The following is a 50,897-nucleotide window of genomic DNA, read 5'->3' as shown; positions in this document are numbered from 1 at the left end:
GCCCCTTCCCGACCACCTGTCCGTCGACCCGCGCAGTCCGCATTACCTGGCCGCAGCCGTCGAGCACGAGATCGGCATCCGCTTCAACGGCAAGGACCGGCTCGACGTCGAGGAATACTGCATCAGCGAAGGCTGGATCAAGGTGCCGGCCGGCAAGACGCTCGACCGCAAGGGCAAGCCTTTGCTGATCAAGCTCAAGGGCCAGGTCGAGGCCTTCTATCGCGAGGCGTGAGCACCAGGCACGCCATGCCGCGCCGCCGGCCAGCCTGATCGCATCGGACCGCCTCGATCGGCGAGACGACACGCGACGCGCAGCACGCCGGCTTTTCCCGGAGCCATTCTTGTCATCCAAAGCATTCCGCATCGCACTGTCGGTCTCGGCCGCCGCCATCGGCAGCATTGCCGCCTACTGGACCTTGCTGGCGACCCGCCAGGGCCACATCCTCTTCAGGGCAGGCAAGCTGCCGGTGGTGCACCTGTCCGAAGACTTCTCGACCTACTCGCACACCGTGCCGGGCGGCATGGTGCGCGGCTACGTGTATCACCCGCATGGCGAAGAGTCGCTGCAGGATCTGTTCATCTACTTCGCCGGCCGGGGCGAGGACGTCCGCGCCACGGCGCAGGCCCTGCACTGGCTGCCAGAAGGCTTCGGCTTCGCCGCGATCAACTACCGCGGCTTCGCGGACTCCGAGGGGCATCCGTCGGAAATTGCCTCCGTGCAGGACGCGGCGCAACTCACCCACCACCTGCGGCGCGCCTTCCCGAATGCGCGCCTGCACGTGGTCGGCCGCAGCCTGGGCACGGGCGTGGCCATCCAGCTCGTGGCACGGCAGGACTTCGCGAGCCTGCAGCTGATCACGCCCTACGACTCGATGCTCGAAGTGGCCAAGCGGCGTTTTCCGCTCGTGCCGCTCGCCCTGCTGCTGCGGCACCGCTTCGACTCGCTGTTTCACTGCAAGGAGGTCGCGGCGAAGACGCAGGTGCTGCTGGCCGCACGCGACGACGTGGTGCTGCCCGAACGCTCGCAGAAGCTCATCGACGCCTGGCCGACACCGGTCTGCGTGCAGACCATCGCAGGCTCGGACCATCACAACATCATGGGACTGGAAGAAACCTGGCTGCGCCTGGTCGACTTCGCGCTCACGTCGGTGCTGCCGGAGCCGAAGGCGGCATGAACGATCATCAAATGAACCGACGCAATTTCAACTTCCGCCTTGCCACCACACTCGCCCTCGGCGCCTCGATGACCGGATGCGCGCAGTCCGCCAAACCCAGCCCGCTCGATCGGATCGTCGACGAAACCATTCGCCCCGTCATGCAGGAGAACGACGTGGCGGGCATGGCGGTGGCGGTCACGGCGCGCGGCCAACGGCACTTCTTCAACTTCGGCCTGGCCTCGAAGCAGAGCGGGCAGGCTGTGACGGAGAGCACGATCTTCGAGGTCGGCTCGCTCAGCAAGACCTTCACGGCCACGCTCGGTGCCTATGCCCAGGCCACCGGCGCGCTGGCGCTGACCGACAAGGCCAGCCGATACCTGCCCGCGTTGGCCGGCAGCAGCTTCGACGGCATCAGCCTGCTCGAACTGTGCACCTACACCGCTGGCGGTTTGCCGCTGCAGTTTCCCGACGAGGTGGCCAGCGCGAGCCAGATGGTCGACTACTTCAGAAGCTGGCGGCCTGTTTACGCGCCCGGCACCCATCGCTTGTATTCGAACCCGAGCATCGGACTCTTCGGCCACCTGGCCGCCCGCAGCCTGGGCGCGCCCTTCGACGAACTCATGCAAGCCAGACTGCTGCCGCTGCTCGGGCTTTCCGACACCTTCTTGCAGGTGCCCGCCAGGCGCATGGGCGACTACGCGCAAGGCTACGCGCGGGACGGTCGGCCGGTTCGCGTATCGCCGGGCATGCTCGATTCGGAGGCCTACGGGGTGAAGACGACCTCGGCAGACATGATCCGCTTCGTCGAGGCCCAGATGGACGCCACGTCGCTGGACCCGGCGCTGCGGCGCGCGGTCGCGGCAACGCACACCGGCTACTTCGACGTCGATGGGATGACGCAGGGACTGGGCTGGGAGACCTACGCCGCGCCGGCAGAACTCGACCAGTTGCTCGCGGGCAACTCGTCGCAGATGGCGCTCGAACCGAAACGGGCTCGCACGCTGGCCCCGCCCCTGCCGCCGCGTGCCGGCGCGTGGATCAACAAGACCGGTTCGACCAACGGCTTCGGCGCTTACGCGGCCTTCGTGCCGGCCCAGCGGGTCGGCATCGTGATGCTGGCCAACAGGAACTACCCGAACACCGTGCGCGTGAAGGCGGCCCACCGCATTCTTGCGGCGCTCGGCAAGAGCAGCAGCGAGGCAGGCGTGGGCTGATCCAAGCTCAGGCGCCCGACGCCGGCCGAGGCCCTGGCCCTGGCCCTGGCCCTGGCCCTGGCCCTAGTCGCGCGACTCGAGCGCCCGGTTGATGCTCAGTGCCGCCAGCGTGCAGGCCGCACCCGACAGCAGGTAGACGCTGACGTAGGCCAGGCCAAAGTTGGCCGACAGGCCCAATGCCACCAGCGGCGCGAAGGCGGCACCGATGAGCCAGGCTAGGTCGGTGGTAAGCGCGGCGCCGGTGTAGCGATAGCGGCGCTCGAAGTTGGCCGTCACCGTGCCGGAGGCCTGGCCGTAGGACAGACCCAGCAGCACGAAGCCGACCAGCATGAACACGTCCTGCCCCAGGGTGCCACCGCCCAGCAAGGTGGGCGCGAAACCGCTGAACACGGCGATCAGCACGGCCAGCGAGCCCAGCGTACGGCGGCGCCCCACACGGTCGGCGATCCAGCCCGAGGCCACGATGGCACCCGCGGCCAGGAAGCCGCCCAGGATCTGGATCAGCAGGAATTCGGTGACCGACTGCTCCGAATACAGGCCGATCCAGGACAGCGGGAACACCGTGACCAGGTGGAACAGCGCATAGCTGGCCAATGCGGCGAAGGCGCCGATCAGCAGGTTGCCGCCCTGCGCACGGACGAGTTCGGTGACGCCGGTAGGCTCGAGTTCGCCCTCTTCCATGAGCTGCTCGTACTCTTGCGTGACCACCAGCCGCAGCCGCGCGAACAGCGCCACCACGTTGATGGCGAAGGCCACGAAGAAGGCGTAGCGCCAGCCCCAGGACAAAAAGTCGGCCAGCGAGAGGCTGGCGTACAGAAAGGCGAAGAGCCCGCTGGCGATGATGAAGCCCACCGGCGCACCGAGCTGGCCCAGCATCGAATACCAGCCGCGGCGGTTCGGCGGCGCGTTCATGGCCAGCAGCGAAGGCAGGCCGTCCCACGAACCGCCGAGCGCCAGGCCCTGGCCGACGCGGAAGATCGACAGCAGCACGATCGACAGCATGCCCGCGCTTTCGTAGCCCGGCAGGAAGGCGATGCCCACCGTCGACGTGCCCAGCAGGAACAAGGCCATGGTGAGCTTGGTGCCGCGGCCCCAGCGGCGCTGCACCGACATCGAAATCACGGTGCCGATGGGCCGCGCGATAAATGCGAACGAGAAGATGACGAAGGCGTACAGTGTGCCCTCCAGGCGCTGCTCGAAGGGAAAGAACAGCGCCGGGAAGACCAGCACCGAAGCGATGCCGTAGACGAAAAAATCAAAATACTCGGAAGCGCGCCCAATGACGACACCGACGGCGATCTCGCCGGGCGCCACCGAATGGTCGGCGGTGATGAGGCGGGCATCCCTCTCCAGAGATTCGGAAGAGGGTTCGGACGGGGCGTGACTGAGGCTGGACATCGCGGTGCTTCGGGGTTCAGGGAGCCTTGCAAAGATCTCGCAGGGTCGCATCAGATGCAGATTTGCGCCATAGGACAAAACGTCCAATCGCCAACGCGCTTCGATGGGGATACATTCTGCGCGCAATCGCAATCCGCGCTAACCCGTGGAGCCCGTTTTCTTTCCGATCCAGGCATGCCCCTCCTCAAAATTCTCCGTTGGCCGGCCCTGCTCCTTCTTGCCACGCTGTTGGCGGGCTGCAACATGGTGGTGCTGAACCCGTCCGGCGACATCGCCGCGCAGCAGGCTCGCCTGGTCGTGATCTCCACGCTGCTCATGCTGCTGATCATCGTGCCGGTGATCGCGCTGACCTTCCTGTTCGCCTGGCGCTACCGGCAGTCGAACACCGAGGCCACCTACAAGCCCGACTGGGACCACTCCACCCAGCTCGAACTGATCATCTGGGCGGCGCCGCTGCTCATCATCATCGCGCTGGGTGCGCTGACCTGGATCAGCACCCACACGCTCGACCCGTACCGCCCGCTCGATCGCATCGCAGAAGGCCGCCAGATCCCCGAGGGCACGAAGCCGCTGGTGGTCGAGGTGGTCGCGCTCGACTGGAAATGGCTGTTCTTCTACCCCGAGCAGGGCATCGCCACGGTCAACGAACTGGCGGCGCCGGTCGACCGGCCGATCCAGTTCAAGATCACGGCGTCGACGGTGATGAACTCCTTCTACGTGCCCGCGCTCGCCGGCATGATCTACGCGATGCCCGGCATGGAAACCAAGCTGCATGCGGTCATCAACCAGCCAGGCACGTACGACGGCTTCTCGGCCAACTACAGCGGCGCCGGCTTCTCGGGCATGCGCTTCAAGTTCCACGGGCTCGCAGGCGCCGACTTCGACGGCTGGGTGCAGAAGGCCAAGGCCGAGGGCAAGACGCTCGGCCGTCCTGACTACCTCGACCTCGAAAAGCCCAGCGAGCGCGAGCCGGTGCGCCGCTACGCCAGCGTGGCACCGGGCCTGTACGACGCCATCCTGAACCGCTGCGTCGAGGCCAACAAGATGTGCATGCGCCACATGATGGCGGTCGATGCCTCCGGCGGCGCCGGCAAGGCGGGCCTGTCGCCGCTGGCGCTGACCGAAGTGCCGCGCGGCGAGATGGGCTTGCCCATGCGCACCGTGGCCTCCGAAATCTGCACCGTCGACAACCCGACCGGCGCACCCCGGACCGTCATCCAGTAATTCCAACCCATTCCGGACGCGGCCTCGTGCGGCGCCCCACCCTCGCACCATAGGTACCCGAGAAGCACGATGCCCGACAACCCCGACCTGACCAAGCTGATCTTCGGTCGCCTCACCTGGGAGGCCATCCCTTACCACGAGCCGATCCTGATCGCGACCTTCGCCGCCGTGGTGCTGGGTGGCCTGGCGATCTTCGGCGCCATGACGTACTACCGCGCGTGGGGCCCCTTCTGGCGCAACTGGGTCACCAGCATCGACCACAAGAAGATCGGCGTGATGTACATCGTGCTGGGCATCATCATGCTGCTGCGCGGCTTCGCCGACGCCATCATGATGCGGCTGCACCAGGCCATGGCCTTCGGCGACAACATGGGCTATTTGCCGCCGCACCACTACGACCAGATCTTCACGGCGCACGGCGTGATCATGATCTTCTTCGTCGCGATGCCGCTGGTCACCGGCCTCATGAACTACGTGGTGCCGCTGCAGATCGGCGCGCGCGACGTGGCCTTCCCCTTCCTGAACAACTTCAGCTTCTGGATGACGGCCGCCGGCGCGATGCTGACGATGGCCTCGCTCTTCGTCGGCGAATATGCCAAGACCGGCTGGCTGGCCTACCCGCCGCTTTCGGGCATCCAAGGCAGCCCCGACGTGGGGGTGGACTACTACATATGGTCCTTGCAGATAGCGGGGGTGGGCACGTTGCTGTCGGGCGTGAACCTGATCGCGACCATCGTGAAGATGCGCGCGCCGGGCATGTCGCTGATGAAGATGCCGGTGTTCACCTGGACCTCGCTGTGCACCAACGTGCTCATCGTGGCCGCCTTCCCGGTGCTGACGGCCGTGCTGGCGCTGCTGTCGCTCGACCGCCACGTGGGAACGAACTTCTTCACCACCGAACTCGGCGGCAACCCGATGATGTACGTCAACCTCATCTGGATCTGGGGCCATCCGGAGGTGTACATCCTGATCCTGCCGCTGTTCGGCGCCTTCTCCGAGATCGTGTCCACCTTCAGCCGCAAGCGCCTGTTCGGCTATGCATCGATGGTGTATGCGACGGTCGTCATCACCATCCTGTCGTACCTGGTGTGGCTGCACCACTTCTTCACCATGGGCTCGGGTGCCAGCGTGAATTCGTTCTTCGGCATCACGACGATGATCATCTCGATCCCGACGGGCGCGAAGATCTTCAACTGGCTCTTCACGATGTACCACGGGCGCATCAAGTTCGAGGTGCCGATGCTGTGGACGATCGGCTTCATGGTCACCTTCGTCATCGGTGGCATGACGGGCGTGCTGCTGGCGGTGCCGCCGGCCGACTTCGTGCTGCACAACAGCCTGTTCCTGATCGCGCACTTCCACAACGTGATCATCGGCGGCGTGGTGTTCGGCGTGTTCGCCGCCATCAACTTCTGGTACCCGAAGGTGTTCGGCTACAAGCTCGACCCGTTCTGGGGCAAGTGCTCCTTCTGGTTCTGGCTCACCGGCTTCTACTTCGCCTTCATGCCGCTGTACGTTCTGGGCTTGATGGGCGTGACGCGCCGGCTCAGCCACTTCGACGATCCGTCGATCCAGATCTGGTTCCAGATCGCCGCGTTCGGCGCCTTCCTGATCGCCCTGGGCATCGCGAGCTTCCTGATCCAGATCTACGTGAGCTTCAGGCGCCGCGAGTCGCTGCGCGACCACACGGGCGATCCGTGGGGCGGCCGCACGCTCGAATGGTCGACGTCGTCGCCGCCGCCGGACTACAACTTCGCCTTCACGCCCCGCATTCATGACAACGATGCCTGGTGGGACATGAAGCAACGCGGCTTCGAGCGCCCGCGCGAAGGCTTCGCGGCGATCCACATGCCGAAGAACACGGCCGCCGGCTTCGTGCTGGCCATGCTGAGCGCCGTCTGCGGCTTCGCGCTGATCTGGCAGATGTGGCTGGTCGCCGGCGTGTCCTTCGCGGTGCTGATCGCTTCGACGATCTACCACACCTTCAATTACAAGCGCGACTACTACATCGCTGCGGACGACGTCGTCCGCACCGAATCGGAGCGCACCCGACTGCTGGCTGCCCATGGCTGATATCACCGCACCCTACCCCGCCGGCGTGGAGCGCGGCACGCACGCCACGCGGACCGACGAGCGCCCGCAGTTCCTGGTCACCGAGGAGCACCACCCGCAGAACGGCACGCTGCTGGGCTTCTGGCTCTACCTGATGAGCGACTGCCTGGTGTTCGCCTGCCTGTTCGCCATGTACGGCGTGCTGGGCCGCAGCTATGCGGCCGGCCCCTCGGGCGCCGACCTGTTTGAGCTGCCGCTGATCGCGCTCAACACCTCGCTGCTGCTGCTGTCGTCCATCACCTATGGCTTCGCGATGTTGCAGATGCTGCAGAAGCGCACCGGCGGCGTGCTTCTTTGGCTCGGCATCACGGGCCTGCTGGGCGCGGGCTTCATCGGCATCGAGATCTACGAGTTCGCCCACCTGATCCACGAGGGTGCCGGCCCGCAACGCAGCGCCTTCCTGTCGTCGTTCTTCACGCTGGTGGGTACGCACGGTCTGCACGTCAGCTTCGGCATCATCTGGCTCATCACGCTGATGGTGCAGGTCGGCAAGCATGGCCTGATTCCGGAGAACCGGCGGCGCCTGCTGTGCCTGTCGATGTTCTGGCACTTTCTGGACGTCGTGTGGATCGGCGTCTTCACCTTCGTCTACCTGATGGGGACCCTGAAATGAGCGATCCGCACGCGCACGGCCAGCATGGGCAACACGGCGATGGCCACGGCCATGGTCACGGCGATGGCCACCACGACGACGACGACGACCACGGCCTGCACATCAGCATGAAGGGCTACGTCACCGGGTTCATCCTCTCGGTGATCCTGACCGCCATTCCGTTCTGGCTGGTGATGGGCAAGGTCATCGAGAGCCCGAGCACGACCTCGTTCGTGATCCTCGCTTTCGCGGCCGTGCAGATCGTGGTCCACATGATCTACTTCCTGCACTTGAACGCGCAGTCCGAGGGCGGCTGGAACATGCTGGCGCTGATCTTCACCATCGTGCTGGTGGTGATCACGCTGAGTGGATCGCTGTGGGTCATGTTCCACCTCAACCACAACATGATGCCGGCATCGATGCACGAGATGCGCAACATGCCTTGACCGGAACGCCGTCCGACATCTCCCGCGAACCGCGTTCCACGCCGGCGCTGGCGCTCCTCGCCTTCGCCGGCGTTCTGCTTTTTGCGCTGTTCGCGGCGCTCGGCGTGTGGCAAATCGAACGACGTGCCGGAAAGCTGGCGCTGATCGAGCGCGTGGAAACGCGCGTGCACGCGGCGCCGGTCGACCTGCCCTCGCCCGCGCTGTGGACGCGCATGGACGCCGCAAGCGACGAGTACCGCCATGTTCGGCTCGCAGGTACCTTCCTCCACGACCGCGAGACCTTGGTGCAGGCCTCGACCGTGCTCGGCCCGGGCCATTGGGTGCTGACGCCCTTGCGCACGCCGCAGGGCCACGTGGTGCTGGTCAACCGCGGCTTCGTGCCGGCCGACCGGCGCGAGCGTGCCAGCCGCGCCGACAACGAACCGGCCGGCGACGTGCAGCTCACCGGCCTGCTGCGCATCAGCGAGCCCGGCGGCGGCTTCCTGCGAAGCAACGACCCGGCAGGCAATCGATGGTTCTCGCGCGACGTGCAGGCCATCGCGGCGGCGCGCGGACTCTCCGGCGTCGCGCCCTTCTTCGTCGACGAAGACGCGCCGGCCGAACGCGCTGGCCCGGGCGCCGAGCCGCGCTGGCCCGCCGCCGGCCTGACGGTGATCGCCTTCCGCAACAACCACATGGTTTACGCCCTCACCTGGTTCACCCTGGCCCTCGGGGTTGTCATGGCCGCCTGGTGGGTGGTGCGCACCGCAAGACAATCGCGGGATGCAGCCCACGACTGACGCCGACGCCACCGGCCTCAAGAACATGCAGCAGCTGATCCAGCTGCGCTGGATCGCGGTGGTCGGCCAGGTCGCGACCATCGTGATCGTGCACTTCGGCTTCGGCATCCGGCTGCCGCTGGAGCCCATGTTCGCGGCGCTGGGGTTCCTGGCCATCTTCAATCTGGTCAGCCTGTGGCGCTGGGACCGGCACGAGGACGTGACCGACATGGAGCTGTTCGTCGCGTTGCTGGCCGATGTCGGCACGCTGACGGCCCTGCTCTACCTGAGCGGCGGTGTCACCAACCCCTTCATCTTCCTGTTCCTCTTGCAGGTGTGCCTGGGCGCGGTGCTGCTGGGGCCACGCCACACCCGTATCCTGATCGCGATCACGGTTTGCTGCTTCATCGGGCTGGCGCTGGTCCACCGGCCGCTGGACAAGCCGCTGGACAACGGCCAGGGTCTCGCCAGCCCCTACGTGCAAGGCCTGCTGATCTGCTTCGTGCTCAATGCTGCGCTGCTGGCGATCTTCATCGCCCGCATCGACCGCAACCTGCGCGCACGCGATGCGCGCCTGGCCGACCTGCGGCAGCGCGCCGCCGAAGAGGAACACATCGTGCGCATGGGCCTGCTGGCCTCTGGCGCCGCGCACGAACTCGGCACTCCGCTGGCCACGCTGGCGGTGATCCTGGGCGACTGGGAGCGCATGCAGCCCTTCGCCGCCGACCTGGAACTGCGCCAGGAAATCGAAGAGATGCAGGCGCAGGTCGCCCGCTGCAAGGACATCGTGACGGGCATCCTGCTGTCTGCCGGCGAGGCCCGCGGCGAGGCGCCGGTGCACACCACCGTGCGGCACTTCCTCGACGGCCTGGTCGCCGAGTGGGAGGGCAGCCGCCCGATCGAGGCCCTGGCCTACTCCAATGAGTTCGGCGACGATGTATCCATCGTGTCGGACTCGGCCTTGAAGCAGACCATCTACAACGTACTCGACAACGCGCTCGAAGCCTCACCGCGTTGGGTGGGCCTGGCGGCCTCGCGCGAGTCCGACTGGCTCGTCCTGACGGTGACGGACGCGGGCCCGGGTTTCGCGCCGGAGATGCTGACCCAGCTCGGCAAGCCCTACCAGTCGAGCAAGGGCCGGCCGGGCGGCGGGCTGGGCCTGTTCCTGGTCATGAACGTCGCGCGCACGCTCGGCGGCAGCGTGTCGGCGCGCAACCGCGAGCAAGGCGGGGCCGCCGTCATCCTGCGCCTGCCGCTGGCGGCGCTCACGCTCGAGGAGGCTACGGCCCATGGACACTGATGAAGAACGCGTGCTGTTGATCGTCGAGGACGACGCCGCCTTCGCACGCACGCTTGCGCGGTCCTTCGAACGGCGCGGCTACGAGGTGCTGTCGGCGGCGAGCGCCGAGCAGGTGGAAGCACTGTTGAAGACCCATTCACCCGGCTACGCGGTGGTCGACCTCAAGCTGGCCGGCGGCGCATCGGGCCTGGCCTGCGTGCGCATGCTGCATGCCCACGACGAGTCGATGCTGATCGTCGTGCTGACCGGCTACGCCAGCATCGCGACCGCCGTGGAAGCCATCAAGCTAGGTGCTTGCCACTACCTGGCCAAGCCCTCCAACACCGACGACATCGAAGCCGCCTTCGGCCGCGCCGAGGGAGATGCCGAGGTCGAGCTGACCGAGCGTGCCACCTCGATCAAGACACTCGAATGGGAGCGCATCCACGAGACCCTGGCCGAGACCGGCTTCAACATCTCGGAGACGGCTCGCCGCCTGGGCATGCACCGGCGAACGCTGGCGCGCAAGCTGGTCAAGCAGCGGGTGAAATAGGGGTCGAAGCAGCGGTCGCTGCGGCCGTTGAAGTGGCGTCCCAAGCAGCAGTCGATGGATGCGGCCGCCTTCAGTCGGGCTCACCCTCTTCCAGCAACGAGAACAGCACCTGGAAAATCTCGCGCGTCGACACCCTGCCGTTCTCGTCCTTCTGCACCAGCAGCAGCTGCTGCGATTCCTGAAGCCCCGCCGGAATCACCATGCGCCCGCCCGGCTTGAGCTGGTAGATCAGCGCCGGCGGAATCAGCTCGGGCGCCGCCGTGACGATCACCCGGTCGAAGGGCGCATGCTCGGGCCACCCATGACAGCCGTTGCCGATGCGAATCTCGACGTTGGCATGCCCCTGCCGCGCCAGACGTTGCCGTGCCTGTCGGGCCAACTCCTCGATCAGCTCGACGCTGTAGACCTGCTTGGCCAGCGACGCCAGAACCGCCGACTGGTAGCCGAGCCCGGTGCCGATCTCCAGCACCGTGTCGGTGGCGCGCACGTCGAGCAGGTCGGTCATCACCGCGACGATGAAGGGCTGCGAGATGGTCTTGCCGTAGCCGATGGGCAACGGCGTGTCGACGTAGGCGTAAGGCCGCAGCTCGATCGGCACGAAGGCATGACGCGGCACCTTGCCCAGCGCCTCCATCACACGCGAATTGAGCGCGGCCTTGCCCAGCTGCCCAGTGGAAAAGATCGTCTTGGCGGCGATTTCCGCGAGCATGCGCTGGTGCAGGGCGGTGAATTCGGAGTCGCTCATGGTGCCTCCTCGAGAAGGCGAAGCCGAGTCGGCAATGCTACGCCCGTCGCACCCATAAATCATGTTGCTGCACTGTGCGGCATGCGGCATGATCGCCGCACAAGACGAGGGGCCCATGGCAACAACAAGAGGAAGCTACGGATTCGAGGTCGCCGAATCGGGCCTGCTGCTCGACACGGATGACAACCTCGAGCGACTGAGACGCCTGTTTCTCGACGGCAAGATCATCGACGAGGAATGGGGCCCTGGGGATCCTGGTGACTTCGACCATGGCGGATGGCACATCCTGTGCCACCTGGCCGGCGGCGCCGGCATCGCGCGTACCGCCAGTGGTATTGCGTGGTGCGCAATCACCCATGTTGCAGCGAACGACACCTACGAAGCCACGATCACCTACGAAGCCGGGACCGGTGTCCGAACCGTCTCACTGTCGGCCGCGGAAGGTGTGAGGTTGATCGCGGGCGCATCGTTCCCGGCGTTCGTCGAGGGCTCCTCGCAGGGTCACATCGCTGCGCGCGGGGTCGACGATGCGCCCGAAGCCTTCAACAAGTGGCCTCGTCAGCGCTTCGACCAGGATATCCGGAGCCCCGACGACGGCGGCACGGTCTGGGAGCAGTGGTCGACCACGCGCGACCTGCGGCCGGAAAGCGTCATCGGCACCAGCGTGCTGAAAGGCCTGCTCACACTCGTGGCCTGCCTCGGTGGACGATTCATCGCGGCGGTGGCACGCGGCCGTCGCGAGCATGGCCATCCGCGCCAGCTCGTCGCCCTGGTGGAGGCCGGTGTACTGACGGCGGACGATGCCGCCTGGGACGTCGTGCCACAGGCAATTCCCGCTTCGGCACAGGATCTGCTTTACGAGGCACGGCCTGCCGACGCATTGGCCGCCGCGCGTCTGCTGGCGCCGAATCCGGGGTTGCAAGCGTATTTCATGTTCGGCAGACGGATCCACCGCTGGAGCGCCACGGCGGACGTAAGAGCCGATCTCGGTCTTCCCGTTTGAGGGCGTCGGCGCCATGCCAGCTAACGCAACCAGGAAGGCGAAGCCTCGCGGCCTGCTCGACGGCGCGCGTGTGTATCTGTCCGGCCCGATGGACTTCGTCGCATCGCGCGAAGACGAGATGAAGAACGGCTGGCGGAATCGGATCGGCGAGTTCCTGCGCGACATGGGCTGTGTCGTGTTCGATCCCTGGCAGAAGCCCGAAGTACGTGGCCTGATGGAATATGGGCGCGAAGGCACGGATACTGCCCGGATTCGAGAACGCTGGACCTTCGAAGACAACGCCGCCGGCGCGAAGCGGCGCGCAGGAATCACTGGCAAGTTCTGGGAAACCCTGCACATCGACCTGCGCATGGTGGATACGACCGACTTCACCATTGCCTACTGCCCGACCAACATCTACAGCGTCGGTACGCCGCACGAAATCGCCCTGTGCCGCCAGCAGCGCAAGCCGGTGCTGTTCGTGAGCCCGCCGGTCGAGTTTCCGGCACTCGACGCGCTGCGCGTCCACCTGGCGAACGATGCCACAGGCAAACAGCTATTGGACGAACTCGAGCGGCAAGTGCCCATCAAGGCCAACCCGGCAGGCGTGCCGAGTCTCTGGTACATGCCGCTGGTCGGCGGCGAGAGCTTCTTCGACGGCTTCGGCTTCGACCACGGCCGGCGAAAGTTCAAATGGTCCAAAGGCCCATTGGATGAACGCGAGCAGCGGCACAAGCCGGCTCGGCCGCTGCTCCCGTTTCTGTCAAGTCTGGCCCACGAGTTGCCGAAAAAGTGGGACAACAAGCTGAACCGCTACGTGCGCAACGACGACTGGCTGTTGTGGAAGCTGCATCGCGAAGAGCAAGGCGCAGAGATCGCCGGACCGCACGAAGCATGAACGGTCCAGACCGCGCCTTGGCACAGGACTGCCGCGACGCGATCCAGGCCTATCGGGATGCCGTGGCAAGCGGCCGCCGCCCGAGCGCCGCACTGACCGATCGGGCACGACGTGCCTTTCATCACCTTGGGGGTGTCGCCGATCCGGCCACCTGGTCTCTTCGGCACTACGACGCGGTTCGCCATGGCCCGTTTCTCGGAGTCAGCGACGATGGGAGCGCAGCGGCCGATATCCGCGACGCAGCGCTCGAATCGCCCAAAGTGCGCGCGTTCGCCGCGGGCGCCCGCCCTACCCCGCTCGAGGTCGGAGTCGCTGTCGATGCAGAGCGCCTTGCTGGCGTCGGCGAAGTCGCCGTGGGGCCGCACGAATATGCCCAGGTATGGCTGGCGTGCGTCGACCGTGTGCTCATCACCACCAACGTCGGCACCCGGGTGAATCTCCGCATCTATCGGCGAGAGCCGAGGGTCATCATCGAAAGGGCGGGCAAGGCGCACATGGAAGAGGCCAGGAACCGGCTCGTCGCGGCTTTCAAGCCCTTCGTCGATACGCCGGATGGCGTGCCGCGCCCGCTGACCGTACTGATCGAATTTGCCACGCCTGCGCCGCTCACGGAGCCGCAAAAGAAACGCGTGCTGCGTGAGTTGGCGGCCTTTGTCGCGTCCGGGCAGGCAGCGGGTCGAGCACAAGCACCCGAAGGCCACGCGGTGGGCCTGGCGGCGTCTGTCGGCCGCGGGCTCCAAGGCAAGGAGATGGCCTTGTCGGCCATCGGACTGGCATCGAGCGCAGGGCTGCGGACCGTGGTGCTGTCGGGTATCAGGCGGCCGATCGCGGACGAAGCCGTGTCGTTCGCCGGACTGCTCGACTATTTCGCGCCGGGCATCATAGGCCCGCTGCTGCGCGAGGCACAGTCCAAGCGGGTTCTACTGCGTGCGGCCAACGTGCCGGACACCGACACCATCGCACGCAGCGTCTGGGTCGGACTCGCCAACGCCAGGCGCATGGGAGCGAACCTGGGCAAGTACGGGAGCTTTCCGCTCACCCGCCCCGAGATTGCGCATGTGGTCGAACAAGTGCAGGAATGGCTGCCGCAATGGTCCGCGGCGCCGGTGTTCTTCGTCGACCAAGGCCTTCTGCACGAAGAAGGCGTCGACGTCGGCGGCGATCTGCCCCGAGGTCTGAAGGCTTGGCTCGACACCGTGGCGGCACACGGCGTGCGAGTCGTGCTGATCGACACTTTCGACAAGGCCGCAGGCTGGCACCTGTTGCGAAGTTCTTCCTCAGACCGAAAGGGCTTGCTTGGGCTGCGTCAGGTCGAGAGCATCGACCGCCATGCCGCGGCGTTGGGAGTGAACGTGCTCTGGGCCGGGGGCTTGCAGTTTCGCGACGTCTTCGAAATGGGGCGCCGCGGGGTGTTCGGCATCTACGTCACGAGTGCAGCGGCCATCACGGTTCCGGTTGCCGGAAGCTATGTGCGGGACCCGGCGCTCGCGGGCCTCAAGCGGCCTTCCAAGGATGCAGTGTTGCGCGTCAAGGTGCTGCTCGAGGCCGGCTTCCTCGCGGGCCGCGCGCCCGATGGCGATGGTCCGCGGCTGGAAAAACAGGCGAGCGAACTGTTGGCAGCGCTCGACACTGGTGAACCCAGCCAGGCCGCAGAGCGGACTCAGGCGCTGGCGCGCACCTGCCGAGACGGCTGGCGCAGCTACTGGAACGGCCTGGACCTCGAAGCTGGCGAGCGTGCGCGCAATGGCAAGAGCAAAGGCAAAGGCACCTGACATGGCGCGTGAGATCAAGATCGCAACCTTCAACGCGGAATGGATGGTCAACCTGTTCCATAACGGTCAGGCAAAGCTGCTGACCGCCCCCAGCAAGACGACGCCCGGCCTCGGCGCCAAGCCCAAAGACCCGCAGGGCGTGGCCGACCGCATCGCCGCGGTCATCCGCGGCGTCGATGCAGATATCGTCGGCATCTGCGAAGGCCCGCCACGCAAGGCACAGATGGAGACCTTCGTACGGCAGAAGCTGGCCGGAGACTATGTCGTCTATTCGATGGAGGATGGCCCGCAGAGCGTTCACACGCTCGTGCACCGGCGGCTGGGCGCCGGACTGCGCTTCCACCAGTTGCCCGCGAGCAACGCGGTCTTCGAGCGGCTGCGGACGGTGCGCCCCTACTACCGCTTCGGCAACGTGCGCGAGTCGCATAAGGCGCGCTTCACACGGCTGCCGGTCGTGCTGCGCATCGAGCGCAAGGGCAAGATTACCGAGATCATGACGGTACACACCAAGTCGAAGATCTCCGAGTTGAAGAAGGCCTTCGACTGGGAGAACAAGACGCCGGCGGCGATCATCAGCGCCATCAGCTCACGCCAGAAGCTGTCGATCGAAATGAACGTGATCCGCAAGTACATCGCGCACCGGCTCTACTCCGAGGCGGCCGAGTCCGTGATCGTCATGGGCGACCTGAACGACGGTATTGCACGCGACAGCATCGACGACACCTACCTTCAGCACAGCATCGTGCATGAACTGCGCGGCGCCTTCCATCATGAGTGCGCGCTGATGCGGCACGTGCTGACGCCACGGCAGCTGCAGACCGCCAGCTATGCCTGGACCGTCGAGTTCAAGGACGCGACGCAGGACGGGAAGATGACCCGGGTGCTGCTCGACCACATGCTCTACAGCCCCAACTGCCATGAAGGCGGCAAGATCTGCTTTCTGCCCGCCTCCGGCATGATCGAGAGAGAAGTGTTCAACGCGCATGTTGCGAAGAGCGGCAAAGCGCGAGACGATCGCCCGAGCGATCACGTGCCTCTGAGCGCAAGGTTCGCTTTGCTATAGGCCTGATCGCATCGACATGTTTCGGACCATTCACCCAGCGGACACCACGAGCATGCAGAGCCCCATTGACGATGTACCCCCTTGGTACGTCGAATGCTTCAGAACAGCGCTACGGCGAATGTCGGTGCTGCTCAACAGCATGCCGCCGCACGATCGGTGCAAGGGCATCGACCTCGCGCAAAGCGACGGCAGCCTGGACGCCTTGTTCGTCGCCCGAGGTCTCGACCCGCACGTGATCCAGTTCAACCCTGCAGAGCTCGATACGTACGCCGAAGGCGACGAGTACAACGCGGAGTATTTCTTTTATTGTGATTTCGACTTCCTGAAGCGTGGTCAGGATCGCGTGGCGAAGTTCGTGGTGCCGCACACCTTTCTTCGCTGGGGGCACAGCCGGCTGCAGCGGCCGACGGGGTCGCCAGGCGAACTGCGGCTGCAAGAGTTCGGCGGCGACATCGACGCGCCCGATTTCGTGCGGCATTGCGCGACCAATTACCTGGTCAAGAACTTCTGGCATAACTTCGTCCACCGCGCCATTCAAGGAATCGCGACGCACAACTACCATCAGTTTCGCGGAGCTGCGCGTGAAGACTCTGACTTCCAGTCGGACAACATCTCCAATATCCTCCTCGTACGGTCGTACGGGTTGCCGGTGTACGCCAGCGCGTCGATCGGCGCCGACAATGCGGCGCAAATCCGCGCCCTCTTCTACCGCAACCGCTGCAACCTCATCTTCGCCGAGCGCGCCCGGCACCGACATGCCGACCGCGCCGCGATGAGCGTCGACGAGCAATGGGCCGAGGCGGAGTGGCGTTACCGCCGCTCCCTGGCGAATGCGATCAGCATGCGCCTTGTCGTCAAGGGACTCGCTGCCCCATCGGTGAGCGTGTTCTTCAACGGACGGGCGTTGACGCGCGAGCGCAACGGCACCGAGCGCCGCTGGCGCACGGGCTCGGTCGTGGTCGAAATCGCGAGCCGGCGCATCGACACCGGACGGCCGCCTTATCTGCCGGCAGATGAACTTGGCAACGGCAACGAACTGACGCAGGCCCGGCTGAACACGATCCGCATGCAGCGCACCGAGCGCGAACGCGAGATCGTACAGATCGCCGTGTCAGCCTATGAGCAACTGCTGCGCAGCGACACCGGACTCCGGCGCAGCATTGCTTCGAACATGAACGCCCTTGCCGAGCGCATCGCCATCCCACCACTGCACTGAGACGCCGAACATGGTCTCCCGACACGCCCGCATCCTCTGCATCTCGCTTGCCGCGGCGCTCCAGGCCTGCTCTTCCACCGGGCCAGGATCACAAGGTCAATCCAGCGGACGCTCGAATACAGTGGTCGAAGGTACCGTGCTGGGCGGGCTGGTCGGAGCGGTGGTCGGCAACCTGGCAGGCAAGGACACCAAGTCGACGGCGATCGGCGCAGCGGTCGGCGCAGGTGTAGGCGCCGGCGCAGGGGTGCTGGTCGACCGCGAACAGCGGCGCTATGCAAGCCGCGAGGACCAGCTCAACCAGATGCTCGCCGATTCGCGCAAGCAGAACGACGAGCTGACCGGCATCCTGAGCGTCGCGCAACGCAGCCTGGCGGCAGACCGAACGGCGATCACGGACTTGCGGCGCCGCCTCGCCAACGCCCAACAGGCTTCCGCAGCACGCGCCGACATGAACCGGCAGGCGGCACGCATGCGCGAAGACTTGGCCCTCTACGACAAGGCGATCGAGGTCAGCGACAAGTCACTGAACGAGTCGCGCCTGGTACTCGCGGACTACCGGAAGCAGAACCCGAACGCCAACACGAGGGACTTGACGATGGCGTTGAGTACCCAGGAGCAGTCGCAAGGCAAGTTGAAGACGGTCCGGGCGCAGCATTCGCAGTTGCTTGCGTCGGTCGAGGGTTCCAATGTTGTCCGCTAGGCTCTATCGCGCGGTCGGCATCGTCCTTCTGCCACCAGCGGTGCTGGGCGCGTGCCAAGTCAGCCAGGACCCTCGCGATGGAGGCTTCATCAGTGGCGTTGCCGGAATCACCAGCGGCAGCTATCAGCAGCGCATCGACACGCGCGAGGGCGAACTACGGTCGCTGGCCGACATGCGAACCACCATGCAGCGAAGGCTCGAAGATGTGGACGCCGAGCGACGATCTGCCCAAAGCGAGGCCCGCTCGTTGCGCGCGACACTGGACGAGCTGGCGCGCCAGGCGGAGAAGTCGAGGCGAGAACTGGCTGCGCTGCAGAACGCTCGGCAGGTGCGCAAGGAACGTCTCGCTGAACTGCTGGAACAGCAGCAGTCGATTACGCGCGAAGTCGTTGCGATCCAGCAGCGCAATACAGCCATGATTCAAACGTCGACGTCCACGCCCGCGCCCGCGCCCGCGCCCGTAGGAGCGCCGAGCATCGATCGCTCCATGGCCGAAGACAAGGCCAAGACGCAGGATCTCGCTGCACGCCAGCGCGTGCTGGACAACGCCATCGCGGAATTCCGCAAACCCGGAAAATAGCCGGGCCTTGCGCCTGGTCAGATACCAAGTGCCTTTTGCAGCTGAGCTGCCTGGCATCTGGAGCCCGAGTCCTTGGCAACGAAAATGTCGACGCGCCGCTCATTGAGCATGAGCGTCTCGATGTTCTGCGCAAAGGCGCCGCCCTTCGCTCCGCTGAGCATCGCGTCCCAATCGGCACGCGTTGTGCCGGGATTCTTCTTCAGGTACATGTCGTAAAGGATTTCTGAACGACCGCGCCCGAAGCCGCTGACGCTCATACATTCGTACGGCACACCGCGTTGCGCCAGGAAATGCGCCACCGCTTCGGCGCGGGCCACCGAGAGATCGAGGTTGTCGTCCTTGCCCGGCGTCTGCGACGGCTCAGGGGACGCGTAGCCGACGAGCTCGAGATGGTTGGCGCCGGTTTCGAGGACTTTCTGGCCGATCGCGAGCATCGAGCCAGCCAGCAACTGTCGCGCAGGTTCTCGCAGGTCTGAGCCTCGGCGGGTGAAGAATGCGATCTGGTTGTTGCCGTCGAGCCTGAAGGCGAGCACCCGACCGCTTGCAGCAGCGGGCAGCGCCTTGGCCGATTGCAGCGCCTGCAGGTCGAGTTCGAGTTGCCTCACACGTGCTTGCGCGGTTTGCTGCGCGCTCTCTGCCACCTGAGCGCGCCGCTGGAAGCCGGCCAGATCCTGCTGAATCGGAGGTGCTTCCGGCTCGCGCGGTTGGGATTGGCCCGCCGTGGGAAACCCGTTGATCGCGGTGATGCCGATGAGGAGCAGCACCACTCCCAGAAACGACAACACCAGATCCGAACCAGGCCCGAAGCCGTCGTCGCTCTCTGGCTCATCGTCGTCGTAATTCATGCCAAGGCCTTGCCGCCATCAGGGTGCAGCGCGCAGCACATAGACCACAAGGCCGACATTGGCTGTGACGAGGACCACGAGCGCGAGTGCGAGCAGGCCGAAGAGCCAGCTTCGCCGCCCGGTATTGGCCGGTTGCCTCGACAGCTTTTCGACCGCCTGCGTCAGCTGATCGACCGCAGGCTGCTGCCGGCTCAATTGCTCGACCGACAGCAAAAGCTTGCTCGCCACGGCTTCGATTCTCGTCATCGTCGAGGCGACGTTCTCCGCCGCCGTGCTCGACCGGTTCGCGTGCTGCTCGATGGTTGCATTCAGGGGCGACATGGCCGACCGGAAGGCAGCCGTATTCGCATCTGCGACACGCTCCGCCGATCGAACCTGTTCGGCCACCTGCGATTGCAGGAGCGACGTCAAGCGGTGGTCAAGGCCCGACAGCGCGCCGATATCAGCGCGCAACTGGGTAAGGAGGGCGTTGTGGCCCTCCACGAGCGTCGCAAACTGCCCCTGCGTGCTGGCCATCGCACGCACTCCGTCATTCAACGCCTGGGCGTTGCGCTCGGCTGTCGCCACGCTGTCGCCGACGGAGGAACGCACCTGCGTCGCGTGGTCGGCGAGGCCGTTGCGATGACGGACCAATTGATCCGCGAACGCATCGAGATTGCGGGCGAGCTCCGATCCCGTCAGCGTCATCGACAGGACCGTCACCACTCGGCCGATGGCGTCCTCGATGCGCTTCATGATCCCGCGCTGCTGCAAGAAAAGGCTTTCGCCGATGAACTGGATCAGGATCGCACTCAGCAGGCCCGCCACGCTGGTCCCGAAGGCGATCGTCATGCTGTTGACCAGGGCGCCGAGTTCCTCGCCGCCGAGAGACCGGTTGGTGATCTTGACGAACATGGCACCAAGCGTTCCGAGTGCAAGCAGCAGGCCGATGAATGTACCGAGGATACCGAGCCGCAGTGCCAGCGTCTGCGGACCGCGAAGCCGGCGCGTTCCGTCGCGCAATTCGTTCGCGTAGATCTGCGCCAGCGTCGATATCGGTGGAAAGCGGCCGCTGGCGGCTTCGTGGCAAAGACTCTGGACCATCCGGACGCTCGTGCGCATCACGCCGTGATGCGCCTTCGCACCCACGACGAACTGCTCCCAGGTGTCGCCATCCACCGTCAGAACCGTTTCGCCGCTGGCAAGGCGCGTCTGCAGCCGCTGTCCGTTCTCGTCGATCTGCATGAGCGTCTGCTCTTCCGCCGCAAGGTCGAGGCGTGCACGCCTGGCGATCAGAAGTGCCCACGAGGTCGGCAGGACGTAGACGATCAACGCGGCGACGAACTCGGTCCGGCTCGCTTCCTCGTGAGGGTTGAGCAGCACGATCAGTACTGTGGGCAGCGCGACGGCGCAGATGAGTGCGATGGCCCAGAAGTGCGATTGCACCCAGCGCGCAGAGATGAAGCGGCGCATGCAGCGGAGGTTCCTTCAGTACATCGATGTGTCAATAGGGCTTTGGGCCGGGCTTCGTGTCGTCGGGCCCGTTCACTTTGCGCGACGACTTCCCTGGCGCTTTCGGCAACGCAGGAACACCGCCTGCGGCTTCCAGGCGCCGCGCCTGCTCGTCAAGCAGGTTCAGATCAGCTTCCAGGTCGGACTCCAGCGGCGCATCCTTGATGATCCCGATGCGCTTCTGTGCGATCGCTTCTGCCTCGGCCAACCGGTTCTTCCGAGCCAATTCTTGCATGTCATCGGTGTGAGCCAGCGCACCGTCAACCCGTTCGGCACTGTGATTGATCCTCTGTTTGGCCTCGACGAACTTGAGGTAGGCCTCTTGATGCTGAAGCATCTTTTTGGCTTGATCGAGCTTGGCGATGTCGCTTTGCAGGACCCTGAAGCTCACGAGCTCGATGCCCGCGTCGTAACTGGCCGAGGCCTGCTCCTGCAGCGCCTTTGCGACCTTGACTCGAAGCGGATCGTCACGGCTGGAGGTGAACAGCGCGAACATCGCGCTTTCACTGCTCTCCAGTTCCACCTGCAGCCACCTGCGAATCGTATTGAAGATCGTGTCAGGCGACAGGTTCTTTTGCTTGAGCTCAAACGCACGCCGCGGCCCTATCCCGTTGAGTCGGACGGCGACTTCCAGTTTGAATTCCTGCGCGTCGAACGTCCAGTCACTGGGCTTTGCGACCACGTCATTGAAGACGGCGTCGTCGGCACGCGCAAAGGTTCGCATGAACTCAATCAGCTCTGTATCCCGCTGGCGCACGTAAACAGACACGACCTTCATGCTGAGCTGATCTTCCAGCCCGCGCCTGACCTGCGCGGCAATCCTGTCGCGCACATATTCGGGCGCCGCAGTGCCTTGCGCGACCAGCTTGTTAGTGCCAGGCATGACCGGGTTGTCGGTGCCGGGCTCGAATCGTGTCAGATAGTCCTCCACCCGAACGTCGCGCACCGCCCCCGCGGCCGCGTTCTCGGCGACCTTGATCACTTCTGCCTCGACTTTGTCAGTGGGCCATGCCAACTCCTGGATGTCGTCGAGGCTCCCGAATGAGCCGGTGATGACCATATCGAACTGCACGGGGAAATCCGCCGTGACGCTCTGGTAGCGGCGCTGCGGCACGACCACCTCGAAGCGCTCGAGGTATTTCCACTCCGGCAGTTTCGACTGCAGGACCAAGGCGCGAAGACCGATGCCGATCGAAGCGGCACGTTCCTTGATGTTGGCTTCCAGCTTGTTCCTCAGTTCGTCTGCGTAGGCAGGCGTCAGAACGGTGAAATCGCTCTTCAACAGCAGTTCCTTGCTGGCATCCGCAAGGTTCGCCTTGAACCATTTGTCCAGATCGGGACGACCATGGCGCGCATACAGCGGCTCGCCGGAGGACTCGATGAAGGTTTCGAGTCTCACGTTGAACTTGACCACGCGTCCGTGAAGTGCCTGCCAGTCGAATTCGACATCACGCCACGACTTCTTAGCATGCTCGGGCGCTTCAGTCTTGGCAACCATCCAGCCGCACTTGCGACCGAAGCGATCCAGTTCGCGATCGAGCCCCGCTCGCAGCGCCTGTTCGAGCGCGTCGCGATCATGAAAATAGGTATGCAGCGACACTTGACTGCGTACCACCGCGCGGCTCGCGTCCGTCACGCGCTCGATCCATGCCGACTCGGTCTGCGGCTGCTTCGGGTCGAGCGCGCCCGACGACGAACTCACCTGCAATTCGAGGGACAGCTTCAGCAGATAGGTTTTGTCCGGATAGTCGGAAACGCGCACGTCGAAGGCCAGGTCTTTCAGTTCGATGGCTGGTGCATCCCAACCATCGACCTCGGCAACCCAATCGACCGCCAAGCCTCTTGCAGCCAGCCATTTGGCCACTTCATCCGCAATCCTCGTTCGACTCCGGTAGACCGCCACCTTGGCGGGAAGCCCGAGTTGCCGCCCTGACCGCTTCCACCAGTCGCTCACGGCCTTCTGCACTTCTTCCCTGAAAACGTACCACGGCTCGTGATCGTGGTGAAAAAGCCCGACCACGGCAGTATCGCAACTGCCCGCGATCTTCACCCGGCAACGGTATGGGACCACTACCGTATGGTTGTTCTCGAAGTCGCGGAGCGTGGCCTCAGATCGGACTTCCACCTCGTAATTCGCTCGGGCGACGTAGCGCCGATGCGCCCGCACAGACGCTAACAGGCCAGTCTTCACAGCCCCCTTCGCGTCGACGAAGATCTCCTTCTCTTCCGGCTTGGGCTTGTCGCCGGCTTCTGCGACTCGCACCACATCCCGGATGGGGTCATTGGGCTTCATGTCAATTTCCTTTGGCGTTCGCGATACGCATGTCCAAGCCTGCGCGAATCAGGCTCAGCTTGGATCTCTTCTTCTTCAGCATCTGGAGCACGTGCAACTTGTGGTCGGAATCGATTTCTCGCCCGGGCATGGCGCTGATTTTTGCCACCAGACGCGCAAGCATGTGGTCGAGTCGCTTCCATTGCAACGGAAGGGGCGGGACCGTCGTCTTGGCGCGTTTCTGGGGAAGTGCCGAATTGATCGCGTCAAGATATTTGCCGATCTTCTTGCGCGCGGCTGATGCATCGGCATCGCCTTCAGCATTGGCGTCGATATCGATGCCGGTTTGCTGAAAACACCAGTGCAGCAACACCAGGCCACCGAAAGCGTCGAGCGGCCAGAAGATGCGCTCGGATCTGGCCAATTCACGGGCCACGAACTTGTCGAGGTGGCCCGTGCTCAGCAGATGCGCAGCGTAGTCGCGCAAGAGGTAGTCCATTGTGACCGGGTCGCCACGTCCGTAAGCGAGCGCATCGCGATAGAAGCTGGCGAAATCCGCCAGCGCTTCAGCAGATTGCTCGTCGAGCGCGTCGTCCGACATTTCATCGGGTGAATCCGATCCCGGTTTCAAAAGGGCTGCCTCGGCGGCTTCCATGAGGCGGCGGCGATAACGGTTCACCGCAAATGCCGCGTCGCTGCGCTCGGGGGCAGCCAGCAGCATCCGGCCCATCGCTTCGCGCAACTGCCAGAGCCCTTTGCCCTCTTCGTCAGCACTGACTCGAATCTCTCGCCAATCGATGCGCAGCAGCAGCGGCAACAATTCGCCGGCCCGCTGCGTGCAGTCGACGAATTCGCCGCGAAGGATCTTGTTGCGACGCGCCGGATCGTACGTGCCTGTTCCACCACCGACGTCCCAGAAAATGGTGGCGATCCAGATTTCTCTTGCAAGACGGGACGAGCGCAACATCCGGCTCGACCGACCGTCTTGTGCCATCCATGGCGCGATGACTTCCAACGCCTGCATCTTGTCGGGGGTGCGTTGCAACCACTGGAGCATCATCTCCCGCAATGGCTCATACATGGTGTGGCCCGCAGCGTCGATCTGGCGGGCCAGCTCGGCGGAACCGTTGAGCTCGGGCGTGTCGAGCAAGATGGCGCATCTCAACAGAAGCAGAGCTTGCTGGCTGGCGCCGTGCGGCCAACGGTCCTCGTCGAGCAACGACGAGAGCATCCGCCGCTTCAAACTGTGATCGGGGTCGGAGCGAGCGATCTGAGCGTAGAACTCGACGACACAAAGCGCATGCCCGCGGCGCTCGAACTCTTGTCTGGAGACCATGCTGATCGGACTGCCCTCGCGGGCACCTTCGAGCAGGAGCCGATCCGCCGCGTCCAACGCCCATTCGATCATGTCCCTGAAGTACGACTCGTCGAACGACCTTTGCCCTGCGAGAAACTCGATGACACATCTGCGCAGCGCGTTGTCAGGGTGGAAAAGCGAGTCTTGCGAAACCAGACGATCTGCAACATCTTTGATCAGCGAAGGGTATTTCTGCAGCAGCAAGTTCTCCACTTCGGCGCGGCGCCCTTGGTCCTTGAACCTGACCATTCGGACATTCCCGTCCATTTGGATCGACAGATCAACCTCATCCAGCAAATGATCGAAGCGCGACACCCAAAGCGCTGGTGCAGATTCATCTTTTTTAGTGCGCCGCCGCATCACCGAAGATTCAGCGTCGGACGACGTTGTCTCTTCGACAACCTCGAACGCCTCCTCCTCCACCGTCATGCCGTACATCGCCAAGGCGCCGAATCGGCGCAGATCGTTGTACGCGAGCCCCGATTTCGCCACACAGGCGATCGCCAGCAAGTGCTTCTGGAGTGAAGCCTTGCCGGGCGGTTGGGACAGAATGCGCTTGATCCCGACCATCCAGGGATCCAACTCGAACGCCGCATTCAAGGCGTCGTCAAACTTTCTCTTGAGTTCGCCGGGCGAGACGCCGCCCTGCCCCTCGATATAAGTACGATGGAAGTCATACGCCGCGCGGAACAAGTTGATCTCGTCCGTTCGCTGATCTCCGCGACTCAGCAGCCTGATAGCGTCCGATATCAGCGCGTCAGACTTTTCGGCTTGCAGCGCTCTGGGATCGGTCTTCCACGAAGTGGGCATCTCCCGTTGCCATCGAACCTCGTGAATCCACCCATGGTCAGCGTCGCAGGCCGTCGTTGCTTTGTCGTAATACTTGAACTCCTGGCTTTGAACGTGTTCGACGACCAGCACCAGCCTTGCCGACCGCGCACGGAGCGAAGCCTCAAGTTCCTGAAATCGTGGCGTGGATGTCATCAACAGTCCGAGCAAGTCCTTCGGGCCCGCGGACAAGGCACGGGTTTCGGAGCGCGCCCAATACAGCGTCCCGGCCTGAACTTGCCGCACATGATTTAGCAGCCCGTCGATGTCTCCATTGATCGTTGAGCCGTATTCAAGTATGTCGATGCAATCAAATTCCTTGAAGGCTGAAGCTTCTACCGCGCAACACGCAATATGTTCGGCTTCGAAACGAGAACAGATGCAAATGATGTGAGAACGCGACCAAATCGCCTTGATGGCATCGCGCGTAGCAGAGGTCGGCTCCCAAGCCTTCACTCGATTCCGCGGTCGCTTGCGAAACTCTTCCAGCTCATCGGACTTGTCACGGCGATACGGGCCTTGGTCGCCACCAGGGCTTGGATCAGGTTCGGCCGAAGCTCCGTCCGACGCCGGGCGTGAATCCGCAGGACCTGTCGAGGCGTCACCGGCGCTTGTCCCGGCAATCGGCTGGATGACCGCAGGCGCTGGTTGGGGTGCTGCCTGCGCACCACTGTCCGGACCTGCCGGATCGGTCATGAACCTGCCCCCTCGAAATAGTCCAGCACCAGTCGAAACCCGACCCAGTCGACCCGAATGTGCGGGTGCAGATTGCGCCAGTGCCCACGGTTGCCGATGACGCCGTCCGAAGACATGTCGTCGATCACCCATTCCATTGCCTCGGCAGGTGGCGGCCGCACCCGCCAAGCATTCGGCCGCACGTCGCGCAACCACAGCCCGCCAGACGCCGACGCATCGCTCGGCGCTCGTCCGCTGCCTGCACTGACGCCCATCCACCATTCGGCAAGCGTCGGAAGGCGCCAGCGCAGGCCGGTGCGATCGCTGAGGTCACATGCAGCGCGCTCGGCATCCTGCCGTGAAACCTTGGTTGCCATGACTTCGCGCGGATCGTCTTCTTCGTTGCGTCGCTGACCCGCTTCGGTGGTGTCGAATGCGCTGCACATCAAGGCCACGGGCCGCGCGACCTCCAGCAGACGCCCATCCGGAAAGCGCACCACCCCCGTGGGCACCCAGGCCAGGCGCCGCATGTCCATGCCCGTCATTGCGGGGATGACGCGTTCAAGCTCCGCACTCCGGCGTTTCAGCGTCGCAGCGTCTGTTTCTCGATCAGGCGGGACCGAGCAAGGCGAACTGCCCCAGGCCGCATGGAGCCGTCCGAGCAGTTCGTGCGCACCGGCGCGCGTCACCGGCGCTGGCGTGTTGAAGGCCGAGCCCCACGCGGGGCCGAAGAAATCGTCGACCAGTCTTGGATGGCTTTTCAGACGCAGGCACAGATCCCCCGATTCGGACGCATCCCAAGTCGAGAACGCGATGCCCCGGTCCCTGAGGAGTTGCTTCTGCTTCGCTATTTCATCGACCAGCGTCTTGCTTTGAAGCGACACGGTGACGCACAGGACGAAATGCTTGATCTCGGTCGCAAACTTGCCCTTCAGCAGGGTGTCGACCGCTTTCCTGATGTCAGGGGCCGAGAAGCTCTGTACCCGCTTGCATTGGTAGCACGCGAGATCGTTGCTTTTGCCGTCTCGCGCAATGATGTCGATGCCGTATTGCGCTTCTCCGGGCGTTCCGTACCGGAGCGCGTCCTCGATCGTGGCGTCCTTGCGCACCAACTGGTACACCAAGCTCTCGAACGCGTTCCACTCGATTGAGGCAAAAGGAAGGGCCTGTGCGCGGGAGCGAACAGGGGGATCGACGCCCTGTCGGTTGGGCTCGTGGCCTGCCAGCTTCTTGATTTCCGCGTTCTCAGGAGCCACTCGACCTCCGACAGAATGAGGTCACGAAGCTACAGTATCGCTGGGAGCTTGTGAACAGCTATCCGCCTGTACCGGCCGATTTTTTCATGTCGGCACGCGCCGAGAGCAGTGCGCGGCGAGCGATCCGCTGGCGAACCCGCCTCGAACGCTACGAGCCGCGCTGCGACCGAATCACTCCCACTCGATCGTCGCCGGCGGCTTGCTCGACACGTCGTACGTCACCCGGTTGATCCCACGCACCTCGTTGATGATTCGCCCCGACACTTTCTTGAGCAGCGCATAGGGCAGTTCGGCCCAGTCGGCGGTCATGAAATCGCTGGTTTGCACGGCGCGCAGGGCGACCACGTAGTCGTAGGTGCGGCCATCGCCCATCACGCCCACGCTCTTGACCGGCAGGAAGACGGTGAAGGCCTGGCTGGTCAGGTCGTACCAGCTCTTGCCGGACGCTGCGTCCGTGAAGTTGCGCAGCTCCTCGATGAAGATCGCGTCGGCGCGGCGCAGCAGGTCGGCGTATTCCTTCTTGACCTCGCCCAGGATGCGCACGCCCAGGCCCGGGCCCGGGAAGGGGTGGCGGTAGACCATCTCGGGCGGCAGGCCGAGCGCCACGCCGAGTTCGCGCACTTCGTCCTTGAACAGGTCGCGCAGTGGCTCCAGCAGCTTGAGCCCCAACTGTTCAGGCAGGCCGCCGACGTTGTGATGGCTCTTGATGGTGACGGCCTTCTTGCTCTTGGCGCCGCCCGACTCGATCACGTCGGGGTAGATGGTGCCCTGGGCCAGCCACTTCGCGCCCTTGGCGCCGGCGCTGGTCAGCTTGGCGGCCTCCTGCTTGAAGATCGTGACGAACTCGCCGCCGATGATCTTCCGCTTGGCCTCCGGGTCGCTCACGCCGGCCAGCTTGCCGAGGAACAGTTCGCTGGCATCCACCCGGATCACCTTGGCGTGCAGCTTGCCGACGAACATGTCCATGACCATGTCGCCTTCATTCAGGCGCAGAAGGCCGTGGTCGACGAAGACGCAGGTCAGCTGGTCGCCGATGGCGCGGTGGATCAACGCGGCGGCCACCGAGGAATCGACGCCGCCGGAGAGGCCGAGGATCACTTCCTCGTCGCCCACCTGCTCCCGGATGGCCTCCACCGCCTCGGCGACGTGGTCGCGCATCACCCAATCGGGCTCGACGCCGCAGATGCCGAGCACGAAGCGATCGAGGATCGCCTTGCCCTGCTGCGTGTGCGTGACTTCGGGGTGGAACTGGACCGCATAGAAATGCCGCGTCTCGTCGGCCATGCCGGCGATGGGGCAGCTCTCGGTGGAGGCCATCAACTTGAAGCCGGGCGGCAGTTCGGTGACCTTGTCGCCGTGGCTCATCCAGACGTTGAGCATGCCGTGGCCTTCGTCGGTGGTGAAGTCGGCGATGTCGCGCAGCAGTTCGGTGTGGCCGCGGGCACGCACCGCAGCGAAGCCGAACTCGCGCTTGTGGCCACCTTCGACTTTGCCGCCGAGTTGATGGGCCATGGTCTGCATGCCGTAGCAGATGCCGAGCACCGGCACGCCCAGTTCGAACACGGCCTGCGGCGCCTTGTCGGTGGATTCCTCGTACACGCTGGCATGGCTGCCGGAGAGGATCACGCCCTTGAGCGTGCCGTCCTTGGCGTACTCGCGCACCCACTCGTCGCTGACGTCGCAGGGATGGACTTCAGACAGGACGTGCGCCTCGCGCACGCGCCGGGCGATCAGCTGCGTGACCTGGGAGCCGAAGTCGAGGATGAGGATCTTCTGGTGTTGCATGGGGGGCTTTTCAAAAACTGAGGCAGACAGTGCGTCGGTAGTAGCTAGAAATGCAATCGGGCCGCGTGTTGTCCACGCGGCCCTGCGATTCCTTGCCTGGAAGGCAGCTCCCGGCTACTCCGCCCGATAGTTCGGGGCTTCCTTCGTGATCTGAACGTCGTGCACGTGGCTTTCGCGGATGCCGGCGGTGGTGATTTCGACGAACTCGGCCTTGTTCTTCATGTCCTCGATGGAGGCGCAACCGCAGTAGCCCATGCTGGCGCGCAAGCCGCCGGACATCTGGTAGATGATCGACACCATCGAGCCCTTGTACGGGACCCGGCCTTCGATGCCTTCGGGCACCAGCTTGTCGGCATTGGGGTTGCCGGTGGTCGATTCCTGGAAGTAGCGGTCGGCGCTGCCCTGCTGCATCGCGCCGATGGAGCCCATGCCGCGGTAGCTTTTGTAGCTGCGGCCCTGGAACAGCACGATTTCGCCTGGCGCCTCTTCGGTGCCGGCGAACATGCCGCCCATCATCACGGTGCTGGCACCGGCCGCGATGGCCTTGGCGATGTCGCCCGAGTAGCGGATGCCGCCGTCGGCGATCAGCGGAATGCCGCTGCCCTGCAGCGCGGTGGCCACGCTGTCGACCGCCATAATCTGCGGCACGCCCACGCCGGCCACGATGCGGGTGGTGCAGATGGAGCCGGGGCCGATGCCGACCTTCACCGCATCGGCGCCTGCGTCGGCCAGCGCGCGGGCGGCGTCGCCGGTGGCGATGTTGCCGCCGATCACGTCGACCTGCGGATAGTTCTTCTTGACCCAGCGCACGCGTTCGATGACGCCGGCGCTGTGACCGTGGGCGGTGTCGACCACGATGGCATCGACGCCGGCCTTGACCAGTGCCTCGACGCGTTCCTCCGTGCCCTCGCCCACCCCGACCGCTGCACCCACCCGGAGGCGCCCGCTGGCGTCGCGCGCCGCGTTGGGAAAGCTGGTCTGCTTCGCGATGTCCTTGACGGTGATGAGGCCCTTGAGCTCCCAGGCGGTGTTGATGACCAGCAGGCGCTCGAGCTTGTGCTTGTTCAGGAGCGCCTTCGCCTCCGCCGGCGTGGTGCCCTCCGACACGGTGATCAGGCGTTCGCGCGGCGTCATGATCTCTGTGACCGGCACGTCGTAACGGCTCTCGAAGCGCAGGTCTCGGTTGGTCACGATCCCGACGACCTTGCCGCCGTCGACCACCGGGAAGCCCGAGATGCCGAGTTCTTCAGACAGCTGCAGCACCTGGAACACGGTGTGGCTGGGCGTGATGACGACCGGATCGCGCAGCACGCCCGATTCGTAGCGCTTCACCTTGGCGACCTGGGCGGCTTGCTCGGCCGCCGTGAGGTTCTTGTGAACGATCCCGATGCCGCCCTCTTGCGCCATGGCGATGGCAAGGCGGGCTTCGGTCACGGTGTCCATAGCCGCGGAGACGAGCGGCAGGTTCAGCGTGATGTTCCGGGAGAGCTTGGTGGCGAGGGAGGTGTCCTTGGGCAGGACCTGGGAGAAGGCTGGCACCAGCAACACGTCGTCGAAGGTGAGCGCTTTGCCGAGAAGGCGCATGGGTGAGGCTCCAAAAGACGGATTGTAACGATGGCCCCATGCCCGGCTGGCGCGCGGGCCCATCGGGATGTGAGCCAAACGCTGCGCGAATCTGGAAAATGCACACCCTGAAACGTTGCAAAACGTAAGGCAGCGCTAAACTGCGCCCATGAAGCTCGCGCACCTGCTCGTCATCGGATCCGCCTGCCTGTTCGGGGCAACGGCTGCCCAGGCCCAATGGCAGTGGATCGATCAGAACAACAAGAAGGTCTTCAGCGACACCTCGCCCCCGCCTGACATTCCAGAGAAGAACATCCTTCGTCGCCCTGGCCCGCCTTCGTCGGGGCGCGTCACCTTCAGTCCGTCGCCCACGCCCGACGCAGGCAACAGCCAAGCCGCGGCGGCCCCGGCGTCCGCACCGAACGCCGCCGCCGGCGGAGCGAGTGCCAAGCCCACCGGCGTGGACAAGGAACTCGCTGAAAAAGCGCGCAAGGCCGAAGAAGCCGAAAAGGCCAAGCAGGCAGCCGAAGCGCAGAAGGTGGCCCAGGCCAAGGCCGACAACTGCCAGCGCGCAAGGCAAGGCAAGGCGACGATGGACAGCGGCATCCGCGTCGCCCGCCTCAACGCAGCGGGTGAACGCGAGGTCATGGACGACAAGGCACGCGCCGCCGAAACGCAGCGACTGGATTCCGTGATCGCCAGCGACTGCAAGTAGTCGTTTTCAGTCGCGGCTCGCCGCCCTTTCCTTTGCGGACGCCTATTGCCGCTTCTTGGGTAATCAATAGCCCGGCTTGCCGCCTTTGCGCCGGCTCGCGAACAGGCCGGTGCCCCGCGCGCCCTGCTGACGAAATCGCTCGCGCCGCGCGATCTTGGGATCGGCCGTGAGAGGCCGGCAGAGTTCGATGCGATCCAGGTTCTGCACCGCGTGGTCCCAGGCCACCGCCCGCCCCCAGATGCCGGGCACCATCGCTTGCTCGTCGCCAAGCTCGGCATGGCGTGCCACAAGGCCGCTTTCGCGCAATGCATCCCGGACCGTGGCGCCCTCGGCCACGTCGACGACCGACTCGAGCACGTCGCGCTCAGCCGGCGCGTAGGCGACCGTCACGCGGGGCATCAGCTTTGGCCGTAGACGTGCTCGGCGCGCTTCACGAAGGCCTCGACCAGGTTGGAGGCGATCTTGTCGAACACCGGCCCGACCAGCGCCTGCAGCGCGAAGTTGCTGAAGCCGTAGCTCAGGTCGAGCTCCACGCGGCAGGCGCGTTCGCCTTCCTCGCCCACGGGCATGAACTTCCATGCGCCTTCGAGGTGGGAAAAGGGCCCGTCCACCAGCCGCAGGTGCACTTCGCGGCCAGGGACATGGGTGTTGCGCGTGGTGAAGCTGTGGTGAAAGCCGCTGAAGGCCAGGCCGACCTCGGCGGTCATGCCGTTGCCGTCTTGCTCGATCACGCGCGACCGGTCGCACCAGGGCAGGAACTCGGGGTACTTCGCGACGTCGGTGACCAGGTTGTACATCTCCTCGGTGCTGTACCAGATCAGGACGGACTTGTGGACTGTTTTCATGAAGTCGTATCAGGCTTCGGTCGATTGTATGGAGGCCACCGCGCCGGCTCGCGGGGCGGCGGCGCACAAGGCGATCGAGTCGGGTGCCCCGGCCCATTTCATAGAATCTCCGACCGTGTGTGCGCCAGAAGTTGAGCGGTTGCCATGCGCCCCCAACTGACGAAGCCATGGCTACCAAGAAACAAGACACTCCTTCGCGCATCGCGGACAACAAGAAGGCCGCCTACAACTACTTCTTCGAAGAGCGCTTCGAGGCCGGCATGGTGCTGGAAGGCTGGGAAGTGAAGTCGCTGCGCGAGGGCAAGGTGCAGCTGACGGATGGCTACGTGGTGATCCGCGACGGCGAGCTCTTCGTCATCGGCTGCCAGATCAATCCGCTGAAGTCCGCCTCGACCCACGTCAACCCGGACTCCGTGCGCACCAAGAAGCTGCTGCTGCACAAGGAACAGATCCGCCGCCTGATCGGCAAGGTGGAGCAGAAGGGCTACACCTTGGTGCCGCTCAACCTGCATTGGAAAGCCGGCAAGGTGAAGTGCGAGATCGCTTTGGCCAAGGGCAAGGCCGAGCACGACAAGCGCGACACCATCAAGGACCGCGAAGGCAAGCGCGAGGTCGAACGCGCGATGAAAAGCCGCAACCGCTAGAAGGAGCCCTCTTCCATGGCCGCACAACCGCTCGACGCCGAGAGCACCAACCCGCTCGAGGGCGGACCCAGTTTTTCGTTGCGCAACCGCCTGCTGCGAGCGGCCTGGAACGTCAGCTGGGCCGTGCTGGCCTCCTGGACGCCGCCGCAGATGCGCTTCTGGCGCCGCTTCCTGCTGAAGCTCTTCGGCGCGCAGCTGGGCGAGTCGTGCGATGTGCGCGGCAGCGCCAAGGTTTGGTATCCGCCCCACCTGCACCTTGCGGACCGCGCCCTGCTGGCCGAGCGAGTGAACTGCTACAACATGGCGCCGATCACGTTGGGCCAGGCCGCATTGGTCTCGCAGGGCGCGCACCTCTGCGCCGGCACGCACGACATCGCCTCGCCGACCTTCCAGCTGACGGCCAGCCCCATCACCATCGGCGCTGGCGCCTGGATCGCGGCAGAGGCCTTCGTGGGCCCCGGCGTGACGGTGGGCGAAGGCGCGGTGCTGGGCGCCCGCGCGGTGGCATTCCGCTCGCTCGACGCCTGGACGGTATACGGCGGCAACCCGGCACGGGCCCTGAAGCCGCGGGTGCTTCGACCCGAGCGTTAGAAGACCGATATTTTTTTGCGGCGCGGGAATAAACTGCAACGCCCAGGCGTTTGTGCAGCGATGGATTCACGAGCCCTCATCGACCACATCCCCAGCCTGCGCCGTTATGCGCGCGCGCTGACGGCGGATGCCTGGGCCGCCGACGACCTCGTGCAGGACACCTTGGAACGCGCCTGCCACAAATGGCAGCTGTGGATCATCGGCAGCGACTTGCGGGCGTGGCTCTTCACGATCATGCACAACGTGTTCGCCAGCCAGGCCCGGCGCGCACCGCCACGCGCCACGGCGGACATCGACGAACTGGGGCCGCAATTGCCCGGGGCCGATGGCAGCCGCGACCGTGCCATCGACCTGCAGCGCTGCCTGATGATGCTGCCCGAAGACCAGCGCGCGGTGCTGCTGCTGGTGGCGCTCGAAGACCTGTCGTACGCACAATTGGCTCGCGTACTCAACATTCCTCTGGGCACGGTCATGTCCCGCCTGGCGCGGGCACGCGTGCGGCTGCAGGACCTGATGGAAGGCGCGCCGCCGCCGGCCGCCGGGCGTCCCGGCCTGCGTCGCCTCAAGTGAAGTCGAGCGCATCGTGATGAAGCCGCCTTCAGCCAGACCACCCGACACCGACCAGGCCGGCTGGCGCGCCCAGCGCGATGCCCTGCGCCGGCTGCATCGCGACGTGCTGGACGAGCCCGTGCCGCCCTCGCTGGTGGCGGCCGCCGAACAGGTGGCGGCCCGGCAGAGCCTGCACGTGGCCTGGCTGCGGTGGGGCGGCATCGCGGCCAGCTTGCTGCTGGCTTTCGGCATCGGCTGGCTCGGCCATCTGGGCTGGTCCGCCCAGCAGAGCGCAGCGATGCTCGCGTCGGCGCCGGCGGCACGCGAGTTCGTTCATGCGGCAGCCGTGGCGCACGCCGTGTACGCGCCCGAAAAGCGCCACCCTGTCGAAGTGGCGGCCACGGAACAGCAGCACCTTGTGCAGTGGCTGTCGCGACGACTCGACCGCCCGCTCAAGGTGCCCGATCTGTCGGCGCAGGGCTACGTGCTGGTCGGTGGTCGTCTGCTGCCGGGCAGCGAGGGCGCCAGGGCACAGTTCATGTTCGAGAACAGCGATGGTCAGCGGCTGACCCTTTACATCGGCAGCCTGGACCGAAATGCGCAGAAGCCGGCGTCGGCCAGACAGGCCGACGAAACGGCGTTTCGCTATTCCGCCGAGGGTCCGGTACCCAGTTTCTACTGGATCGACCAGGGCCTCGGCTATGCGCTGACGGGCCCGCTGTCGCGGGAGGCACTGCTGGGCCTGGCCGATGCGGTCTACCGCCAGCTGTGACGACGATTTATCAACCCCAAGGAGAAAACTCAAATGAAACTGCTCAGCGCCTCGATCCTCGCGGCCGCCTTGCTGGCCGGCTGCGGCGGCATGTCCAAGACTTCATCGGCGCCGGACACGCCGACCCGCACAGCCGACGGCGTGCTGATCGGCCCGAACGGCATGACGCTCTACACCTTCGATCGCGATGCCGCCAATAGCGGCAAATCGGCATGCAACGGCCCCTGCGCCACCAACTGGCCGCCGCTGGCAGCCGCCGACGGCGCCAAGCCGATGGGCCCCTACACCATCGTCACGCGCGACGACGGCAAGCGCCAGTGGGCTTACAAGGGCTGGCCGCTCTACTACTGGACCAAGGATGCGAAGGTCGGCGACCGCACGGGTGACGGCGTCAACAACGTCTGGAAGGTCGCGCGGCCCTGATGGCCGCCGGGGCGCTGCGCTCAGCAGTGCCCCTTCTTGGCTTGCCCAGGGGGGCAGTGGTAGCCGCCATGACGGTGGTCATCGCGCCCGTGGCGATGATCGTCGTGGCGGTGGTGGCGATCCTCGAAATCACGCCCCCCGTGCCTGCGCTTGCCCGAATGCTTCCAGCCCGGCTCGACCCAGCGCCAGCCTCCGTCGGCACGCACCCAGCGCCCCGGCGCATATGCATAGTCTGGCCGCGACCGCTCCCAATACCCACGGCGCCACGCATAGGCGTTTTCATTCCACTGCCAGTGGCCGGGCGCCCAGACGTAGCCCGCGCGAGGCGCCGGCACGACCTCGTAACGCGGCGCGGGCGGCGCCACGGTGACGATGCCCGGGACGTTGATGTGCACCTGCACCTGGGCCGAACTGCCCATGGAGGTCGTGGCCGCCGCTGCAGCCAGCACGAGAGCGAAAAGTCGCATCGGGAATTCCTGTCGAAACAAAGTACGGATCAAGGCCCACCCAGAACGCGCCGAAGAAACGGCGCGAAGTCGGTGAAACCCCACGTTAGTGCGGGCCGGGCACCGCAACCGCTGCTGCGGCGCGCCGGCCGCGCAAGCCCAGCCATTCATTGAACACCAGGGCACCGATCACCATCGCGCCCCCGGCCAGCACGCTCGGCGCAGGCTCTTCACCCGCGCCCAGCCAGGCGAACGCGATGCCGAAGATGATCTCGAGCAGTGCCAGCAGCGCGACTTCGGGCGCCTTGAGCACCCGCGCGCAGAGCACCGATAGCACGCAGGGAATCGCGAGCTGAAACACGCCCAGGAAGGCCAGCAGGCCGACGTCGTGCGCATTCGCCTGAAACGGCCATGCGAGGGGGAGCGTAAAAAGCGAACACAGGGCGGCGCCGATCAGCACCGAAGGCACCAGGTCCACGTCATGCCCCTTGCCATGGGCGTGCTGCACCACGGTCCAGTTGCAGGCGCCGGCCAGCGGCACGCAAAGCGCCACCAGCGTCCCCGCCAGCACGCCCTGGTCGCCGTGGCCGAGTTGGGTACCGTACATCCAGCCGATGCCGATGCCGGCCACCACGATCGCAAGCCAGGTCCGCAGGGGGAGCCGGTGCCCGATGAAGACGCGCGCGGCCAGCGCGGTCAGCAGTGGCCCCAGCGCCATCGTCACCAGCACATTGGCCACGCTGGTCAAGGTGAGCGCGACCATGAACGCAGTGAACATCACACCCCAGCAGACGCCGGAGATCCAGAGCGCCCGGCCGCCCGAGCGGATGCTGCCGAAAACCGCCCGGCCCTGCCAGGCCGGCAGGATCACGATCAGCGCGGCGAAGGTGAAGAAGCTGCGCCAGAACGTGATCTCGAAGCTGCGCGCGTGCTCTAGATGGCGCGTCACCACACCCGCCGTGGCCCACATGAGGGTCACGGCGACCATCAGCCAGACAGCCCGGCCGTGGGTCAGGCCCGTCCTAGACGGCGCCTTCGCGGCTGGCGCGCTTGCGCTCATGTTCCTTCAGGAAGCGCTTGCGCAGGCGCACGCTCTTCGGCGTGATTTCGACCAGCTCGTCGTCTTCGATGAACTCGACGCCGTATTCGAGCGTGAGGTCGATCGGCGGAGTGATCTTGATCGCGTCTTCCTTGCCCGACACGCGGAAGTTGGTGAGCTGCTTGGTGCGGGTGGCGTTGACGACCAGGTCGTTGTCGCGGCTGTGGATGCCGACGATCATGCCTTCGTACACCGGATCGTTGGCCCGCACGAACATGCGGCCGCGGTCGTCCAGCTTCCCCAGGGCGTAGGTGAAGATTTCGCCGTCGTCCATCGAGATCAGCACGCCGTTCTTGCGGCCGCCGATGTCGCCCTTGTGCGCCTCGTAGCTGTCGAAGATGTTCGAGATGAGGCCCGTGCCGCGCGTCAGGTTCAGGAATTCGTTGGAGAAGCCGATCAGGCCGCGCGCCGGGATGCGGTATTCGAGTCTCACGCGGCCGTTGCCGTCCGGCTCCATGTTGACGAGTTCGCCCTTGCGTTCGCCCAGCGCCTGCATCACGCCGCCCTGGTGCTGGTCTTCGATGTCGGCCGTCACCATTTCGATGGGCTCGTGTCTTTCGCCGTCGACCTCGCGGAACACCACGCGCGGCTTCGACACGGCCATTTCGTAGCCCTCGCGGCGCATGTTCTCCAGCAGGATGGTCAGGTGCAGTTCGCCACGACCCATGACTTCGAACACGCCTTCTTCGTCCGTTTCAGCGACGCGCAACGCCACGTTGTGCTGCAGTTCCTTCTGCAGCCGGTCCCAGATCTGGCGGCTGGTGACGAACTTGCCTTCGCGGCCGGCCAGCGGGCTGGTGTTCACGCAGAAGTTCATGGTCAGCGTGGGCTCGTCGACCTTGAGCATCGGTAGCGGCGCCGGGGTCGCCGGGTCGGTCACCGTGACGCCGATGCCGATGTCGGCGATGCCGTTGATCAGCACGATCTCACCGGGGCCGGCTTCCGTCGCCTGCACGCGCTCCAGGCCCTGGAAGGTCAGCACCTGGTTGACGCGGCCCTTGATCGTCTTGCCGTCCGGGCCTTCCATGACCACCACGTCCATCATGGGCTTGAGGGTGCCGGCGTTGATGCGGCCCACGCCGATGCGGCCGACGAAGGTCGAGAAGTCGAGCGCGGAGATCTGAAGCTGCAACGGTGCTTCGGGATCGCCTTCGTGCGCAGGCACGTGCTGAAGGACGGTGTCGAACAGCGCCGACATGTCCGGGCCCCATTGTTCGCCCGGCGCGCCCTCTTCCATCGACGACCAGCCGTTGATGCCGGAGGCATAGACCACCGGGAAATCGAGTTGATCGTCGGTCGCGCCCAGCTTGTCGAACAGGTCGAAGGCGGCGTTGACCACGTGGTCGGGCCGCGCACCCGGCTTGTCGACCTTGTTCACGACCAGGATCGGCTTGAGGCCCAGCGCCAGCGCCTTCTTGGTCACGAAGCGCGTCTGGGGCATGGGGCCTTCCTGCGCGTCGATCAGCAGCACCACGCCGTCGACCATGCTCAGCGCCCGCTCCACTTCGCCGCCGAAGTCCGCGTGACCGGGGGTGTCGACGATGTTGATGTGCGTGTCCTTCCACGTCACGGCGCAGTTCTTGGCCAGGATCGTGATGCCGCGCTCTTTTTCGATGGCGTTGTTGTCCATCACGGTGTCGACCACCTTCTCGTGCTCGGCGAAGGTGCCGGACTGGCGCAGCAACTGGTCGACCATGGTGGTCTTGCCATGGTCCACGTGGGCGATGATGGCGATGTTGCGGATCTGTTTGTTGCTCATGGTGTGGCTTCGATCAAAAGTGTCTGCTGTATTTCGAGGGGGTTCAGCAAGCGCCCCGGAATGAGTTCGCCGCCCTTCACGTGGGCAGTGCCGAGAAAAGCATACGGGTCCTGTCCGAAGACGGCGACTTCCTCGGCATCGGACCAGCCGCCACGGCGGCGCAGGCCCGAGAGAAAGCGTGCCGCATCTTCGGCGGCCAGCGTGACGTTCGTATGGCCGGCAAGAAGCGTCTCGGTGGGCAGCAGACATTCGAGCCGCTGCGCCTCGTCCATCGCCTCGAGCGCCTGCAGCGTCACGCACTGCGCGGCGTCGAACCCGCCCGTCGCGACGCGTCGAAGTGTCCTCAGGTGGGCCCCACAGCCCAGCGCCTGACCGATGTCTTCGCCCAGCGTGCGGATGTAGGTGCCCTTGCTGACGGTCGCACGAATGCGGATGCAGTCGTCGGGCATCGCGTCGAGTTCGAGCGAATGGATCACGACGTCGCGCGGTGCGCGCTCGACCTCTACGCCCTCGCGCGCGTAGGCGTAGAGCGGCTTGCCGTCCTTCTTGAGCGCGCTGTGCATTGGCGGCACCTGCCGGATCGGGCCGGTGAACTGCGCCCGCACGCGCGCCAGGTCTTCAGGTGCAACGATGACCGGACGTTCCTCGATCACCTCGCCCTCTGCATCGCCGGTGGCGGTGCGCACGCCCAGCCGGGCGATCGCCTCGTAGGTCTTGTCCGCATCCAGGTGCAGCTGGCTGAACTTGGTCGCCGCACCGAAGCACAGCGGCAGCACGCCAGTCGCGAGCGGGTCGAGCGTGCCGGTGTGACCGGCCTTTTCGGCGCGCAGCAACCATTTGGCCTTTTGCAAGGCCTGGTTGCTGGAGAGGCCCAGCGGCTTGTCGAGCAGCAACACCCCATGCACAGGGCGCCGCTGCACCCTGGTGCGTGGCGCGTTCATGGCTACTCTTCTTTGGAACGCGAGGCGACAGCCTGCGCAATGAGCGCATTCATGTCGGCGGCACGTTCGGTGGTGCGGTCGAACTGGAAATGCAGCGTCGGCACGGTGTGGATGTGCAAACGCTTGAAGAGGCCGTTGCGCAGGAAACCAGCGGCCTGGTTGAGCGCTTCGGTCGTCTCGGCCGGATCGCCCTTCAGCAAGCTGAAGAAGACCTTGGCATGCGCGTAGTCGGGCGTGACCTCGACCGCCTGGATGGTGACCATGCCCACCCGCGGGTCCTTCAGCTCGCGCGCGATCAACTCCGTCAGATCACGCTGGATCTGATCGGCGACCTTGAAGGCGCGATTGGGGACGGCGGATTTTCTCTTGGGCATGGCCGACATCACAGGAGACGCTTACAGCGTCCGTGCGATCTCCTTGATCTCGAAGAACTCGAGCTGGTCGTTTTCCTTGATGTCGTTGTAGTTCTTGAGCTTGATACCGCACTCGAAGCCTTCGCGCACTTCCCGCACGTCGTCCTTCAGGCGCTTGAGCGACTCGATCTCGCCGGTGTAGACCACCACGTTGTCGCGCAGCAGGCGGAAGTGCGCGCTGCGGGTGACGTAGCCCGACGTGATGTAGCTGCCGGCCACGGTGCCGATCTTCGACGCCACGAACACGGTACGGATCTCGGCCGAGCCGATGACCTCTTCGCGACGTTCGGGGGCCAGCATGCCGGCCATCGCCGTCTTCAGCTCGTCTACCGCGTCATAGATGATGCTGTAGTACTCGATGCTGACGTTGTTGCCCTCGGCCAGCCGACGCGCACCGGCATCGGCACGCACGTTGAAGCCGATGACCGTCGCCTTGGAGGCGATCGCCAGGTTGATGTCCGACTCGCTGATGCCGCCCACCGCCGCATACACCACCTGCACCTTGACCTCGGCGGTCGAGAGCTTGAGCAGCGACTGCGCGAGCGCTTCCTGCGAACCCTGCACGTCGGCCTTGATGATGATCGGCAGCGTCTTGACTTCGCCGGCGCCGATGTCGGAGAACACGTTCTCGAACTTCGCGGCCTGTTGCCGGGCCAGCTTCGTGTTGCGGAACTTGCCCGCGCGGTAGGTCGCGATTTCACGTGCTCGGCGTTCGTCGCCCATCACCATGAACTCGTCGCCGGCCTGCGGCACTTCGGTCAGACCCTGGATTTCCACCGGGATCGACGGGCCCGCAGCCTTGGTCGCCTTGCCGTCCTCGTCGAGCATGGCGCGCACGCGGCCGTAGGTCGAGCCTGCAAGCACGACGTCGCCGATCTTGAGCGTGCCGGACTGCACCAGCACGGTCGCGACCGGACCGCGGCCCTTGTCGAGTTGCGCCTCGATGACGAGACCCTTGGCAGCGGCCTCGACCGGTGCCTTCAGCTCCAGCACTTCGGCCTGCAGCAGCACCTGCTCGAGCAGGTCGTCCACGCCCTGGCCGGTCTTCGCGGACACCGGCACGAAAGGCACGTCGCCGCCGTACTCTTCAGGCACCACCTGCTCTGCCACCAGCTCCTGCTTGACGCGGTCGAGGTTGGCATCGGGCTTGTCGATCTTGTTGATCGCCACCACGATCGGCACGTTCGCCGCCTTGGCGTGGCTGATGGCTTCCTTGGTCTGCGGCATGACGCCGTCGTCCGCCGCCACCACCAGGATCACGATGTCGGTCGCCTGAGCACCGCGGGCACGCATGGCGGTAAACGCCTCGTGGCCCGGGGTGTCGAGGAAGGACACCATGCCGCGTTCGGTTTCGACGTGGTAGGCGCCGATGTGCTGCGTGATGCCGCCGGCTTCGCCCGCCGCGACCTTGGTACGGCGGATGTAGTCCAGCAGCGAGGTCTTGCCGTGGTCGACGTGGCCCATCACGGTGACGACCGGCGCGCGCGGCAGGGCCTCGGCCTCCTGCGCCGACACGTCCTCGTCGGTGAAGGCTTCGGGATCGTCCAGCGCGGCAACCACCGCGTTGTGGCCCATTTCCTCCACGATGATCATCGCGGTGTCCTGGTCGAGCGACTGGTTGATGGTCGCCATTTGGCCCAGCTTCATCAGATGCTTGATGACTTCCGAGGCCTTGACGGACATCTTGTGCGCGAGCTCGGAGACGGTGATCGTCTCGGGCACGTGCACTTCGAGCACGCGCTGCTCGACCACCGGCGCGGGTGCGCGCTCTTCCTGGCGATCGTTGCCGCGACGGCCGCGCGGACCACCGCGCCAGTTGCTGCGGCCAACGCCGCCGCTGGCATCGCCGCGCGTCTTGATTTCCTTCTTCTTGGCCGTGTCGTTGGCCCAGCTCGACGAGAGCTTGGCGGACTTGACTTCCTTGCCTGCTCCGGGGGCCGCAGGCGCCGGGGCCGCACCGGGTGCAGGCGCCACCGTGCGAGTGCCCGGCGTGGTGGCGGGCTTGTGCAACGTGCCCTTCACGCCGGCCTTGGCCTCGACAGGCTTCTCGGGCGCCTTGTGGGGCACGAGCACGCGAGCCGGCGCGTTCATCATCGCGCGGATGGCCTCGGCCTCGGCCAGGGCCTTGCGGCGGCGCTCGTCGAGGTCGCGGGCACGGGCGGCTTCCTCGTCGGCGCGGGCCTTCGATTCGGCGGCAGCCTTGGCCTGGGCAGCGGCAGCAGCCTCTGAAGCAGCCTTGGCGGCGTCTTCGGCGGCAGCCTTGCGCTGGGCTTCGGCCTGGGTTTCCTCTGGCGCTTCCGGAGCGCCTTCGGTCACGGCGGCGGCCTTTTCGGCCGCGGCCTTGGCGCGGGCGGCCCGCGCCTGCTGTTCGACCTGCTCGGCCTGCGCGACGCGTTCGCGCTCACGCGCTTCGGCCTCCTCGCGCTGGCGGCGCTTCTCGGCCAGCTCTTCTTCCTGGCGACGGATCAGTTCGGCCTGACGGCGCGCTTCTTCCTCGCGGCGAGCCAGCTCGGCCTCGTCGATGCGCGGCGCGGCGGGCGTCTCCGCGGCCACCGCGGGCGCGACCGCCCTCACCGGCTCGGGCGTCGCGGGATGACCTTCGTCGCGCTGGATGAACGTGCGCTTCTTGCGCACTTCCACCTGGATCGTGCGCGCACGGCCGGTCGCATCGGCCTGCTTGATCTCGCTGGTCGATTTCTTGGTCAGCGTGATCTTCTTGCGCTCGGGCTCGACCGTTCCGTGGCTGGCCTTCAGGAAGCCGAGCAGGCGCTGCTTGTCCGCTTCGGTCAGCGCGTCGGAGGCGGCCGCTTTGGGCACGCCGGCGCTCTTGAGCTGGTCAAGCAAGGTTTCGGGAGTCTTCTTGAGCTCGTTCGCGAACTCGGCGACAGTGGTACTGGACATATTGCTTTCGTGCCTCCATGACCATCACTCTTGGCCGGCGAACCAATGTTCGCGGGCCTTCAAGATGAGGTTCTTGGCTTCATCGGCGCTCTGGCCGGTGATTTCGGTGAGTTCGTCGACCGCGAGGTCGGCCAGGTCGTCGCGGGTGTGCACGCCCGCATCTGCCAGCTTCGGGATCAGGGCCTGGTCCAGGCCTTCCAGATCGCGCAAGTCCTGGGAAACGCTTTCGACGTTCTCTTCGCGGGCGATTTCCATGGTCAACAGCGCATCCTTGGCGCGGGCGCGCAGCTCGTTGACCGTGTCTTCGTCGAAGCTCTCGATCTCGAGCATTTCGGAGATCGGCACATAGGCGACCTCCTCCAGGCTGGTGAAGCCCTCGGAGATCAGGATGTCGGCGATTTCCTCGTCGACGTCGAGCTTCTCCATGAAGAGCTTGCGGCTGGCGTCGGTCTCGCTCGCCTGCTTTTGCGCCGACTCGTTGGCGTCCATGATGTTGATCTTCCAGCCGGTCAGGTCGGAAGCGAGCCGCACGTTCTGGCCGCCGCGGCCGATCGCGATCGCGAGGTTTTCCTCGTCGACCACCACGTCCATGGCATGCTTTTCCTCGTCGACCACGATCGACGACACGTTCGCAGGCGCCAGGGCACCAATCACGAACTGGGCCGGATCTTCGCTCCACAGAACGATGTCGACACGCTCGCCGGCCAGTTCGTTGGTGACGGCGTTCACGCGGGTGCCGCGCACGCCGACGCAGGTGCCGATCGGATCGACGCGCTTGTCGTGCGAGAGCACGGCGATCTTGGCGCGCGAGCCCGGGTCACGGGCGCAGCTCTTGATTTCGAGCAGGCCTTGTTCGATCTCGGGCACTTCCTGGCGGAACAGCTCGATCATGAATTCCGGCGCCGCACGCGACAGGATGATGGGCGCGCCGCGCAGCGTCAGATCGACTTCCATGATCATGGCGCGCACGCGGTCGCCGTTGCGCAGGTTCTCTTTCGAGATCATCTCGCTGCGGCGCAGGCGCCCTTCGACGCGGCCGGCCTCGACGATGATGTCGCCCTTGTCCAGGCGCTTGACCGTCCCGGTGAAGATCTTCTCGCCGCGCGACATGAAGTCGTTGAGCAGCATCTCGCGCTCGGCGTCGCGGATCTTCTGCAGGATGACCTGTTTGGCGGCCATGGCGCCGATGCGCCCGATCGGCACCGACTCCACCGCTTCCTCGATGTACTCGTCGAGTTCGATGTCGGGCATTTCTTCCTTGGCCTCGAACAGCAGGATTTCCTGGTCGGGCAGCTGCAGGCCGGCCTCGTCGGGCACCACGTGCCAGCGGCGGAAGGTCTCGTAGTCGCCGCTGTCGCGGTCCACCGCCACGCGGATGTCCACGTCGCCCTGGTAGAGCTTCTTGGTGGCCTGCGCCAAGGCGGATTCGACCGCACCGAAGACGACGTCACGCTCGACGTTCTTCTCGCGCGAGATCGCATCCACCAACATCAACATTTCGCGATTCATGCCACCACTCTCCTTGTTCAATCCGACGCCAATGCGTCGGGCCTGGGCCTGCGGCCCTTGAAATCCACGATCGGGGCGAGCCGCGCCTCGCGCAACTCGTCCAGGGCGAAGCCCAGCGCCTGCATCGGTGCGGGCGCGCGCTTGCTGCTGATCTTCTGGCCGGGCTTCGGCGCTGCCTTGCCGTCGGGCTCCTGGCTCCAGACGATCTGCCAGCCCTGCGAACCATCGGCCCCTGCGACCCGCTCCAGCGTGCCGCGAAATTTCTTGCGGTTGGCCGCCACCTGGCCGCCAGCGGCGGCGCCCATCGGGGCCTTCAGCGTGATGTCGATCACCTCGCCGGCGAAACGCTGGAAGTCCTGCTCGTTGCGCAAGGGCCGGTCGATGCCCGGCGACGAAACCTCGAGCCGCTTGTATTCCACGCTGTCGACCTCGAGCGCGAACTGCAACTGGCGAGTGACCTTCTCACAATCCTCGACCGTGACGAAGGCCTCGGGCGCTTCGGCATCGGAGGTGGGGCCGCTCCATGGCAAATCAATCGTGACGCGCAGCAATCCCCCCGCCGAGCGTTCGATCTCGACCAGGTCGTAGCCGAGGCCGGCCACGGTTCGTTCCACTACCTGCTGCAATGCCACGTGTCTGAAAGCGCCTTTTGTGTGTGTGTGTCCGAAACGCCGCCCGCCCGGCGTTTCTGGAAATGCGTCGACCAATAAAAAACGGGCGGTTGGTACCCGCCCGTTTGGTCGTGAGTCTCAGATTATATGCCAATCGTAGGACACGGCGAGGTTTTCTACATGGCAACCGGGCCCTGCGAGCGTCTCGCGCGCCACCAGACCCAGCAGAACAGCAGCGCACCGAGCGCCAAGACCGCCGCGGCGACCAGCAGGGGGACGGTGAACGAGCCGGTGCGCTGGGCCAGCGGTGCCGCGAAGAGCGGCCCGAGGATTTGCCCGATGCCATAGGACGCCGTCGCATAGCCGATCAACCCGGCGGCGGCGTTTCCGCGCAACCGGCGCGCGTCCCGCATCGCGAACATCGTGATCGCCGTGAACGGCACGCCCAACAGCAGGCTGCCCAGCATGAACCCTGCGATGGTCGGCCAGGCCACAGACAACAGCACGCCCAGCGCCTGCAGCGCGTAGGCCGCCGCGAGCAGCAGCCGGTTGTCCCACCGGATCGGTGCCCGCGCGCCGATCAGCGCGCCCGGCACCACGGCCAGGCCGAACAGCGGCCAGAAGAAATCGGGCCAGGGCGACCCTGGAAGCGCCTGCCGCGCGATGACCGGCAGGAAGGTCGCCGTGATGATGTAGCCGAAGCCGGCCAAGCCGTACAACGCGACCAGCCAGCGCGCGTCGCTGCGGGCCGCCGCCGGGCCAGGTGCGCCCGAAGCGCCCGCGGCATTCGGTGCCGCATCGTGCGGATGGTCGCCGTCCCCGAAGATGCGCCAGACGCCGGCCACTAGGACGACCGACAACACGCCGAAGCCGACCCACCCCACTTCCGAGCCCCATCGCCCGATCGCGCCGCCAAGCAGCCCGGTGACGGCGATGCCCAAGCCCGGACCGCTGTAGATCACCCCCTGCAGCGCCGGCGCATGGGTTTCGGCCAGCCTGCGCAGGCCCCACCCGGAGGCGTAGACGAAGGTCCAGGCGCTCACGACGCCGGCTGCCGCACGCAGCAGGCCCCACAAGCCGAATCCCTCCAAGAGCCCCATGCCCAGCAGCAGCACGGCCGTGGCGACCAGGCCGCCGCGCACCATGGTTTTCGCCTCGACCCGGATCGCCGCGCAAGACAAGGCCCCCAGAAAGTAGCCCAGATAGTTCAGCGAAGCCAGCAGCCCGCCTTGCGGCAGGTCGAGCTTGCCCTCGTGCAGCATCACCGGGAGCATGGGCGTGAAGGCGAAGCGGCCCAGGCCCATCGCCACTGCCAGCGCCACCATGCAGGCCAGCGCCGCGCGCCAGGCGTCGCGCCTGCTGTTTCCGATCATCGACATTCGCGCGGAGCCGTCTTTTTCGAATCAGCCAACCGCGGCGGCGACGAGCGTCTGGGTGTACGGGTGCTCCGGCGCATCGAGCACGCGCAGCGCCTCGCCGGATTCCAGGATTGCACCGTCCTTCATCACGATGACCTGGTGCGCCATGGCATGGATGACTTCGACGTCGTGGGTGATCAGCAGGTAGCTGAGGCCACGCTCGCGCTGCAGCCGCTGAAGCAGGCCGAGCACCTGCTTCTGGATGGTCACGTCGAGCGCGCTCGTCGGCTCGTCGAGCACGAGAAGCCGCGGGTCGACGATCAGCGCCCGCGCGATGGCCAGGCGCTGACGCTGCCCGCCCGAGAACTCATGGGGATAGCGGTCGAGCAGCGCCGGAAACTGCGCCTCGGTCAGGCCGACGTCGGCAAGGGCCGCAAGAGCCTTCGTACGCCGGGCAGCGCGGTCGAGTTCCGGAGCGTGGACCGTCAAGCCCTCACCCACGATCTGCTCCACCGTCATTCGCGGCGACAGTGACGAGAAAGGGTCCTGAAACACCACCTGCATCTGACGGCGCAAGGACCGGTCGACCGCGCCGCTCTCGCTCCAACGCTGACCGGCGACGCCCAGGGTGCCGCCGTGCGGCAGCAGGCCCAGCGCGGCCAAGGCCAGCGTGGACTTGCCCGACCCCGACTCGCCCACCACGCCCAGCGTCTCGCCGGGGCCGATGCGGAAGTCGGCGCCCTGCACCGCCACGAACTCGCCCTTTCGAAACCAGCCGGCCGGCCCGGGGCGCGACACCGGGTAGCTGACCCGCAACGCACGCGCTTCCAGCACGGCCTCGGCCGGCGCAGCAGGCGCCGCGGACAACTCGCGCGTCGGTCGGCTGTCGATCAGCTTGCGGGTGTAGGCATGCTGCGGGTCGCCGAAGACGGAAGCGACCGCCCCCTGCTCCACGATGCGGCCGTTTTCCATGACCGCCACGCGATCGGCGAAACGATGCACAAGGTTCAAGTCGTGCGTGATCAGCAGCACCGCCATGCCGTAGCGGCGCTGCAGATCGGCCAGCAGTTCGAGGATCTGGGCGCGCACCGTGACGTCGAGCGCGGTGGTGGGCTCGTCGGCCAGCAGCAGTCGAGGCTTGCAGGCCAGTGCCATGGCGATCATGGCCCGCTGCCGCTGCCCGCCCGAGAGCTGGTGCGGAAAGGCCGCGGCGCGACGCTGCGGTTCGGGGATGCCGGTGTCGGCCAGCAGTTGCACTGCCGCGTCTTGCGCCGCCCTGCGCGGCATCGCTTCGTGCAGCTCCAGCACCTCGGAGATTTGGTCGCCGACCGTGTAGAGCGCGTTGAGCGCGGTCATGGGCTCCTGGAAGATCATCGCGATCTCCTTGCCGCGAACGCCGCGCAGCGCGCGCTCGGGCAACGACAGCAGCTCGCGCGCGTCCTGGCCTTGCCTGCCTTCGCCGTTGCCTGCTAGCCGCGCACTACCCGAGACTTCGGCGTTCAACGCCAGCCGCAGCAGGCTCAGCGCCGTCACGGTCTTGCCTGACCCCGATTCGCCGACCAGCGCCAGCTTTTCGCCCTGCGCGATGTCGAAATCGACACCGTGCACGACGGTCTTGCCATTGAAGGCGACGCGCAAGTCTCTGACGGACAGCAGCATGCCGCCGTCGCGCCGACTGTCTTCCGGCCTTGCCGACCCGGCCGCGCTCATCGATCCGCCTTCCGCGGGTCGAGCGCGTCGCGCAGCGCGTCGCCCATGAAGGTCAGCAGCATCAGTGTCAGCACCAGCACGCCGAAAGTCGAGATCGAGATCCACCAGGCGTCGATGTTGGCTTTCCCCTGGCTCAGCAATTCGCCCAGCGACGGCGTCCCCGGCGGTACGCCCAACCCCAGGAAGTCCAGCGAAGTCAGCGCGAGGATCGCCGCGCTCATGCGAAAAGGCAGGAAGGTCACGACCGGCGTCATGCTGTTGGGCAGGATGTGGCGCCACATGATCTGCAGGTTGCTCACGCCGAGCGCGCGGGCGGCCCGCACGTAGTCCATCTGCCGGTTGCGCAGGAACTCCGCGCGCACGTAGTCCGACAGGCCCATCCAGCCGAAAAGACTCAGCAGGATCAGCAGCAGTGCCACGCTGGGCGCGAAGATCGCGCTGAAGATGATCAGCAGATAGAGCTCGGGCATGGAGCTCCATATCTCGATGAAGCGCTGGAAGGCCAGGTCGACCTTGCCCGCGAAGTAGCCCTGCACCGCGCCGGCAGCCACGCCCAGCACCGTGCCGATGGCGGTCAATGCAAGCCCGAACAGCACGCTCACGCGAAAGCCGTACAGCAGCTGTGCGAGCAGATCGCGGCCCCGGTCGTCGGTGCCCAGCCAGTTGTCGCGCGTGGGTGCGGCCGGGCTCGGCGACTTGGCGAAGTAATTGAGCGTCTTGGGCCCGTAGGTGTTGGGCGCGTACAGCGCCCAATTGCTGCCCTGCGTGATGCGCTCGCGAATGAACGGATCGAGGTAATCGGCCGGCGTCTCGAAGTCGCCGCCGAAGGTCTTCTCGGAATAGTCGCGCACCACGGGGAAGTAGTACTGCCCTTCGTAGCGAAGCACCAGCGGCCGGTCGGTCGACAGCACCTCGGCGAAGAGGCTCATCACCACCATCACGCAGAACAGGATCAGGCTCCAGTAACCCAACCGGTTGCGCTTGAAGCGCAGCCACGCGCGCCGGCCGGGGCTGAGGCCCGCGGCCCGCGGCTCCGCGCCTGTGCGGGCCGGCTCCGACGATGGCGGCAGCGGCACCGTGCCCAGCTCGGGCCGCACCTGGGGAGGGGCCGTGGAATCAATCGAACTTGACACGCGGATCCACCCACACGTAGCTGAGGTCGCTGATCAGCTTGGTCGCCAGGCCGATCAGGGTGAAGAGGTAGAGCGTGCCCAGAACGACCGGGTAGTCGCGCCGGATCACGCTCTCGTAGCCCAGCAGACCGAGTCCGTCGAGCGAGAACAAGGTCTCGATGAGCAGCGAGCCGGTGAAGAAGGCACCGACGAACGCGGCCGGAAGGCCCGTGATGATCGGGATCAGCGCGTTGCGGAACACGTGCTTCCACAGCACCTGCCGCTCGCCCAGGCCCTTGGCCCGCGCGGTCAACACGTACTGCTTGCGGATCTCTTCGAGAAAGGCGTTCTTGGTCAGCATGGCCGTCACCGCGAAGCTGCCGATGACCATCGCCGTGACGGGCAGCGTGATGTGCCACAGGTAGTCGACGATGCGTGCGCCCCAGCTCATGTCGTCCCAGTTGGCCGAGGTCAGCCCGCGCAGGGGAAACCACTGCAGCTGTCCGCCGAACACCACCAGGAGCGCCACGCCCAGCACGAAGCCCGGTATCGCATAGCCGACGAGGATCAGCAGCGTGGTGACCAGATCGAAACGCGTGCCGGCGCGCACCGCCTTGGCCACGCCCAACGGCACAGCCACCCCATAGCTGATGAAGAAGGTCCACAGGCCGAGGCTGATCGAGACCGGCAGTTTCTCGAGGATCAAGGTCCACACGTCCTTGTTCTGGAAGAAGCTGCGACCCAGGTCGAAGCGCGCGAACTGCCCCAGCATCTGCCAAAGACGCTCGTGCGCCGGCTTGTCGAAGCCGTACAGCGCCTTGATCTCCGCCAGCCGCTTCGGGTCGACGCCCTGGTCGCCGCGGTAGTTCGAGCCGCCGGACTCGACACCGCCGGGCACGCCCGCCTTCGCCTCGGCCAGGTACTGCTCCACCGGCCCGCCGGGCACGAACTGCACCACCATGAAGGTCACGAGAACCACGCCCAGCAGGGTCGGGATGAAAAGCAGAAGCCGCTTGAGGATGTAGCCGAGCACGTGTGTCCTTGTCCTGGGGTCCTGGCGCCCTAGCGGCTTCGCGGCCTCATGGCTTCTTGGCCCACCAGGTCGACATGACCCAGTCCTCGCCGCCCGCATAGGGTGGCATCGGTGGCTTGAAGCCCAGCCGCCAGGCGTTGTAGGCCATGCGATGCGACATCAGGGTCCACTGCGGGATGAGGTAATGGCTGTGCATGATCACACGGTCCAGCGCGCGACAGGCCGGCAGCAGTTCGGCCTTGGTGTCGGCGCGAACGATGTCGGCCACCAGCGCGTCGACGGCCGGGCTGCTCACGCCCATGTAGTTGCCCGAGCTCTCTGTCTTGGCGGCCTTGCTGCCGAAGATCTCGGCCAGTTGCTGGCCCGGGTTGTGGGTGCCCGGAAAATTGATGGTGGTGATGTCGAACTCGAACTTGTCCAGCCGCTGCTGGTACAGCGCGAAATCGGCCGATGCGAACTTGAGCGAGATGCCGAGCTTCTCGAGGTTGCGCACCCAGGGCGAGACGGTGCGTACGCCGCCTTCCTTGCTGTCGAGGTACTCGAGCACCATCGGCTCGCCCTTGGCGTTGCGCAGGGCGCCGTCGCGGTATTCCCATCCTGCGTCTTTCAGCAACTGCTGGGCGCGGCGCAGGTTGTCGCGCAGCGAATGGCCCTCGCCCTCCGTGGTGGGCGGCACGGCCATCGGCCCGAAGGTGGCATCGGGAA

General features: G+C 65.6%; 46 protein-coding genes (1 of these 46 cut by a window edge). 22 read left to right on the top strand and 24 right to left on the bottom strand.

What is annotated here, in order from left to right; genetic code table 11:
- The 3 genes from B0W80_RS01070 to ampC form a co-directional block, all read left to right on the top strand.
- Positions 1-232, top strand: a 232-nt coding sequence (locus B0W80_RS01070) for a DUF3297 family protein (RefSeq protein WP_076997237.1), incomplete at its 5' end; no start/stop codon positions are given.
- Between the two features lie 109 nt (positions 233-341).
- Positions 342-1,175: an alpha/beta hydrolase gene (locus B0W80_RS01065; protein ID WP_076997236.1), complete on the top strand. Its 834-nt coding sequence runs from the start codon at positions 342-344 to the stop codon at positions 1,173-1,175.
- 11 nt (positions 1,176-1,186) lie between these two features.
- Positions 1,187-2,371 (top strand): class C beta-lactamase, encoded by a 1,185-nt coding sequence (ampC, locus tag B0W80_RS01060; protein ID WP_076997235.1) that lies wholly within the window; start codon positions 1,187-1,189, stop codon positions 2,369-2,371.
- A gap of 63 nt (positions 2,372-2,434) precedes the next feature.
- Here the strand turns inward: ampC and B0W80_RS01055 are convergent, their stop codons facing one another.
- On the bottom strand, positions 2,435-3,769 hold the full coding sequence (locus tag B0W80_RS01055; protein WP_083745112.1) for an MFS transporter: 1,335 nt from the start codon (positions 3,767-3,769) through the stop codon (positions 2,435-2,437).
- Between the two features lie 174 nt (positions 3,770-3,943).
- Here B0W80_RS01055 and cyoA point away from each other — a divergent pair, with 174 nt between their 5' ends.
- The 7 genes from cyoA to B0W80_RS01020 all read left to right on the top strand — a co-directional run bounded on the left by cyoA (position 3,944) and on the right by B0W80_RS01020 (position 10,733).
- Positions 3,944-4,993 carry a ubiquinol oxidase subunit II gene (gene cyoA / locus B0W80_RS01050; protein ID WP_076997234.1) on the top strand — a complete coding sequence of 350 codons (1,050 nt, stop codon included), beginning with the start codon at positions 3,944-3,946 and terminating at the stop codon, positions 4,991-4,993.
- 69 nt (positions 4,994-5,062) lie between these two features.
- The gene (gene cyoB / locus B0W80_RS01045) at positions 5,063-7,066 is read left to right on the top strand and encodes a cytochrome o ubiquinol oxidase subunit I (RefSeq protein ID WP_076997233.1); all 2,004 of its coding nucleotides are present in this window, start codon (positions 5,063-5,065) and stop codon (positions 7,064-7,066) included.
- On the top strand, positions 7,059-7,718 hold the full coding sequence (gene cyoC / locus B0W80_RS01040) for a cytochrome o ubiquinol oxidase subunit III (RefSeq protein ID WP_076997232.1): 660 nt from the start codon (positions 7,059-7,061) through the stop codon (positions 7,716-7,718). The genes cyoB and cyoC overlap by 8 nt, the downstream gene beginning before the upstream one ends.
- A complete protein-coding gene (gene cyoD, locus B0W80_RS01035) occupies positions 7,715-8,143 on the top strand; it encodes a cytochrome o ubiquinol oxidase subunit IV (protein ID WP_076997231.1) in 429 nt (142 codons plus the stop codon). Before cyoC ends, cyoD begins: the two co-directional genes overlap by 4 nt.
- A complete protein-coding gene (locus B0W80_RS01030; protein ID WP_076997230.1) occupies positions 8,140-8,922 on the top strand; it encodes an SURF1 family protein in 783 nt (260 codons plus the stop codon). Before cyoD ends, B0W80_RS01030 begins: the two co-directional genes overlap by 4 nt.
- Positions 8,906-10,201, top strand: coding sequence for an ATP-binding protein (locus tag B0W80_RS01025; protein WP_076997229.1), 1,296 nt, complete (start codon positions 8,906-8,908; stop codon positions 10,199-10,201). Before B0W80_RS01030 ends, B0W80_RS01025 begins: the two co-directional genes overlap by 17 nt.
- Positions 10,191-10,733 carry a response regulator transcription factor gene (locus B0W80_RS01020; protein WP_076997228.1) on the top strand — a complete coding sequence of 181 codons (543 nt, stop codon included), beginning with the start codon at positions 10,191-10,193 and terminating at the stop codon, positions 10,731-10,733. Before B0W80_RS01025 ends, B0W80_RS01020 begins: the two co-directional genes overlap by 11 nt.
- A gap of 70 nt (positions 10,734-10,803) precedes the next feature.
- Here B0W80_RS01020 and B0W80_RS01015 read toward each other — a convergent pair whose 3' ends face one another.
- Positions 10,804-11,478, bottom strand: coding sequence for a protein-L-isoaspartate(D-aspartate) O-methyltransferase (locus tag B0W80_RS01015; RefSeq protein ID WP_076997227.1), 675 nt, complete (start codon positions 11,476-11,478; stop codon positions 10,804-10,806).
- A gap of 88 nt (positions 11,479-11,566) precedes the next feature.
- Between B0W80_RS01015 and B0W80_RS01010 the strand changes: the two genes are divergently transcribed.
- The 6 genes from B0W80_RS01010 (at position 11,567) to B0W80_RS00980 (ending at position 18,689) form a co-directional block, all read left to right on the top strand.
- Positions 11,567-12,481 carry a hypothetical protein gene (locus B0W80_RS01010; protein WP_143684425.1) on the top strand — a complete coding sequence of 305 codons (915 nt, stop codon included), beginning with the start codon at positions 11,567-11,569 and terminating at the stop codon, positions 12,479-12,481.
- A gap of 88 nt (positions 12,482-12,569) precedes the next feature.
- Entirely contained in the window at positions 12,570-13,358 is a 789-nt protein-coding gene (locus tag B0W80_RS01005; RefSeq protein WP_218668861.1) for a hypothetical protein, read from the top strand.
- Positions 13,355-15,130 (top strand): hypothetical protein, encoded by a 1,776-nt coding sequence (locus tag B0W80_RS01000; RefSeq protein ID WP_143684424.1) that lies wholly within the window; start codon positions 13,355-13,357, stop codon positions 15,128-15,130. The genes B0W80_RS01005 and B0W80_RS01000 overlap by 4 nt, the downstream gene beginning before the upstream one ends.
- Before the next feature lie 1,181 nt (positions 15,131-16,311).
- A complete protein-coding gene (locus B0W80_RS00990; RefSeq protein WP_076997222.1) occupies positions 16,312-17,409 on the top strand; it encodes a hypothetical protein in 1,098 nt (365 codons plus the stop codon).
- The gene (locus B0W80_RS00985; protein ID WP_256856434.1) at positions 17,375-18,109 is read left to right on the top strand and encodes a YMGG-like glycine zipper-containing protein; all 735 of its coding nucleotides are present in this window, start codon (positions 17,375-17,377) and stop codon (positions 18,107-18,109) included. The genes B0W80_RS00990 and B0W80_RS00985 overlap by 35 nt, the downstream gene beginning before the upstream one ends.
- Entirely contained in the window at positions 18,096-18,689 is a 594-nt protein-coding gene (locus B0W80_RS00980; RefSeq protein WP_076997220.1) for a hypothetical protein, read from the top strand. Before B0W80_RS00985 ends, B0W80_RS00980 begins: the two co-directional genes overlap by 14 nt.
- Before the next feature lie 17 nt (positions 18,690-18,706).
- Here B0W80_RS00980 and B0W80_RS00975 read toward each other — a convergent pair whose 3' ends face one another.
- The 7 genes from B0W80_RS00975 to guaB all read right to left on the bottom strand — a co-directional run bounded on the left by B0W80_RS00975 (position 18,707) and on the right by guaB (position 30,782).
- Entirely contained in the window at positions 18,707-19,534 is an 828-nt protein-coding gene (locus B0W80_RS00975; RefSeq protein ID WP_076997219.1) for an OmpA family protein, read from the bottom strand.
- Between the two features lie 18 nt (positions 19,535-19,552).
- Positions 19,553-20,986 carry a hypothetical protein gene (locus B0W80_RS00970; protein WP_076997218.1) on the bottom strand — a complete coding sequence of 478 codons (1,434 nt, stop codon included), beginning with the start codon at positions 20,984-20,986 and terminating at the stop codon, positions 19,553-19,555.
- Positions 20,987-21,017: 31 nt separating this feature from the next.
- Positions 21,018-23,318, bottom strand: a complete 2,301-nt coding sequence (locus tag B0W80_RS00965; RefSeq protein WP_143684423.1) for a hypothetical protein — start codon at positions 23,316-23,318, stop codon at positions 21,018-21,020.
- A gap of 1 nt (position 23,319) precedes the next feature.
- On the bottom strand, positions 23,320-26,178 hold the full coding sequence (locus tag B0W80_RS00960; protein ID WP_143684422.1) for a hypothetical protein: 2,859 nt from the start codon (positions 26,176-26,178) through the stop codon (positions 23,320-23,322).
- The gene (locus B0W80_RS00955; RefSeq protein ID WP_143684421.1) at positions 26,175-27,413 is read right to left on the bottom strand and encodes a formylglycine-generating enzyme family protein; all 1,239 of its coding nucleotides are present in this window, start codon (positions 27,411-27,413) and stop codon (positions 26,175-26,177) included. The genes B0W80_RS00960 and B0W80_RS00955 overlap by 4 nt, the downstream gene beginning before the upstream one ends.
- 171 nt (positions 27,414-27,584) lie before the next feature.
- Entirely contained in the window at positions 27,585-29,198 is a 1,614-nt protein-coding gene (gene guaA, locus B0W80_RS00950; protein WP_076997214.1) for a glutamine-hydrolyzing GMP synthase, read from the bottom strand.
- 114 nt (positions 29,199-29,312) lie between these two features.
- Complete coding sequence (gene guaB, locus B0W80_RS00945; protein WP_076997213.1) at positions 29,313-30,782, bottom strand: IMP dehydrogenase; 1,470 nt, start codon at positions 30,780-30,782, stop codon at positions 29,313-29,315.
- A gap of 148 nt (positions 30,783-30,930) precedes the next feature.
- Between guaB and B0W80_RS00940 the strand changes: the two genes are divergently transcribed.
- A complete protein-coding gene (locus B0W80_RS00940; protein WP_076997212.1) occupies positions 30,931-31,476 on the top strand; it encodes a DUF4124 domain-containing protein in 546 nt (181 codons plus the stop codon).
- A gap of 63 nt (positions 31,477-31,539) precedes the next feature.
- On the opposite strand, the gene B0W80_RS00935 is transcribed toward B0W80_RS00940, so the two are convergent.
- Both B0W80_RS00935 and B0W80_RS00930 read right to left on the bottom strand, forming a co-directional pair.
- Complete coding sequence (locus B0W80_RS00935; protein ID WP_076997211.1) at positions 31,540-31,875, bottom strand: RnfH family protein; 336 nt, start codon at positions 31,873-31,875, stop codon at positions 31,540-31,542.
- Positions 31,875-32,321, bottom strand: a complete 447-nt coding sequence (locus B0W80_RS00930) for a type II toxin-antitoxin system RatA family toxin (RefSeq protein WP_076997210.1) — start codon at positions 32,319-32,321, stop codon at positions 31,875-31,877. The genes B0W80_RS00935 and B0W80_RS00930 overlap by 1 nt, the downstream gene beginning before the upstream one ends.
- Before the next feature lie 167 nt (positions 32,322-32,488).
- Between B0W80_RS00930 and smpB the strand changes: the two genes are divergently transcribed.
- From smpB to B0W80_RS00905, 5 genes are read left to right on the top strand one after another with little or no spacing between them, the layout of a single operon-like run.
- Entirely contained in the window at positions 32,489-32,965 is a 477-nt protein-coding gene (smpB, locus tag B0W80_RS00925) for an SsrA-binding protein SmpB (protein ID WP_076997209.1), read from the top strand.
- A 15-nt stretch (positions 32,966-32,980) separates the two neighbouring features.
- Positions 32,981-33,556: a putative colanic acid biosynthesis acetyltransferase gene (locus B0W80_RS00920; protein WP_076997208.1), complete on the top strand. Its 576-nt coding sequence runs from the start codon at positions 32,981-32,983 to the stop codon at positions 33,554-33,556.
- A gap of 60 nt (positions 33,557-33,616) precedes the next feature.
- The gene (locus B0W80_RS00915; RefSeq protein ID WP_076997207.1) at positions 33,617-34,126 is read left to right on the top strand and encodes a sigma-70 family RNA polymerase sigma factor; all 510 of its coding nucleotides are present in this window, start codon (positions 33,617-33,619) and stop codon (positions 34,124-34,126) included.
- 16 nt (positions 34,127-34,142) lie between these two features.
- Positions 34,143-34,877: an anti-sigma factor gene (locus B0W80_RS00910; protein WP_076997206.1), complete on the top strand. Its 735-nt coding sequence runs from the start codon at positions 34,143-34,145 to the stop codon at positions 34,875-34,877.
- 33 nt (positions 34,878-34,910) lie between these two features.
- Positions 34,911-35,300: an ATP-binding protein gene (locus B0W80_RS00905; protein WP_076997205.1), complete on the top strand. Its 390-nt coding sequence runs from the start codon at positions 34,911-34,913 to the stop codon at positions 35,298-35,300.
- 20 nt (positions 35,301-35,320) lie between these two features.
- Here the strand turns inward: B0W80_RS00905 and B0W80_RS00900 are convergent, their stop codons facing one another.
- The 13 genes from B0W80_RS00900 to B0W80_RS00840 form a co-directional block, all read right to left on the bottom strand.
- Entirely contained in the window at positions 35,321-35,767 is a 447-nt protein-coding gene (locus B0W80_RS00900; RefSeq protein ID WP_076997204.1) for a YXWGXW repeat-containing protein, read from the bottom strand.
- A gap of 85 nt (positions 35,768-35,852) precedes the next feature.
- Positions 35,853-36,734 (bottom strand): DMT family transporter, encoded by an 882-nt coding sequence (locus B0W80_RS00895; RefSeq protein WP_179106798.1) that lies wholly within the window; start codon positions 36,732-36,734, stop codon positions 35,853-35,855.
- A 34-nt stretch (positions 36,735-36,768) separates the two neighbouring features.
- A complete protein-coding gene (gene typA / locus B0W80_RS00890; protein WP_076997202.1) occupies positions 36,769-38,604 on the bottom strand; it encodes a translational GTPase TypA in 1,836 nt (611 codons plus the stop codon).
- On the bottom strand, positions 38,601-39,545 hold the full coding sequence (gene truB, locus B0W80_RS00885; RefSeq protein ID WP_076997201.1) for a tRNA pseudouridine(55) synthase TruB: 945 nt from the start codon (positions 39,543-39,545) through the stop codon (positions 38,601-38,603). The genes typA and truB overlap by 4 nt, the downstream gene beginning before the upstream one ends.
- 2 nt (positions 39,546-39,547) lie before the next feature.
- Positions 39,548-39,919: a 30S ribosome-binding factor RbfA gene (rbfA, locus tag B0W80_RS00880; protein WP_076997251.1), complete on the bottom strand. Its 372-nt coding sequence runs from the start codon at positions 39,917-39,919 to the stop codon at positions 39,548-39,550.
- A 21-nt stretch (positions 39,920-39,940) separates the two neighbouring features.
- Positions 39,941-42,859, bottom strand: coding sequence for a translation initiation factor IF-2 (gene infB, locus B0W80_RS00875; RefSeq protein WP_076997200.1), 2,919 nt, complete (start codon positions 42,857-42,859; stop codon positions 39,941-39,943).
- 24 nt (positions 42,860-42,883) lie between these two features.
- Positions 42,884-44,368, bottom strand: a complete 1,485-nt coding sequence (gene nusA / locus B0W80_RS00870; RefSeq protein ID WP_076997199.1) for a transcription termination factor NusA — start codon at positions 44,366-44,368, stop codon at positions 42,884-42,886.
- Positions 44,369-44,385: 17 nt separating this feature from the next.
- Positions 44,386-45,000, bottom strand: coding sequence for a ribosome maturation factor RimP (gene rimP / locus B0W80_RS00865; protein ID WP_076997198.1), 615 nt, complete (start codon positions 44,998-45,000; stop codon positions 44,386-44,388).
- Between the two features lie 155 nt (positions 45,001-45,155).
- Positions 45,156-46,358: a YbfB/YjiJ family MFS transporter gene (locus tag B0W80_RS00860; protein WP_076997197.1), complete on the bottom strand. Its 1,203-nt coding sequence runs from the start codon at positions 46,356-46,358 to the stop codon at positions 45,156-45,158.
- Positions 46,359-46,382: 24 nt separating this feature from the next.
- Positions 46,383-48,047 (bottom strand): ABC transporter ATP-binding protein, encoded by a 1,665-nt coding sequence (locus tag B0W80_RS00855; RefSeq protein WP_083745110.1) that lies wholly within the window; start codon positions 48,045-48,047, stop codon positions 46,383-46,385.
- Positions 48,044-49,117, bottom strand: a complete 1,074-nt coding sequence (locus tag B0W80_RS00850; protein WP_076997250.1) for an ABC transporter permease — start codon at positions 49,115-49,117, stop codon at positions 48,044-48,046. Before B0W80_RS00850 ends, B0W80_RS00855 begins: the two co-directional genes overlap by 4 nt.
- A gap of 46 nt (positions 49,118-49,163) precedes the next feature.
- Positions 49,164-50,192 (bottom strand): microcin C ABC transporter permease YejB, encoded by a 1,029-nt coding sequence (locus B0W80_RS00845; protein WP_076997196.1) that lies wholly within the window; start codon positions 50,190-50,192, stop codon positions 49,164-49,166.
- A gap of 46 nt (positions 50,193-50,238) precedes the next feature.
- Positions 50,239-50,897, bottom strand: the 3' portion of a protein-coding gene (locus B0W80_RS00840; RefSeq protein WP_076997195.1) for an extracellular solute-binding protein. The gene runs 1,147 nt beyond the window's last position; the window shows 659 of its 1,806 coding nt (coding positions 1,148-1,806); the start codon falls outside the window, past its right edge — the gene reads right to left on this strand; the stop codon is at positions 50,239-50,241.

The organism is Variovorax sp. KK3 (assembly GCF_001984055.1).
Classification (GTDB): domain Bacteria; phylum Pseudomonadota; class Gammaproteobacteria; order Burkholderiales; family Burkholderiaceae_C; genus Variovorax.
This window is presented reverse-complemented; position numbering and strand designations above follow the sequence as displayed.

Bases quoted from the DNA above. Each gene is read 5' to 3' on its own strand.
- ampC (WP_076997235.1), top strand. From the start codon at position 1,187: ATGAACCGACGCAATTTCAACTTCCGCCTTGCCACCACACTCGCCCTC.
- B0W80_RS01055 (WP_083745112.1), bottom strand. From the start codon at position 3,769: ATGTCCAGCCTCAGTCACGCCCCGTCCGAACCCTCTTCCGAATCTCTG.
- cyoA (WP_076997234.1), top strand. From the start codon at position 3,944: ATGCCCCTCCTCAAAATTCTCCGTTGGCCGGCCCTGCTCCTTCTTGCC.
- cyoB (WP_076997233.1), top strand. From the start codon at position 5,063: ATGCCCGACAACCCCGACCTGACCAAGCTGATCTTCGGTCGCCTCACC.
- cyoC (WP_076997232.1), top strand. From the start codon at position 7,059: ATGGCTGATATCACCGCACCCTACCCCGCCGGCGTGGAGCGCGGCACG.
- cyoD (WP_076997231.1), top strand. From the start codon at position 7,715: ATGAGCGATCCGCACGCGCACGGCCAGCATGGGCAACACGGCGATGGC.
- B0W80_RS01025 (WP_076997229.1), top strand. From the start codon at position 8,906: ATGCAGCCCACGACTGACGCCGACGCCACCGGCCTCAAGAACATGCAG.
- B0W80_RS01020 (WP_076997228.1), top strand. From the start codon at position 10,191: ATGGACACTGATGAAGAACGCGTGCTGTTGATCGTCGAGGACGACGCC.
- B0W80_RS01015 (WP_076997227.1), bottom strand. From the start codon at position 11,478: ATGAGCGACTCCGAATTCACCGCCCTGCACCAGCGCATGCTCGCGGAA.
- B0W80_RS01010 (WP_143684425.1), top strand. From the start codon at position 11,567: ATGATCGCCGCACAAGACGAGGGGCCCATGGCAACAACAAGAGGAAGC.
- B0W80_RS01005 (WP_218668861.1), top strand. From the start codon at position 12,570: ATGGACTTCGTCGCATCGCGCGAAGACGAGATGAAGAACGGCTGGCGG.
- B0W80_RS01000 (WP_143684424.1), top strand. From the start codon at position 13,355: ATGAACGGTCCAGACCGCGCCTTGGCACAGGACTGCCGCGACGCGATC.
- B0W80_RS00990 (WP_076997222.1), top strand. From the start codon at position 16,312: ATGTCGGTGCTGCTCAACAGCATGCCGCCGCACGATCGGTGCAAGGGC.
- B0W80_RS00980 (WP_076997220.1), top strand. From the start codon at position 18,096: ATGTTGTCCGCTAGGCTCTATCGCGCGGTCGGCATCGTCCTTCTGCCA.
- B0W80_RS00975 (WP_076997219.1), bottom strand. From the start codon at position 19,534: ATGAATTACGACGACGATGAGCCAGAGAGCGACGACGGCTTCGGGCCT.
- B0W80_RS00970 (WP_076997218.1), bottom strand. From the start codon at position 20,986: ATGCGCCGCTTCATCTCTGCGCGCTGGGTGCAATCGCACTTCTGGGCC.
- B0W80_RS00965 (WP_143684423.1), bottom strand. From the start codon at position 23,318: ATGAAGCCCAATGACCCCATCCGGGATGTGGTGCGAGTCGCAGAAGCC.
- B0W80_RS00960 (WP_143684422.1), bottom strand. From the start codon at position 26,178: ATGACCGATCCGGCAGGTCCGGACAGTGGTGCGCAGGCAGCACCCCAA.
- guaA (WP_076997214.1), bottom strand. From the start codon at position 29,198: ATGCAACACCAGAAGATCCTCATCCTCGACTTCGGCTCCCAGGTCACG.
- guaB (WP_076997213.1), bottom strand. From the start codon at position 30,782: ATGCGCCTTCTCGGCAAAGCGCTCACCTTCGACGACGTGTTGCTGGTG.
- B0W80_RS00940 (WP_076997212.1), top strand. From the start codon at position 30,931: ATGAAGCTCGCGCACCTGCTCGTCATCGGATCCGCCTGCCTGTTCGGG.
- B0W80_RS00935 (WP_076997211.1), bottom strand. From the start codon at position 31,875: ATGCCCCGCGTGACGGTCGCCTACGCGCCGGCTGAGCGCGACGTGCTC.
- B0W80_RS00930 (WP_076997210.1), bottom strand. From the start codon at position 32,321: ATGAAAACAGTCCACAAGTCCGTCCTGATCTGGTACAGCACCGAGGAG.
- smpB (WP_076997209.1), top strand. From the start codon at position 32,489: ATGGCTACCAAGAAACAAGACACTCCTTCGCGCATCGCGGACAACAAG.
- B0W80_RS00920 (WP_076997208.1), top strand. From the start codon at position 32,981: ATGGCCGCACAACCGCTCGACGCCGAGAGCACCAACCCGCTCGAGGGC.
- B0W80_RS00915 (WP_076997207.1), top strand. From the start codon at position 33,617: ATGGATTCACGAGCCCTCATCGACCACATCCCCAGCCTGCGCCGTTAT.
- B0W80_RS00910 (WP_076997206.1), top strand. From the start codon at position 34,143: ATGAAGCCGCCTTCAGCCAGACCACCCGACACCGACCAGGCCGGCTGG.
- B0W80_RS00905 (WP_076997205.1), top strand. From the start codon at position 34,911: ATGAAACTGCTCAGCGCCTCGATCCTCGCGGCCGCCTTGCTGGCCGGC.
- B0W80_RS00900 (WP_076997204.1), bottom strand. From the start codon at position 35,767: ATGCGACTTTTCGCTCTCGTGCTGGCTGCAGCGGCGGCCACGACCTCC.
- B0W80_RS00895 (WP_179106798.1), bottom strand. From the start codon at position 36,734: ATGGTCGCCGTGACCCTCATGTGGGCCACGGCGGGTGTGGTGACGCGC.
- typA (WP_076997202.1), bottom strand. From the start codon at position 38,604: ATGAGCAACAAACAGATCCGCAACATCGCCATCATCGCCCACGTGGAC.
- truB (WP_076997201.1), bottom strand. From the start codon at position 39,545: ATGAACGCGCCACGCACCAGGGTGCAGCGGCGCCCTGTGCATGGGGTG.
- rbfA (WP_076997251.1), bottom strand. From the start codon at position 39,919: ATGCCCAAGAGAAAATCCGCCGTCCCCAATCGCGCCTTCAAGGTCGCC.
- infB (WP_076997200.1), bottom strand. From the start codon at position 42,859: ATGTCCAGTACCACTGTCGCCGAGTTCGCGAACGAGCTCAAGAAGACT.
- nusA (WP_076997199.1), bottom strand. From the start codon at position 44,368: ATGAATCGCGAAATGTTGATGTTGGTGGATGCGATCTCGCGCGAGAAG.
- B0W80_RS00860 (WP_076997197.1), bottom strand. From the start codon at position 46,358: ATGTCGATGATCGGAAACAGCAGGCGCGACGCCTGGCGCGCGGCGCTG.
- B0W80_RS00855 (WP_083745110.1), bottom strand. From the start codon at position 48,047: ATGAGCGCGGCCGGGTCGGCAAGGCCGGAAGACAGTCGGCGCGACGGC.